This is a genomic window from Acinetobacter sp. LUNF3, from assembly GCF_022699605.1.
Lineage (GTDB): Bacteria > Pseudomonadota > Gammaproteobacteria > Pseudomonadales > Moraxellaceae > Acinetobacter > Acinetobacter johnsonii.
Genome location: NZ_CP093969.1, coordinates 1 through 57,671, shown reverse-complemented (window position 1 = coordinate 57,671; position 57,671 = coordinate 1). Strand labels below are relative to the sequence as shown.

Sequence of the window (57,671 nt, the reverse complement as noted above, 5' to 3'; positions counted from 1 at the left end):
CAATGCAATTGATGATTTCTTGTTTTCAATCAGTAAACTCGGATAGGCGATACATGCTCGAGCTAAAATTTTGTAAATATTTGAAATTTCTAAGAAACTCTTTGGTGTATGTAATTTTTTTTCATTTCCTATATATATTTCTAATCCATGCAATGCGGCAATTGGAAGATCAATGGATTCAAATAATTTACGTGCAGAATCAATATCTCGTCCAGTCACAGCTATAACAGGAATCTTCTTTGAAATAATTTGTCTTAAAATATTTAAAGTCTTAGTCGGAATATAACTATCGATAGGATTTAATTGAAAATCAGATAAAGTGCCATCTATATCTAAAAATAGACATGGCTTATTGTAATTTGAGCTAAGCTTATCTCTTAATAAAGAGTTCAAGTATTCTAATTGTGAAATTGATTTATCTATTATGTCTCTCAATTTTTAATATCTCATATTGCGATTATATTTTATTATAGATCGATATTTTTTTTATAATACTTAAGTTGTCAATAAGCAAACACAAGCAGAACGTAATTTACATTATTAATGCTTATAATACATCGTAAACCTTTCTTACATGTTTAATAAGAATTCATTTTTTTATATTTATTATGGCTTTGTTACACAAAGATGTATAAGTTGAAGTCGCTTTATTGCATAAATTTCTTCTTGAATATTTTTCAACAATATAAATTCCAAATGAAGAAGCCTGTACCTAAAATCTATCGTACAGTGAATTGGTCCACCAATAACCGAGCTTTAATAAATCGAGGAAATATCTCGATTGGTTTTGATCTTACAACTTAATGGTAGACTCCTCCCAAAGGCAAACATGGTTGAAATTAAACTTATTCGAACACATCCATCCAAATTATTAACTTATTATTCCTTAAATGTCTCATTCAAAGCTTGTTGTACAGCATCAACACGTGTTTTACAGGCTTTGTATGCCACCATAGACTCTTCAACGATTTTCATTAAATTGTCGATGTCTGGCTCTTCGTGTGACTCCAATAGCTCGGCATTCTTTTTAAGGACTCCATAACCTTCCTTGAAAGAGAGTTCTTTTTTACTCATTACCAATTACCTTCGTTACATTTGCTTGAATGGTACCATCCTGTAATTCGACCTGGATGTTATCACCTGAAATCTGTTGAATAGAGCGAATAGCTTTCCCTTCACTACGAACTATTCCATAGCCTTTAGCCATCACGTTTCGCGGATTCTGGATTAGGGTTTCACGCATCAGCGATTCGACTTGATTCGTTGCCAGTTTGATCTGTTGCTGGGCTAAGTAATGTAGGGTGCTTCGCATCAAATCTACGCTCTTATTTGCTTCATTAATTTGCCCATGCGCAAGCGTCTTAATCACTCTCATGTATTGATCATTTTGGCTTTGGTACGTCGTGATTTGATGTTGGGATAATAGCTTAATGGTTTGGAATGAATCTAAGACACCCTGAGTCCGTTCAGCGATAAGATTACGAATACCACCAATTACCTTACTTGGTGTGTCAAATGAACGGTTTGCAACTTCATCCAATATCGTACGGTCTTTCTCGTGACCAATACCGACCCAAATCGGAACGGTTCGTTTGGCCAACAATGCTGCCAGTTCGAAATCATTTAAATAGGCAAGGTCGTTCACAGCACCGCCACCACGGATAATCACGATGAGATCGGGTGGCGTATTGAAATCAGTAGCCCATTGTCTCAGACCATTACTTAGAGAAGTGATGATACTCTGTGCTGCCGTGTTCCCTTGAAATGTGGCTGAATAGTATTTGAAATGACATACACCAGATTTTTCTAAAGCATCAGCATCTTTTTTGAAGTCACCTAAACCTGCCGCATTCTCAGGAGCAATTACCAGGACATTCTGAATATCAAACGGAGTAGGAATGAGCTTATTTTTATTTAACAGACCTTCAGTGGTTAGTCTTTCTAATATTTGTTGATAACGCCGTGCAATGTCTCCAAGGGTATAGCTTGAATCAATATCTTCAACATTAACTGAAAAGCCATACTGTGGATCAAACTTGGCTCTGACTTTTACCAGGACATTTAAATCTTTTGAAAGCTCTACACCGCTTTCCCTTTCAAACTTAAGCACCATTTTCTGAGCTGTAAATTTCCAGATGGTTCCTTTACAACTCGCTATAACTTTGTCGGTACTTTCATCCTTTTCAGCTAACTCAAGATAGTAATGTCCGCCCTTAATATTTAGATTACGGATCTCAGCTTTCACCCATACAGGCTCATTGAAAGTAATTTGAATTACTTCCTGTACGGTTGATAGATAATCACTGAGAGAAAACTGAGGTTCAGACATTAGATCAATTATTTGAAGTGCTTAGATGAATAGTATTAAAGCAAAGCCAGAAGTGCAAATTGAGAATATGCTCACTTGACCCTGATCAAGGTATATGGCATATTTCTGCTATAGTGGACGTACATATGGAAATTCACTTAATTACCGTAAAAAGCTCATCATTTGATGGGCTTTTTTTGTTGCTAGAGGCTTTGTTGCACAAACCTATCTGTAAAGGGTTTTTCAGCGATATAATTTTCAAATGAAGAAGCCTACACACAAAATCTACCGCACAACCAATTGGCCCGCATATAACCGAGCACTCATGAGTCGCGGAAATATTGCCATTTGATTTGATCCTGCTACGCAATGGTATGCGCCATCAAAAGGCAAACAAGGGCGAAATCAAACCTACTCCGACGCAGCCATCCAATGCTGCTTAATGATTAAATCCTTATTCCGTCTGTCTTTACGTATGGTCACTGGCTTTGTGCAAAGTCTGATTAAACTTTGCGGATTAAATTGGATAGCTCCAGATTACACCACGCTTTGTAGAAGACAAAAGCATATTGATATTGTAATCAGCTACCAAAAAAGTAGAGATGGGCTGCATCTACTCATGGACTCTACAGGCATGAAGTTTCTAGGTGAGGGCGAATGGAAACGCAAGAAACATGGACCTGAATATCGTCGCCAATGGCGTAAACTTCATATTGGTATAGATGCTAAAACCCTACAAATACGAGCAGTTCAGCTTACAACCAATAATGTCAGTGATTCACAGGTGCTTGGTGATTTACTTAATCAGATTCCACAAGATGAGCGGATTGACTCTGTTTATACCGATGGAGCTTATGACACCAAGCAATGCCGTCAGGTCATTGCAGATCGGCAAGGGCATGCGGTGATTCCACCTAGAAAAAATGCGAAACAATGGAAAGATACAAAGAGTAGCTCGCTAGAGCGAAATGAATTACTTCGAACAATTAAACGTTTAGGCAGGACACTATGGAAAAAATGGTCAGGCTATCATCGGCGAAGTTTGGTTGAAACTAAGATGCATTGCATCAAATTATTAGGAGATAAACTCAGTGCAAGGAGTTTTGATAGCCAAGTGAATGAAATCCATGCACGTGTAGCAGTCCTTAACAGATTTACGGAATTAGGTCGACCACTTACCCAAGTTACGCCTTAAATTTGGCTCAATTAGGGGCGCTTTGCATTTCCAATCTTTGTGCAACAAAGCCGTTGCTAGATAATTTGGAATAAAATGTGAATGAGGTCTCAATATAAACCAAGTATATTAGTTGGTATTAAGTTCTCCATGATAGTTAATATCAGTTTATACCTGCACCTTCCCCAAGTTGCAGGTTTTTTTTCTTCATTTTTTATTCGATTAATGATTTAATTATTTTGTTGTAAATAAAAACAACGATTCCTTGTTTCGGCGCAAAAGACCAAGGGGAAAGCCTTACAGAAATGTAGGGCTTTTTTAATAGGAGCTTAACTTAAATCGTATTGGTATAAATTTTAATTTTTTATCAGATGCTTAGTCGATAAAGTGCGTTCAAATAATTGCGCTTTTTTGTTGTGATATATTTTAATCATTACTTACAACAAGAAGAATAGAAATGAATATTTATATCGGTGGTGATTTAGATGGCAGGGTAATAGTGCTTGATAAACCATGTTTTAATGCTAAAAAAGTAAACAAGACAAAAGCAGCAAACTACATTAAGCAAATGTATGTCATACATGGTGACGTCTATTATTTTTGGCGTGATGCTGAGCTTAAATTATTGGAAGTTACTCAACGTATAGAGATCTTACTGGCAAAGACTAAGCGAAAATCTATTTAACTGTCCCTGATAGTAAGTTTTTTATTGTCTTTATCCGTAAAAGAAATTAGTTTAAATTGAACCAATTGTTAAAATAATTATGAGAACGGAAAAAATGAATAGAAAATTTGAACTACATGTGATTAGCCAGATCTATGACTTTTTAGTTGAGAGAGAGGGTTTTACCTCACTAAACCTTGATCGGAAGGTTACGGAGTTTTTTCGAGAAGTACATGTAGGGCAAGAAGAAGATTTTACAATTCTTGAATCAAATAAAATCTCAGGAAACTTTGGTGAAGTTTCCTACATCAATTTATTGAATGTTCCGCATTTCAACGATAAAGATAAATTTCTGAGATGGGCCCATAAAGCTTTAAATCTATAAGTTGTAATAATTCAGTGTAATCTGAGAGGAATTGTTTCATTATTTAATAAATTCAATTACATAAATAATAATGTGGTTACATTATGAACAGTAATTCATCAGAAGGCGGTTAGATAGATACAAATCAGAGTGATATGTTTGAATCAAAAGTTCTACATGGATGGAATTAAAGATGAAATTATTAACTTTGGTGAGCATAGGTGCGGTAGCAAGTTTCTGTTTATTGTCAAAGCGTCACACTACTGAAAATTCATTTCATTCAAACTTCGATAAAGTTGTTCGAAATGCTGTCTTACAGGGATTCATATAAATATAGATGCCTAAGATATATAGCTTTTAAGTAGTTAAAGGAGGAATAAGATGATCAGATTATTAATGTGTATATTTGGCCTTCATGGTGCTAGAGAGATTGATTACACCAATGACCAAAAAGAAATTTGTGTATGCCGAGAGTGCTTGAAGAAAGTCAAGAGTCCTCATGATTAGGTATAATTTCTTTTTATGAAAAGACAGTCTAAAAAATCTGAGCATATAACCTCAAATTGGACAACCGAGCAAGATAGTTTCTTAATTGAAAATAGTGTTATGGGGATTGAGAAGCTTATCAATCATCTGCCTTTTACTGAAGATGAAATTATTAAGCGTAAAGAGGTACTAGGTCTCACTAGAAGACATAGACAGATGCGTAAATTTTTAAGCAATCCATCTTAAGAGAGTTCTAAGCCTCTATTTTTTTAAAACGGATCAGACATAAAAGACCCCGTTCGATATCTATTATTCGCGGAGGTTTTTTTCTCTTATGGATGTTGTTATACAACTTTATACACTTAATTAACGTCACAGTTACTTTTATAAAATCTCTTACAAGTCAATCCCTAAAATTTGTGATAATCGTTTGCATTTAGAGTCAAATGCCTTCTTAATGATTAGAGGATTAAATAGAACAATTGAAGGAGATGGATATGACCTCGCAAGAAGTACTCGTATTTTCAGCCTCAGCATTTGGTCTCACATTACTCATTTATGAGTTTGGACAGATGTCCATGATGTTTAGTTAAACCACCTTCGGGTGGTTTTTTATTGCAAGATATAACTACATCACAATATGGATAGAATATGTAAACTGGTTAAATTTTAGTGTAATTATGAATTTACAATATTTACTGGAAGTTTCGTTTACGTAACAAACGAGTAATTAATTATTGATTATTTATTCACATAATAGTTTAGGTATGATTTATATAAAGGAAATTATCATGCCACAATATCTAGCTCTGGCTGAAAAAGTCATAAAAGACATTAAGGAAGAGGTTGGTATTGAAAGGGATCAAAAAGGCCTTTTCACATTGATAATCCTCAAAGTTAGAGAGTATACCCACTCAAGTAATTTAAAAGTTGATCATGAAATTTGTGCGACCATTTTTGATGATGAGAATAAAATTGAGGGTATTAAAAGGTTGGATTTAACCCTAATTCCTCGAATCTCAAATGAAGATGAGTTTCTGTTATGGTTAGCAGGTTTCATACAACATATTACTATTGATGAGAGTAAGAAAGACCAGATTCCTCTATCCATTGTTATGAAACAAAGGGCTTTGTTGCACAAAGATTAGAGCTCCTTAATTGATTCAAATTTAGGATAAAATTTTAATAATTCATTGTTTTTATAGAACCTCTTTGCTTGTTGATCTGAAATCACTTATCGGCAGTAATTTTGTATTATAAGCCTCATTAGGATAAACAGAGTTAATCAACTCATCCAATAAAGAGGTACTTCACATGGATGAAGCTACAATCAAAAGTATGACAGCTGAATTAGCTAAAGGTTTAAAAACTCCTGAAGATTTAAACCAAATGACAGCCATATTTAAATGTATTAGTTTAGCAATGAATTGTTTTACGATTCAGTTCGATGATCGATTAAAAGATCATATATAAAAAATGGGACTTACACAAAATAATTTACAGGCTCGTAGAAACATGAAAATACATTCTTTTGGTGAACACAATAACATTACTTTATCTAATAATTGTATTGAAGTTCGAGGTGCACGTGAGCATAACCTTAAGGATGTAGATGTTTCTATCCCAAGAAATGCACTTGTTGTTTTCTCAGGTGTATCGGGTTCAGGAAAATCATCACTTGCTTTTGGAACTATTTTTGCTGAAGCACAAAGAAGATATTTCGAATCTGTTGCACCTTATGCAAGACGCTTAATAGATCAGGCCGGAGTACCAGATGTTGATGCTATTGATGGTCTACCACCAGCAGTAGCATTGCAACAACAACGTGGTGCAAGTAATACCCGTTCTTCTGTTGGAAGTGTAACAACTTTATCAAGTCTCGTGCGAATGATTTATTCGCGTGCTGGTGCATATCCTGCCGATCAGCCAATGTTATATGCCGAGGACTTTTCACCGAACACTCCTCAAGGTGCTTGTCCTACATGTCATGGTTTAGGTCACATTTATGAAGTTACAGAATCGACAATGGTTCCTGACCCAACACTCAGTATTCGTGAGAGAGCTATCGCATCATGGCCACCTGCTTGGCACGGGCAAAACTTACGCGATATCCTAGTAACCCTAGGATATGATGTTGATCGACCATGGAAAGATTTACCGCAATCGGATAGAGACTGGATTTTATTTACTGAAGAAACCCCAACAGTTCCTGTCTATGCTGGTTTAAGCCCCGCTGAGACTCAATCTGCACTTAAACGTAAACTAGAACCCAGCTATATGGGCACTTTCACTGGTGCTCGTCGCTATGTCCTTCATACTTTTGCTAATACCCAAAGTACGTTGATGAAAAAACGTGTTTCACGTTTTATGGAAGGTAAATTGTGTCCATCCTGCCATGGCAAACGCCTTAAGCCAGAAGCCTTATCTATTACCTTTGCAGGAGTAGATATTGGTGAGTTTATGCAACTTTCTTTGGATAAATTAACTTGTTTGCTTGAACCTATAGTTCTTGGCGATTTCGACGCTCATGATGCTGGAGAAAAGACTAATAATAAAGTAACCCAACTTGATAGAGCTGAACGAGCAACAACAGGTAGAGCAGTGCATTCTGTATCTCCAGATGTAAGACGTACGTCAGCACTTTCAGATGAAAAGAAAATTGCTGCTCAGCGTTTAGCAAGTGGTGTAATGGGCCGTTTAAATCAATTACGCCAGTTAGGTCTTGGTTATCTAACATTAGATAGAGCCACGCCAACTCTTTCAGCGGGAGAGTTGCAACGTTTGCGTTTAGCAACACAATTAAGTTCTATGCTATTTGGTGTAGTTTACGTACTGGATGAACCGTCTGCTGGATTACATCCTTCAGATAGTCAGTCATTATATGATTCTCTCGATAAATTAAGAGACGCTGGAAACTCCGTATTTGTTGTAGAGCATGATTTAGAGCTCATGCGTCGTGCTCAATGGTTAGTGGATGTTGGACCAGATGCAGGAGAGCAAGGTGGTAATATTTTATATAGTGGAGTACCTCAGGGTTTAAGTGAGATTTCAGCTTCACGTACTGCAAGTTATTTATTTAATAAAATCCCAGTTACTCAAAGTTATGGACGTACACCCTCTGGTTGGCTTGAACTTAACAATATTTACCGACATAACCTGCATAATATTGATGCTCGTATACCTCTTGGTGTACTTACAGCAGTTACAGGTATTTCAGGTTCAGGTAAATCTAGTCTCGTTTCTCAAGCTTTACCCGAGTTAGTACTTTCATATTTAGGCAATGAATCTGAAACTGAAAACAATAATGAAAATAATCCTTTAAATGAAGGAATGTTGGTTACCGAGGTTACACAGGGTTCTCTGGCTGGTGATGTGGAGGCTATACAGCGTCTGGTACAGGTTGATCAAAAACCAATTGGCCGTACTCCACGTTCTAATCTGGCAACTTATACGGGTTTATTTGATCATGTTAGAAAGTTATTTGCTGGGACTCCTGAAGCTCGCCAAGCTCATTATGATGCTGGACGTTTTTCGTTTAATGTGGCTAAAGGGCGATGTGAAACTTGTGAAGGTGAAGGCTTTGTCAGTGTAGAATTATTGTTTATGCCAAGTGTATATGCCCCTTGTCCGACATGTCATGGTGCTCGATATAATGATGACACTCTGAAAATTCGCTGGAATGGACGTAATATTGCTGAAGTATTAGGAATGACCGTCAATGAAGCACGTGATTTTTTTGATGGAGAGGTCTCGATTGCTCGTTCACTACAATTATTAAAGGAAATTGGCCTTGGTTATTTACGTTTAGGGCAACCAGCGACTGAACTATCTGGTGGAGAAGCGCAACGTATTAAATTGGCGACCGAGCTGCAACGCAATCAGCGTGGAAATACACTGTATATACTTGATGAGCCAACTACAGGTTTGCATCCATCAGATGTAGATCGATTGTTAGTTCAATTGCAGCGATTAGTCGATGCGGGTAATACCGTGGTTATGATTGAGCATGATATGCGTGCCGTTGCACAAGCAGATTGGGTGATTGATGTGGGACCAGGTGCTGGAAATGCTGGTGGGAATATTGTTGTGGCAGGAACACCAAAACAAATAACAGAAAATCAAGATAGCCGTACTGCTCCATATTTAGTTAATGAGTTAGTGAGTCGTGATACTAAACTTTGATATTGCGAGTGGGTAGAATAAAACCTTAAATTAAAAGCCTGTAAAATCAATCAGATATTTTTTGTTTTAGGTGGTGTGTGAGCATGAAATCTAAAAGTTTTTTTCAACTAAGGGCTTTGTTGCACAAACCTATCTGTAAAGGGTTTTTCAGCGATATAATTTTCAAATGAAGAAGCCTACACACAAAATCTACCGCACAACCAATTGGCCCGCATATAACCGAGCACTCATGAGTCGCGGAAATATTGCCATTTGGTTTGATCCTGCTACGCAATGGTATGCTCCATCAAAAGGCAAACAAGGACGAAATCAAACCTACTCCGATGCAGCTATCCAATGCTGCTTAATGATTAAATCCTTATTCCGCCTATCTTTAGATATGGTCACTGGCTTTGTGCAAAGTCTGATTAAACTTTGCGGATGAGCAGCCCCGAATATCAGTGATATTCGTACAGTACGCTTTGTAGAAGACAAAAGCATATTGATATTGCAATCAGCTACCAAAAAAGTAGCGATGGGCTGCATCTACTCATGGACTCTACAGGCATGAAGTTTCTAGGTGAGAGCGAATGGAAACGCAAGAAACATGGACCTGAATATCGTCGCCAATGGCGTAAACTTCATATTGGCATAGATTCTAAAACCCTACAAATACGAGCAGTTCAGCTTACAACCAATAATGTCAGTAATTCACAGGTGCTTGGTGATTTACTTAATCAGATTCCACAAGATGAGCGGATTGACTCTGTTTATACCGATGGAGCTTATGACACCAAGCAATGCCGTCAGGTCATTGCAGATCGGCAAGCGCATGCGGTGATTCCACCTAGAAAAAATGCGAAACCATGGAAAGATACAAAGAGTAGCTCGCTAGAGCGAAATGAATTACTTCGAACAGTTAAGCGTTTAGGCAGGACACTATGGAAAAAATGGTCAGGCTATCATCGGCGAAGTTTGGTTGAAACTAAGATGAACTGCATTAAATTATTAGGAGATAAACTCAGTGCAAGGAGTTTTGATAGCCAAGTGAATGAGATCCATGCACGTGTAGCAGTCCTTAACAGATTTACGGAATTAGGTCGACCACTTACCCAAGTTACGCCTTAAATTTGGCTCAATTAGGGGCGCTTTGCATTTCAAATCTTTGTGCAACAAAGCCCTTAAAAACAAGAAAAAGAGGATTGATAAAATGATGATAAAAAATAAAAAAGCGCCTGACGGCGCTTTCCTTTAATCATATTTATGGCGTCAGAATCACTTTACGACAATCTTCTTCTTTTTTATCAAAAATACGGTAACCTTCCGCAGCATCTTCCAGTTTCATGCGATGGGTAATAATCAGATCTGGAGACAGATCTCCATTTTCAATATGTTCTAGCAACTGCGGCAAGTAATTATGCACATGAGTTTGTCCCATTTTAAAGGTTAAACCTTTGTCAAAGGCATCACCAAACAGGAAGCCATGAATTGGACCGGCATAAACTCCAGGTACACTCACCACACCGCCGCGGCGGACCGCTGCAATACATTGTCTTAACGCTGAACCACTCGAACCTTCTAATTTCAGGTTAGTCATTACGGTTTCCAGCATGCTGCCTTTGGCTTCAAAACCGACCGCATCAATGACGGCATCGACTCCACGATAACCCGTGGTATTTTGAATGATAAATTCAGCGGCATCGACTTCATCAAAATTGACCGGAATCACCCCATAGGTTTGATGTGCGAAACTCAGACGATAAGGATGGTGATCGACCATAAAAATCTGCTCGGCACCGAGCATCCGTGCACAGGCAGCAGCCAGCAGACCAACTGGGCCAGCACCATAAATCGCCACACTGGAACCTCGACCAACTTGGGCATTGTTCACTGCTTGCCAGGCGGTTGGTAGAATATCGGTCAGGAATAATACTTTTTCATCAGGCAGGGAGCCTGGTACTTTAAATGGTCCGACATTGCCCTTGGGGATCCGCACATATTCAGCTTGACCACCTGGTATACCACCATATAGATGGCTAAAGCCAAATAAAGCTGCCCCTGGTGGAATCTGTTTTTTATTGAGAATTGCACCACGGCCGGTATTGGTATTTTCACAGGCAGCCATTAGTTCATGTTCACAGAAAAAACAGTGACCACATGCAATCACGAAAGGAATAATTACCCGGTCGCCTTTTTTGACTTCTGTGACTTCAGGGCCGACTTCTTCTACAATTCCCATAAATTCATGGCCGAAAATATCGCCATCTTCAGTGGCCGGAATTTTACCCCGGTATAGGTGCAGATCTGAGCCACAGATGGCGGTGGCTGTCACCCTTAAAATAACGTCATCTGGTTCCTGAATCACTGGATCTGGAACAGATTCAACTCGTACATCCCGAGCACCATGATAGGTAAGAGCACGCATGCGGATTTCCTCTTTCTAGTTCAACATTAAACAGACTCGTAGCAAGGCTGCCAAGAATTAAAAAACACTTGTATTAGAGCCTTAGGATGAAACGGCACGCTGTAAATTAATGTATGAAATAAGGTATTCAACTGTTTAAAAAATAAACTTATATAGGGTTTACGTAATTCGTGACCTTATGTGTCGAATGAATAGAAAAGAACAGAATTAAAGAAAAATCTAGTAATTTCTATAACTTATAGATTATTAATTCTGTGCTATCTATTATTTTTAGAAATAAATGTCCCTAACATAATCATAGAGGTACTAACTCCCCCTATTACTAAACTCATGAGTATTATTTCTATACGGCTTTGTTGCACAAAGCTGTTCTTAAGGACTCCTTCGGCAATATAATTTCCAAATGAAGAAACCTACACACAAAATCTACCGCACAACCAATTGGCCCGCATATAACCGAGCTCTCATTAATCGTGGGAATATTGCCATTTGGTTCGATCCAAAAACACAATGGTATGCAGAACCTCAAGGCAAACAAGGTCGAAGTCAAACCTACTCCGACATAGCGATTCAATGCTGTTTGATGATTAAATCTCTATTTAGACTCACTTTACGCATGGTTACTGGTTTTGTTCAAAGCTTAATTAAACTTTGCGGATTAGATTGGACAGCACCAGACTTCACGACGCTTTGTAGAAGACAAAAGTATATTGATATTCAAATTAGCTACCAGAAAAGTCGTGATGGGTTACACCTACTCGTCGACTCTACGGGTTTAAAATTTTTAGGTGAAGGCGAATGGAAGCGTAAGAAGCATCAGCCTGAATACCGTCGGCAATGGCGTAAACTGCATATTGGTATAGATGCTGAAACACTGCAAATACGTGCCGTTCAGCTTACGACAAATAATGTCAGTGATTCACAAGTACTTGGTGATTTACTCGATCAGATTCCTCAAGATGAGCATATTGACTCCGTTTATACCGATGGTGCTTATGACACAAAGCGGTGTCGCCAGTTGATCACAGATCGAAATGCCCATGCGATTATTCCACCCAGAAAAAATGCGAAGCCTTGGAAAGGTACAAAAGTTCATTCGCTAGAGCGAAATGAATTACTTCGCACTGTTAAACGTTTAGGCAGGACACTATGGAAAAAATGGTCGGGCTACCATCAGCGAAGTCTGGTAGAAACCAAGATGCACTGCATCAAATTATTAGGCGATAAGCTCAGAGCCCGGAATTTTGATAGCCAAGTCAACGAGATGCATGCACGTGTGGCCATCTTAAATAAGTTTACGGAGCTCGGCCGACCCCACACCCAAGTTGTCACTTAAATTTGAGATGCTTAGAGAACTCTATCTTTAAGAGCTTTATGCAACAAAGCCTACTTAAACAACAAAATGACGATAATAATTAGGTAATCCTCCAATAAATAACCGAAGTTAAAAGTTAAAAATAAAATCCCCCCCTTATTATATTTTTAATTAATGAATTTTTAATTTTCTTTAATAACACATCAAAATAAAGCACCTGTTTGCTCCGACATTAATAATTCTGAAGTTCTTTTAATTCTGATTCCAATGCTACTATCCGACTAACTAACTTTTTATTTTCTTCTTGCATCAGTCTCGTTTCCTGATGCTCATTTTTATTTTGTACATTCAAAGGGCTTTGTTGCATAAAGCCTTTGACGGCAGAGTTTTCCTAAGTTGCTAAAATTTAAGTGACAACTTGGGTATGAGGTCTGCCTAATTCTGTAAATTTATTTAACACGGCTGCGCGTGCATGGATTTCATTGACCTGACTATCAAAACTCCTTGCACTGAGTTTATCGCCTAATAACTTGATGCAATGCATCTTGGTTTCGACCTAACTTCGGCGATGATAGCCTGCCCATTTTTTCCATAGTGTCCTGCCGAAACGTTTAACTGTTCGTAGTAATTCATTTTGCTCTAGCGAACTGGTCTTTGTATCTTTCCAAGGCTTCGCATTTTGTCTAGGAGGAATCACTGCATGTGCTTGCCGATCTGCAATGACCTGACGGCATTATTTTGTATCATAAGCCCCATCTGTATAGACTGAATCAATTTATTCATTCAACGGAATTTGATCTAGTAAATCAACAAGGACTTGCGAATCACTCACGTTATTGGTTGTAAGCTGAACTGCTCGTATTTGTAGGGTTTTAGAATCTATCCCAATATGTAGTTTACGCCATTGGCGACGATATTCAGGTTGATGTTTCTTACGTTTCCATTCACCTTCACCTAAGAACTTCAAGCCAGTGGAATCGACGAGTAGATGCAGTCTATTGCAACTCTTTTCATAGCTAATTTGAATATCAATATGCTTTTGTCTTCTACAAATGGTTGAATAATCCGGTGCTGTCCAATCTAATCCGTAAAGTTTAATGATACTTTGAACAAAGCCTGTGACCATGCGTAAAGACAATCGAAATAGAGATTTAATCATTAAGCAGCATTGGATGGCTGCGTCAGAATAAGTTTGATTTCGACCATGCTTGCCTTCTGGTTGCGCATACCATTGAGTCTTAGTATCAAACCAAATTGAGAGATTTCCTCGATTTATTAATGCACTGTTATAAGAAGACCAATTGGTTGTACGATAAATTTTGGGTGTAGGCTTATTCATTTGCAAATTATATTGCCGAATAAGCCTTTATAGATAGGTTTGTGCAACAAAGCCTAATAGATCTAATAATATTGCTGGCATTAAAATTATATCCAAACACAGAAATCACCCTCTTCAACTTTTCACCTAACATCATATAAACATATTGTACACTTTATAAACATTTGATTTACTATGAATATTAGCGATCAATGTATTAGAACAAAGAGTATAAATTTAAGGGAGTGCATTTCCTTGCAGTTACAAAGTCTTCGTCTATCAAATTTTCAATCTTTTGGTGAAAGTTCCACAGAACTCTCGCTTGAACAAATTACATATCTAATTGGTCCAAATGGCTCTGGAAAGACAGCTTTATTACAAGCTTTATGCCGGCTATTTGCATTTGACCCTTCTTTACGTCGTATTATTCGATCAGATTTTCACGTTCCGCATGATGAAGAAACTCCACCAGATGAAAGAAAATTATGGATTGAAGCAAACTTTACTTTTCCAGAACTAGTAAATGATACAGATAACTTTACAGTTGCGCCTCACTTTGGGCATATGCGTCTAGATGATCAAAATGGTATTCCTCGAGTTCGCTTTCGATTAAATGCAACAATGGGGATTGATGGAGACATTGAGGAAGAGTTTGTATATGTACTTGATATTAACCCAGATGGTACACCTCTCAATACCTCAACAGTTCCTAGAACCGAACGTAACCATATTCACGTTCACTATTTACCAGCTCAAAGGGATCCAGCTGATCATATTGCTTATAGTACCAATGCTTTATTAGGTCGCATGCTACGAGCTATTAATTGGGAAAATGAACGAAACACAATTAGGGATTTAACCAATCAAATAAGCGATAACCTCAAAGCTAATTTATCTATTGATGCATTCAGTACCAATTTAAAAAAGATATGGGAAAAACTGCATAAAGGTAACTTCTTTACCGACCCGAAAATTACATTCGTAGCATCTGAGATTGAAGCACTTCTAAGACATATGTCCATCTCATTCTCTCCTGGCCATGACGAAAACCTTGTCGACTTTTCAAGACTGAGCGATGGTCAGAAATCGATGCTTTATTTGTCACTAGTATTGTCATCTCAATCTATTGGCCGTTCAGTATTGGCAGAGGAAGATAAATCCTTTAATGCTATTAAACTTCGCCCCCCTGCTTTTACATTGATTGCTTTGGAAGAACCTGAAAATAGTCTATCTCCTCACTATCTTGGTAGGATTGTAAATGCCATCAATTCAGTCCTTGGTAAAGGAGATGCTCAAGCCCTAATTGCTACACATGCACCTTCTATGATCAAACGCATTCCCCCAGAATATATCCGCTATTTACGACTTTCAGCTAATCGTTGTACCAAAATCACAAATATTATCCTTCCAGAATGTTTAGATGAAGGACATAAATTTGTACGGGAAGCAGTACAAGCTTTTCCTGAAATATATTTCTCTAGATTAGTCTTGCTTGTTGAAGGTGACAGTGAAGAAATTGTACTACCACGTATTCTTCAAGCCAAAGAAGCATCGGTTGATGAATCTGCAGTGACTATTGCACCTTTAGGAGGGAGACATGTTAACCACTTTTGGCGGTTACTCTCAGCACTTGAAATTCCATACCTAACTTTGCTTGATCTTGATGTAGCTCGCTATGGAGCTGGATGGGGCCGTATTAAATATGTTAATGATCAACTTATAAAATTTGAACCTACAAAAGCACTTCCAAGTGAGTGGCCTCTTCCTAAATGGAATACGACTGATACACCCATCCGCACCCATCATTTCTATCAGGAAATAGATCTTTTTGCAGAGTTAGAAAATCGAGGAATATTTTTTTCAAACCCAATGGACTTGGATTTCTCCATGCTAAAAGCTTATCCAAATGCATATGAAGTTGAAGAAGAATATCCAGATGAAGGAACGATTAAATCTGTCCTTGGTAAAAGCCATGTCAATTCACAACAATATTCTGAGAATGAACTAAAACTGTTTAGTACTTACCATAGATGCTTCAAACTTGGTAGTAAACCAGCTGCCCATATTAATGCATTAGCCCAATTAGATAACATAACCTTATTAGGAAGAATACCTGAGTCTTTTGGCCGATTAGCCGATGCTGTTATTAGCAAACTTGAGGAGCTTCCTGAGTGATATCTATCGACATATGGAAACCTTCAGATGGCTTAATACTTGAACCCAATGCTTTAAGAGCGGCAAAAGAGTTAGAAAGATGTCTCGCCTTAACTGCTGGGCCTGGAGCAGGAAAAACAGAAATGCTTGCTCAAAAAGCAGACTTCTTGTTGAGAACAAATTCATGTCCTTATCCTAAACGCATTCTAGCAATCTCATTCAAAGTTGATGCCAGTAAAAATCTCAAAGAACGAGTTTATCGTCGATGTGGTACTGACCTATCATCTAGATTTGATAGTTATACTTTTCATTCTTTTGCTAAACGAATTATTGATAAATTTCGAGCAGTTTTAACAGGCGAAGATACGTTAGATGCAGGATACAAAATTAGTGAACGCAAGAATGGGCGTACTCGAAACCAAATCAGCTATGAAGATCTAGTTCCATTAGCCATACAAATTTTGAATCAGTCGCATATTGCCCGAAATGCCATTCGACAAACATATAGCGACGTCTTTTTAGATGAATTTCAAGATTGTACTGATAAACAATATGAGCTTGTTAAACTAGCTTTCCAGAATACTTGTATACGCCTAACAGCGGTTGGAGACATCAAGCAAAAAATTATGGGATGGGCAGGTGCATTAGACGGCATCTTCGCAACTTTTGCTCTGGACTTTAATGCTATTTCACTTAACTTATATCTAAACTTTCGATCAAAACCACTTCTTCTTAGAATGCAAAATGAAATTATCCGTGTACTTGATCCTCCATCTGTAATGCCTGATAACCAACTTGCAGGTGATGAAGGAGAGGCTCTAGATTTTCGATTTGATAATAGCCGAGAGGAAGCTGAGTATTTAACTGACTTAATCACAACTTGGATAAATAGCGAACAAATACCTCCAGCCGAAATTGCAATACTCATTTCAAAACAACCTGAATATTATGGACATCATTTAATGGACCTTTTCGCAGAGAGAGGTATTCCATATAGAAATGAACAACAAATGCAGGATATTTCGGTGGAACCTGCCGCAAGACTTATTGTGGACTATTTATCTTGTCTATATAACCAATGTAAACCTAAAGCATGGGTTCGATTGATAAATCTATTAATTCCATTTGAAGAAGAGGATATTCAACTAAATATTAGAACCGACATTGATCAGCTCATTAAACGACACAGAAAAGATATAGCAAAACAATCATCTGAAGATCCTCACTCAAGATGGTGGCACTTTATAACTGAATTCATTGAACAAATTGGGAAAGAAACTATAATAGCTTTATCTCCAGAATATGAATCCATAGATCGGTTAAAAGAAATTTTACGGAATACAAAATCTCGAATAGAAGAACTTCTTAAAATAGATTCTAATTTAGTGAATGCACTAGAACGTTTCTCGGATGATCAGACCATTCGTATCCTAACAATCCATAAAAGCAAAGGCTTAGAATTTGATACCGTAATTTTACTAGGTGTTGAAGATCAAACATTTTGGGGAAAAGCGGATGAAGAACGTTGCTCTTTCTTTGTTGGAGTCTCTAGAGCTAAACGTCGTCTAATTATGACATCTTGTGCAGAACGAGAACGCCCACCCTCTTATACTAACCGATGGGACATTCAACGAGCATCTCACTCAGAATTTTTGAGTTATTTACCAAAAGCTTAGTCTTTAATATACAAGCTTGGAGGTTCGTTTTCAGAAAATGACATCTGTCATGTCGTTGAAAGGTGTCATCGAATGTCGTTAAGCATACTAAAGTATAGATTAATCGTTTAGGAAAATGACAACTGATGTGTCGTTCAACGATAGAGGCTATGTCAATTGATGCATTTGCTGAACGTAATAATTTGCAGACTTTATCGTAATTTTCAAATACGAATCCTTTCTCTTTAATTATGCGAATCAGTGATTGACTATTTGCTAATAAAAAAATCCCACCCTATATAGAGAACGGGCTGAATAAGAGAAACCTACAGCTTTGATTTCACATAGAATTATCCAGAGTTATTACTTAATAAACTCTTTTTATAGGATAATTCATTGTATTACTAAAGGAATTTCTATAATTCCTAGTTTGTGTCTAGTCCCATTTGAGAGATCGCCAATATTTTCATAAATCCAATCAACTAGCTCATCTCCCACCATGACTCTAATGTTGTGATCCTCTGCATATTGGATTGAAGACTCAGATAAATTCCCCGTAGTTATGAACCACTTTTCATGTTCTATATCATCGGTGTCAACATAAGCAATAAGCTGTTCTAATCCATGCTTGCTAGAGATATTACAGTGATGTTTAACCTGAAAAAATAAATTTGATTCTGAAAACCTATCAATTTTGCTAGCTTTTATGTCAATATCTGAAATATCAGAACTTTGGTTTTTAGCCTGTTTTTTAGCTGTATATCCCTCTATTTTTAAAAGCTCAAGGATAAGAAGTTCAAGCCCTTCACCGCCTGCTGCTAACCAAGTTGTCCCTGTTGTCAAAGATTTAAGTAGATTCTCCTTAAAACTAGCCTCAGCCTCTGCTATTTTTTCCAATAGATAACTTTCTTGTTTATATGTACCATTAGATGCTATTGATTCAATAATTCTTTCAATTTCATCTTTGAACTCTTTTAAGTTTGTATTATGTGCTTGTATTTTTAGCCTACTCTCTAATCCATGTGTAAGAGACTTTCTTGGGATTCGTAGAATATGACCTTCATTCGTTCTGAAGAAATTTACGTTAATAAGGTTACAGGCTTTTTTATCTGTCAGACTCAAGTCAAAAGTTTTTTTCCCACTTACTATTCCTATAGCAATTGATTTTGCTAAGGGAACGATCACGATATCACCTTCGGTCAGATTAAAAAATCTTTTAATACGATTAGTGCTTCTACCTATGCCTTTAACATATTGTTGTTTAATTTCTTTAATTACTTCAGGTAAAGTCGAAAAATTTGAAAAGTTTACTTTAGACCAACCATAACCAACTCTATCAGTCTCGATAATTGAGATATGGCTTCTAACTAGGGTGTGTTGACACTTTTAGCTTAAAAAATAGCGAAGTAGTAAAATCAAATCGCCAAACCCAATTTTACTATTCGCTATGCCTCGTACCATGCTGACAGATCAACACTGGCAAAAGTTGAAAACTATTTTGCGTAATTTATCTATTCATCACAACTCAAATTTACGTAATTTTATTGAAGCTATTCTCTATAGAATTAGAACAGGCTGTCCGTGGCGAGATATTCCTTCCTATTTCGGTCAATCAAACTCTATTTTCAAACGTTTTAATCGTTGGTCAAGCAGTGGTAAGTTGCTTAGATTATTCAAATTATTAGCATCATGCCCCGATATGGAGTGGATTTTTATTGATGGCTCTCACGTACGTGCTCATCAACATTCTGCCGGTATAGCGAATCAATCTATTTCTAAAAGTGTAGGAGGAAACTCCTCAAAAATACATTTGATTGTTGATGCAAATGGCAATCCTGTTGATTTCATGATTACCGATGGAACCACACATGACGTCAAAGTTGCACCTGATTTAATATCAACATTAGACTTAAAAGAGACAAAAGTGGTCTGCGCAGATAAAGGCTATGATTCAGAACCACTGCGTGAACAGATCAGAAAAACAGGGACAAAAGCGAATATACCAAAGAAAATAAATAGCCAATCGAACAATGATCATATGGACTGGTATTTATATAAAATCAGGCATTTAGTTGAAAATATGTTTTGTAGATTAAAGCAATTTAGAGGAATAGCTACTCGATATGACAAGCTCAAAAGAAATTATCAAAGTGCTGTTGCCTTAGCCTGTATATTTTTATGGCTACCTTTATAGGTTTAATTATGAACAGTAAATGTCAACAGACCCTAATAATATATTCATCATTTTTAATACAAGTATTTGTTTTGGCTAGTATCTTATAAATCAAGAATTTTATTTTTTCTAGCTTTTAAGGCGGGCATTTCATAAAGATTAGGACGTCAATCTCATGTGATTAAGTGTGATCGTCTGTTATAATTCAGCAACTTATGAGGGGTAAGTCATGTTTAAAAAATTATTATTAGGGTTAATCATTGCTGTTCCTGTTATAGCTCAAGCTGATTGGATGGAATGGAGTAAAGATGATGAATTTGTTACTTATATAGACCCAGACCGTACGGTAAAGACTTATGAAACACTGGAACAAGCGGAAGTTTGGCTAAAGATGGTTGTTCATACAGACTTATCTAAAGATGGTTTGAGTATTGGTGATCACAGATTATTAAAATATGGAGTTAAATGTAAGACGAATGAACTAGGACTTCTCGCTTACTATTCTTATAAAAAGACTAAGTTAATAGATTCTCAAATCTTCCGTTCACCTCAATACGAACCTGTAATACCTGACTCAAAAGGCGAGAATATTTTGTATGCTGTGTGCTCTGCTTTGTATGGCCAAGGTAATTCATAACACCAAAAAGCCCTTACATTGTTGAGTAAGGGCTTGATTGCTCAGTAGTGAAACCGACACTGAACGATGCTAATCCGTTCATCCGTAACTTCATAAACCAACCTATGCTTTTCATCTATCCTTCGACTCCAAAAGCCTGAAAGGTTCGCCTTAAGTGGTTCGGGCTTTCCTGTTCCTTCAAATGGTGTTCGTAGGCACTCTTTGATTAAAGCATTTATACGCTTGAGTACCTTTTTATCCTGCGTTTGCCAGTAGATATAATCATCCCAAGCGTTATCTGTAAACTCAATTGTCCGATTCATCTTCGATGAGATCCCTTTCAGTAGTACGGGATGCACGTAATTGGGCAATTGACTCATTTAAACGAGCAGCATTATTAGGAGATGAAAGAAGATATAAAGTTTCCATTAAGCTGTCATAGTGTTCTTGCCCCATAACAACGGCATGACTACCTTCTTTCCTAGTAATTACTGCTACATCTGCATCATCAATAACCTTATCTAAAACGGATTTTAGATTGTTACGTGCATCTGTATATGTAAATACTTGCATGTTTTGCACTTCCTAATTAAATATTTAGCCTTAAACAATATATATATGGTCACTTCACTGATCTAGCATTAGTTGGTTGGCACATTGGCTCATAAATTCGCTATAGATACTTTATATGGACACTTAAATTAAAAATTGGCTGTTTGAGTTCATGTTTGCAAAAACATAGTTTTGTACAATATTCTGTACAATTAAAATGTACAATATTCTGTACAAGATGTAAAGCTGGAAGAATAAGAAAATCGCAATTTTTACGCGCTATACAATAAGTGTTCTTTTAGTTTTCTAAGGCATAAATGCTATGAAAAAAATGAACGATACTTCCGTTAATCAGCAGTTTTGTGAAATGGAAATTCTATTTTTATCAGATGTAAATACAACTTTGAACGGCAAAATTAGGCCTATTTCGAAGATTAACGATTTAGATGCCAATCAATGGTTTGATATTGCAAACCTGTTGCTTAGGTACAATATTGTCTTATCGCACTATGCTAAACAGATCGGTATTGAGATGGCACAAAAACAATGCCACTAGCAGCATATATGTGCTAAGGGCTGTTGTTTTACTTAGGATACTTGTTAGTGTGGAGCATCTTTAAATCACCGCCCCATTTAATCGGTATTTTGATTTCTGTAGCTGCTTGTTTCATATTTTGCGATGACTAGGAATGTTTCCAATCCCATGAAACTGTACCTTTACCATCTACAATGACCCATGCAGCTAGGTCTACAGCATTGCCAGTTAAGTGACGGCTATGTAGAGTTAAGAGTTATTGTCTTTTTTTCTTTTAATAGTTGAGCTTGACGTTCTTTAGTCCTTAATCGGTCGATTACTGTGAAATCTATTTGAGTTAATTCAATTGCCCTATTGACCACTTTAACAAGATCAGGATGGACACCTTCTAAACTAGACAAGCTCCTTTTAGGGGTATTTCCATAAGCAGATAGAGCTGAAGATGCAGTATTCAATATCCACGTTACTCTAGCTTCTTCAGCCCATTCTTTAAAAGCGGTGATGAGAAGATATGCTGTTCTACTCTACATTCAGGTCTAACAAATAAGCAATAATCAAAAGCCATCTCATTTCAGGTGCCTTAAAACGTACAGCAGCATCTGATACGATTTCCATTTTTAAAAGATTAAAACAAATTACTTTAACAGTAATCTTTACAACTACACGAAACTTTTCCATCCAAAAGAACCTTTCTATCTCTGCTTAAAAGGCAACTCTCAATGACCCAACTACAAAATTCTGTACGTTTGGGACTCATTACTGTTAACTCTCACTCGTGCAGCCAAAATTCAACTCTTATTGGAGTTTATAAAAATGGCAAAGCGCCGAAAGAATCGAAAGCCAAATAACAGTAATGTCAAAAATTTGAAAAAATCGATAGTAGCTCCTCCTAGCTCAGTTGAACGAGACATTGAAAAATTTAAATTTTATTCAGTTTTTGTTCATACCCTAGGGACCCTGATTATTAACTTCAAAGATCAAATTCTGAAGTTGATCAATTAAGTTGCTATAACATTCTGTTTTAGAACCATTGAACGCAATGGATGGGGTATAAGAATACTGCTCCATCTGTTGCTTATATTTTACTTCCATGTCATAAACGGCTTCTGCTGCTCCAGGTAGGTCTAGTAGGATCTCCCATTCGTATAGCATGGCTTTAACTGTGCCATATAGAGTACACATATGATTCATAGTTATCCCAAGTTTATAAAAGGTTTCTTCTTTGTCTCAACATATAATTAAGTAGAAGATAGCTTGAGAAAGGAAAGATTTTCGTTTGCATCCTTTAATTTTCATTTTGTTATGATCTATTTAAAGACCAGTAAATAGGTCTTGTAATTGGTTTTTTAATTGTTTAGTATGAATGAAAGTTATGTAGCATTTGATTAATTGTAAATAAGAGGAGCCGATCTGTTAGCTACAAATAGGTCTAATATATTAATTATGGTGAGAAAAAACTCATGAATAACATTATCCTTAGTCGATTTGTTTCTAGTGTTTCTGAATTAAAAAAGAATCCAATGGAAGTCGTACAAAATGGTTTCGGTGAAGCTGTAGCTATCTTGAATAGGAATAACCCTGCGTTTTACTGTGTCCCTGCTGATATGTACGAAAGAATGATGGATTTAATTGAGGATCAGGAACTTTTAAAGCTAGTTGAACAAGTCGATACTGACAAAACTGTGAAGGTATCTATAGATGAGTTACGAACTAGAGTTCGAGGAAAAAGCGCTTAAAAAGTTTGATAAATTAAATCGTCAAATAGCTGAACAATTTATTAATAAGTTGGAAGCAATACTGGAAAATCCAAAGATACCGAGTAAAAAACTTAGAGGATCTAGTGATCTATACAAAATTAAGCTTAGGTCCGCAGGATATAGATTGGTGTATCATGTTATTGATGAAAGAGTAGTAATCATCGTCATTGATGTAGATAAGCGAGATACTATCTATAAAAACATGTAAGATAAATTAGCCCTCAGTCTTTGTTGTTGGGCTTCTTTAGTACATAGTTTAGATAATTTATTAACTGCTAAATTGCACTGAAGTCATTAGTAATTAATTATATTGTAATTTTCACTTCGCAGAACTTACCTCTAATTGCTGTACAATGTAGAGGTAAATACATACTCCATTTTCTTTTAAAAAAGTCTCATTCTTCAAATTAATTCAATATAAAGAATATGATGAATAGATATTTTTGGGGTTATTTAATCGAAACTAGATTAAATCTTAGTGAGGACCTTTTTAAACTCATTACAATTAATCTTTGTCTTCTATATATTCAAACAACTCATTCATCGTGCAGTTAAAGTATTTACATAATTTATCTGCAACAGGTAACTCAATGCGTACAGCACGGTCATAATACATATTTGTGAGTGTATTACGATTAATACCTGTTGCATGCACAACATCACTTAATTTTAAAATTTTTCGATCGCCCATTAGGCTAGACAACTTACAAGTAATCATATATCAATTTAGTTACAAAAAATAACCTGCTGTAAGTTATTATTCTATTGTTGAATGGAGGATACTTTGCTAAATTAACCTACAGCAGGTTAAAATGACTTTTAGAAAGTATCATTCATCTATTTTCAATTAAATTATAACTTTTTACATATGAAGTTTGAACCTGCAGCTAATTATTTTGTGGAGACTTCATATCGTGATGCCAAATGAGTTATTGATCAGCCAACAAGCACGAGACTTAGGAAATCAATTAATTAAAGAAATGAATATCAACAAAGGTTATGGAATGGCTAATTTTCTAGGTGTCAATTTCTGCTATGATAACCATCAGGCAGTTCTTATTTGGACATTTCAACAGATTGAAAAGCAACCTGCTTTAAATGATTTTGGAGAAATAAAAAAATATTTTCTTTTATTCTTTCCGGATAGTGTTTATGAAATAGCCTAAGCATTATAGAATAAGAAAAGTAGATCTCTAATAGAGGTCTATTTCAAATTTCATTATTAAAAGTTAATTTTATTTAGTAAAATCATTATTTTTCAATTACTAAAGTAGAGTCAATATTTTTTTGATGTTAGTGCTCAACCTAATATTTATACACCTCTCATATAATTCAAACTAGAACTAAGTGCGTTAATTATTTAGTAGCACTTAAGTAATTACCCCACCATTGCATCATTTCAGTTCGTTGGGCTAAATATTCAGCATGATTATAGCTTGCACGTGTACGATTCTTATCAATATGCGAAAGTTGTGACTCAATCCAATTATCTTGGAACAAACCAGAGTCATTCAAAATAGTGCTGAAAGTAGAGCGTAATCCATGAGAAGATAATTGGTGTTTATCATAGCCCATCTTACGTATGGCCATATTTAATGTATTGAAATGTATTGGTTGATTGTGTTTTCGTGGACTAGCAAAAATGTATTTTTCCCCTAATGACCATTGCATTACATCTTTTAAAATTTCTAAAGCCTGATCTGAAAGTGGAACTAAAAAATCTGGAATTTCATGGCCTAATATAACTTTACGTCGGAACTGCTTAATATGTAAAGCTGGAATTCTCCAAATTTTATCTTTTAAATCAAAATGATGAGGTTCAGCTAATAACAATTCAGCCCCTCGCACGCCCGTATGCAATTTGAACATCAGTGCTTTTTTAATGATAGGATGGGTGTCTAACTTTTGTACTTTATGCATAAAATCAGATATATCTTCAGCTCTTAAATAAGGGTAATTCTTCTTGATTTTGTTATTGACGGCAATTTTATTTAAACTATGGGCTATATTGTATTCGCAATAACCCATTGCTACAGCGTAGTCATAAATTTGGTTCAAATAACTACAAGCTTTCTTGACAGGTTCTTTTACTTGGCGTGTCTCAATCTTTCTAATTATCGCGACGAGGTCATAACGTTTAACTTTTTGAAAAGGTATCTCTTGAAGTTCTGGGTAAATATCATTTTGTAGACATTTTTCTGCTAGCTCTAGAACACCACAGCGAGGTAAGTCATTGAATGCATTCTTAAGTTTGAACTGAAGCCACTCATCTCCAACCTTACGAAAGGTAATTATTTCTGAAATAGCATCTTCTTCAAAACAAAAATTATTGTCTCTAAAATCATCTCTTATCTGACGTGCTTTTTTTAAAGTTATATCTGGATATGACCCCAATTGAATACGCCGACGTTTTTTTGCTTTTGGGTCTGTATAGCGATAGCACCAGTATTTTCTTCCATTTGGTTCAACCTTTAAACTGAGCCCATCTTCATCAGATAAAAAATAGATTTTATCTTTGTAGTTAGCTTGGCGAACTTTGATTTCAGTAAGACTCATGAATTTTAATGAAACCTATCAGAGGGTTGGTTTGCTAAATTATATCAAAATTTAAGAACTTTTATATGATGCGTATGTTACGCATCATATAAAATTGTAAAATATTGTTTTATATGCTTATTATTAAAAATCCTATGGTTTTAGTAACCATCTCAAGTACCACCTCAAGTTTAAGTTCCCAACACCCCTTTTTCTTTAGTCAGTTTTAAATAAGCCTTATTCAGTCCATTGTAAAAAAATTTAGGATGACCTTTCTTGATGTTACCCTTTAGCTAAACTAGTTTATTATCTTCAATAGAATTCAAATAAACAGTTAATTCTGAAATTAGCCGTAAAGAGCAGGAACTTTCTAGATATCAAATCAAGGTTGCTGAGCTTCAAAAAAAGAAAACAGCAATTCATACCAAGCCGCTTAAAGAAAATCAGAACTTATCAAAAGTAGAAGAACTTGAAAGAAAAAAATTGGAGGCTCTAGTTAAGAAGTAGCAAAAAGAAGAAATTGAACATCAGAAAAAGTTAAAACGGGAAATCGATGCAATTAAGGTATCAACACAACACATCACTCATGTTACAGCATATCTTTATCTCGATTCGGTACCAGAAGTCGAAGTTGAATACGACCTATTTATTTCACATGCTTCAGAAGACAAGGAAGATTTTGTCTGACCTCTTGCTGAGTGTACTAGCTCAAACCTGATCTGACAGTTACACATTTTTTAGTTAATTTTGAGCTAAATTCTTCTCAGCCCAAATCCGTTTTCCATCAAGTAAAGTTTCAAGTGGTGTACGACCACAGCACATTTTTCCTTGATGAGTCCGTTCAGTATTATAGAATTTCAGCCAATCTTGGGAGCAATTGCTGTGATTGCAGCTCAATTCGATGAATAATCTTTTTCGGATTCAATCAATTATTGAACCGCTCTGTCCCTGATTTCAGGTGTATATTTAGGTTTTTCACCGAAACACTACGCTTCGCTACGTCTTGCGAAATAATGCTCTCATCTCAGGACAGTTAATTTCCAACAAATCCGGCACGGTTGCGGTTGCTGTTCCTTAGAGTTTCTTTTCAGTTGTTAAAACAAGAAAGAATTAAGAAGAAAATATATAGCAAGAACTGAAGCTAGGTCTAATATCTTTGAATATATTGAGGTGTTCTGCAGTTCAAATGCGGCCTGGTTCCAACGGTCAACGTTCTTCATTAGATTATGAGAGGGTCCATCAAAAGATGGTTATGTGTGTATAGAATTTTGGTGACTATTCACATTTCTGTTCCATGATTCATGGTTAATTATTACTTATGTTACTATGTCAGGGGCGATACAAGAATTAAGGAAACCTTATGAAAATAGCGAATATGAAATTACTAGTTGGTGCTTTTATGGCCCTAACTTTAGCTATGCTTAGCCCTGCCGTACTTGCAAATGATAACAATGATATACGAAAGGCTGTTGTAGTTAAGTTTGCAAAAAAAGCTTACTCTGCAAATTATTACGGAAGGATAGATGGATACAAGTATGATTCCTACAAATTTTATGCTAAAAAAGGGCAAAAGTTAAAAGTGACGTTGACTGGAGGAAATGTTGAAACTTACTTATGGGGTAATCAATTAAAAGACTCTATCAATCTTGGAGAATATTCTCCAGAGCTTGATGATAATGGTGTTTATATTTTACCTGCTTCAGGTGAGTATGAAATTAGAGTATTACAACCTAGATCACAGGCAAGAAAAGATAAAAAACCTCAATACTGGATGAGTATTAACATTAAATAAAGACTTGCTAGATTCGTTTAAACTTTTATACAAGGGTTCAAAAACTATTGCCAGTTAAGCGGGGCATGATTTTTACGTATATGTATTTATGTTATTAAAATGATATAGATTACTTGTTTAATACCCCGAGGAATAATTTAATCTTGCTGTGCGTTAGTCACTTTTCTTTCAAAAGTTGATTATATCTTTCAACGTAACCTTCGTGATATTCAAGCCCTTTTGATAGGAATTTGCAGTGGAAGAACAGGCGCAACTTGTCTTAAATAATGGTAATTCCTTATCTTTAAAATAGAGAACGCCCGATGAAATTCATTAGGCGTTTAATTTAAATAAGTGTCAGCTTATTTTATAACCAGATGTACTTGTCAATCATGATTCTTTTTCTAAATTGCCTTAAAAAAACAATCTTGCTATTTTTGTCCTTTCACACCATTTTGTTCAATTTGTACTGCGGCTTGCCAGCTAGGTAGTTGGCTTAAACCTGCTACATAACGTTGGATATGCGGATAATTTTCACCTTGTCCCATATGATAAACTAAAGCATGTAGTCCAAAGCCCATCATAAAGTCAGCACCGGTTAAACGGTCTGCCACTAGAAATTCTTTATCTTTTAAATATTCATTTAAATGGCCAAATACTTTATCGAACTCAACTTGAGTATAATTTTCTAGAAATACCAACTTCGTACCCTGCTTGGTTTCTATCGCATTAAACGTTTTTAACAAAAATGGCAGCATGGCCGAGCTTTCTGAGAAATGAATCCACTGTAGATAATCGACATAGGTAGATTCATCCATATCTGGTGCTAAATGCGGCGCAAGTTTCTGAATTAATAACTCAACGATCGCACCCGACTCTGCAATAACTTTGCCATCCCATTCCAATACTGGAGATTTCCCTAAAGGGTGAATGGTTTTTAAAGAGTCAGGGGCCAAATGCGTGCTTGAGTCACGATAATAGCGTTTCAGCTCATAGGGCTGCTTGATTTCTTCAAGTAACCACAAAATGCGAAAAGAACGTGATTGATCTAAATGATGTAGTGTGATCATGATAATTCCTATTTTTTTAAAGTTTTACAACCACTTTGCCAAAGTTTTCGCCTTTTAACATGCCATTAAAAGCATTGATCGTATTATCCAAGCCTTGCACCATATGCTCTTTATATTTGATTTTTCCGTCTTTCAACCATTCAGACATTTGCTGATTGAATTCCGGATACTGACTGCCATAATCATCAAAAATAATAAAGCCTTGCATGCGAATACGCTTTCTTAAAAGGGTAGAGATAAAGCCCGGTAAACGGTCTGGCCCTTGTGCTTGCTCGGTGGCGTTATACTGGGAAACCACACCACACACCGGTATACGTGCCGCAGAGTTAAGCAATGGCCATACCGCATCAAACACTTTCCCCCCCACATTCTCATAATAAATATCAATACCGTTGGGAACTGCTTGTTGTAATTGCTCTGCAAAATTTTCATCATGGTGATTAATACAGGCATCAAAGCCGAGTTCTTCTATCGCATAACGGCATTTTTCAGCCCCGCCTGCGACGCCAACCACGCGACAACCTTTAATTTTACCAATCTGTCCAACCGTAGCACCAACAGGTCCCGTTGCAGCTGCAACCACTAAAGTTTCACCGGCTTTAGGCTGACCAATGTCCAACAACCCCATATAAGCAGTAAAGCCAGGCATCCCCAAAATACCTAATGCCCAAGATGGATATTCAGGCTGCATACCTAAGCTTTGACATGCAGTCCCATCAGAAATGGCGTAACCCTGCCAACCATTCCCAGAAAGAACCCACTCGCCTTCTTTGAATTTTGGGTTTTTAGAGGCCACCACTTGACTGACTGTTCCACCGACCATCACTTCGCCAATTTCAACCGGTGCTGCATATGAGGGAGCATCACTCATGCGACCACGCATATAAGGGTCGAGTGACAAGTAAATGGTTTTTAACAACATTTCGCCTTGTTTAAGTTGAGAAAGCTCAACTTGCTCAATTCGAAAATCGCTGTGTTTTGGCTCACCGACTGGCCGTTCAGCTAAAACGATGCGTTGGTTATTAATTGTTCTCACCTGTATAACTCCATGTTTTATATAGAAGTATTTCTATTGATAATCAAAACTGTCGATTAAAACGTCTTTACATCAATTGTAGATGAGTTATAATGAAAAGCAATACGACTGGTCTATTTTTTTACAATAGAGTACACAATTAATATGAAGCCTACCCCTATTAAGAAGTCTGAAGCGAAGCGCTTACACATTCTTAACACCAGTTCAGACCTAATTTTGCATAAAGGTTTTACCGGTGTAGGATTACAAGAAATTTTACAAAGCTGCGAGATCCCTAAAGGCTCATTTTATCATTACTTCCAATCCAAGGAGTCTTTCGGCTGTGAATTGGTACAGTATTATGTGGATAATTACCAAGTCCGTTTAAATGAAGTATGGAGTAGTGATCAATCCTCTTATCAAAAGCTGATCGGGTATTTTAAGTTATGGATTGAAGATCCTGAAACACAGTGTGGTTGGGCAGATAGCTGTTTAATTGTGAAACTTGCCGCAGAAGTTGCCGACCTATCTGAAGATATGCGCTCCATTATGTCCGCTGGTGTCGATGATGTAATCCAACGGATTGCTGGGTTAATTGTTTTGGGAAAACAAGATCAGTCTATCCAAGCAGACACTGATGCTTCTACGTTGGCACAAGTGATTTACCAAATGTGGTTGGGTGCAGCATTACTGAGTAAGTTGCAAAAAGATAAAACACCATTACATCAAGCCCTGAGAGCGACTGAGTTTCTATTAAAAAGTGCAGAGTCTTAAAAACTTATATTCAATATCAATTAGATAAGTAAAAAGTTGTGATAGCAGCCAAATGATTACTTATTAATGTGCTGCTATTACATCAACTTAGTATCAATGAGTATAGCGCACAATGAATTCTCCTTCTAAAGCCCTCCTGACTCGTATTTTAGTCGGATATTTAGGCTTATATCCCACACTATTACTGGTACTGACTTTATTAAAGCCAATTACTCAGCATCAAAGTTTCCCGATCATGGTGTTCATTGAAGTCATAGTATTAGTGCCCGTGACGCAACTCATTTCCTTTCCACTGGCGGGTTGGCTCATTACACAGCTAAAAAATCTTAAGAATTTGTTTTAAGAAGAAATTTTGCTAGCAACAGCAATCCTAAGTCCTTATTTTGCCAACCACAAAGGTTGGCAAAATAACTCACTTAGTCAATATTAATCTGCGTAAGCTGGGTAATCAATATAGCCTTTTTCCGTCCCACCATACATACTGCTTGCATCTACTGCATTCAATGGCCAGCCATGGGCGAGACGATTGGGTAAATCTGGATTCGCAATAAATGGCCGTCCAAATGCAATTAAATCGGCCAGTCCTGCCTCTAAAATTCGAGTCCCTCTTTCTGCCGTATATCGACCTGCATAAATAATGCGACCACTGAAAGTGTCTCTGACATCTCGACGAAAATCATGAGGAAGTTCTGGTGCATTGTCCCAATCAGCTTCTGCAATCGATAAATAGGCAATCCCAACTTCTTCAAGTATCTTTATGGCCTCAATATAAGTCGCATGTGGATCTTCTTCAACCAACCCCATGTAAACACGATCTTCCTCTGTACTTTCAAATAGCGGGGCAAAACGCACTCCTAAACGATCTGCACCAACCACCTCGGCAACCGCCTGTACTACTTCACGTAAAAAACGCAAACGGTTGTTTAGTGATCCACCATATTCATCTTCACGGTGGTTACTATGTGCAGAGATAAATTGATTCACCAAATAACCATTTGCACAATGAATTTCAACCCCATCAAAACCGGCAGCCAAGGCATTGCGTGCAGCTTGAGCATAGAGTTGCACTAACTCTTTAACTTCTGCATTACTTAAAGCACGTGGCATGGAGGGATCAGCCAAGGTCCCTGCATTGGGCCCCGTCTCAATAAAGACTTTAACATTGCTATCAGCCACAATAGCCGAGGGTGCGACCGGTGCTGCATGATTGGGTTGCAAAGATGTATGTGAAACACGCCCAACATGCCAAAGTTGCGCAAAAATAATGCCTCCTTTGGCATGCACTGCTTCCGTCACTTTACGCCATCCAGCAATCTGTTCAGGGCTGTAAATACCGGGAGTCCAAGCATAGCCTTGACCACGTGGCTCGATTTGCGTACCTTCGGTGACCATAAATCCTGCCCCGGCACGCTGTTGATAATAGGTTGCCATCAGTTCATTTGGAATATTCCCTGGCTGAGTACTACGCGACCGCGTTAATGGTGGCAATACAATACGGTTTTGCAAAGCATAAGAGCCTAAGCTCAGGTTTTGAAAAAATTTGCTGGCTTTCATTTCATTGTTTCCAAGTGATCATGACCATAATTGATCTAAATTTAGAAAAAAATACCCCTCCTTCCTGCAACAGAAAAAATAAAGGGGTAAAAGAGTATTAGAGATTAGGCTTTGGTTTTACTATCAGTAACATAAATCAGTTTATGATTAATAAATTCTTTGATACCAAGACCGATAAGTTCACGCCCATAACCAGAACGTTTGATTCCTCCAAAGGGAAGGTTTGCATTGGAAAAAGCAGGTCGATTAACGAATACCATTCCACTCGAAATACGCTTAGCTACTTCAGCACCATGTTTTGTATCTTCTGTAAAGACCGACCCACCCAGACCAAAAGGCGAATCATTAGCTATATCAATTGCATCTGGTTCATCTTTAGCACGTAAAATCATTGAAACAGGGCCAAAAAACTCCCAATAATACGCTGGATTTTCAGGGGTTAGATTAGTCAGGATAGTTGGTTGCACAAAAGCTCCTTGACTCGGCACTCTAGCTCCTACTTCAGTAGCAATAGCACCATGTATAACTGCTTGACGAATTTTCTCACGTACTTCTTCAGCAGCTGCCTGTGAGGATAGAGGTGCCAATGTAGTTTCTACATCAAAAGGATTCCCTGCTTTTAGTTGTGCAACACCTTCTGTATAGAGTGTTAAAAATTCATCATAAATTTCATCTACAACGATTATTCTTTTAGATGAAATACATACTTGACCTGCATTTGAATGACGGCCTTTTACTGCCCATTTTACAGTTTCTTTTAATACCGCATCACGCAGAACCACCAATGCATCTGCGCCTCCTAATTCCAATGTGGATTTTTTTAATGCCTGCCCTGCTTGGGAAGCAACAACAGAGCCTGCACCTTCTGAACCTGTTAACGCGACTCCATGTACGCGTGGATCATTCAAGATAGTCTTAATTTGCTGTCTTGTTGCAAAGATATTACTGAAATTACCTACAGGAAGACCTGCATCTAACATCAATTTTTCAAAAGCTAAAGCACATTGTGGGACATTGGATGCATGTTTGAGAATCAATGTATTACCAGCTGCTAATTGCGGCGCCAAAATGCGTGCAATTTGATAATAAGGAAAGTTCCAAGGCTCAATAGCCAATATAATACCCAAGGGCTCATGAACCAGTGTTGCTTGCCCTTCATTAGGATCAAATGGTAACTGCTCATCAGCCAGTAAAGACTCTGCATTCTGAACGTAATATTCGAAAATACGTGCAGAAATTTCAACTTCTGCCAATGCTTCACTGGTGATTTTACCCATTTCAAGAGTAAGCAAACTTGCGTATCTATTCGCATCTACACGCAGGAGATCAGCGGCATGTTGCAAAATCACACAACGCTCAGAAACCGATCGATCTTTCCAAGCCAAGAATGCTTGATGAGCGTTTGTGAGGATTTGTTCTACTTCTGTATCACTTGCAACAGGAAAGGTTTTTAGTACTTCACCGTTATAAGGATTAATAGATGCATAAGCCATATTATTTCCCAGATTTTGTAATCAAAAACATACTCTGATTAATTTTGTTACCACCCTATTAGAGTGCTTCTTCGATACCTTCGATCATAAAAACACGATAACTCGCCCCTTTCAGACGATGTTTTAATGCTTCTTGATAGGCAGGACTGTGATACCAGTCTCGCGCTGCCGCCATATCAGGAAAGCGTAGAATGACAGCTCCTTCAATTTCATTGCCTTCGAGCACTTCTAATTGACCATAAAAAGCTAATGCTGTTAACTCACGACCTTCACGAGCAAGTGGGGCTTTTTCTGCATATTGCACCAGTTGCTCAGAATCAGAAGTTTGCTCGCGGGTAAATACTACATATGCAGACATTGACTACTCCTTATTTTAACAATTGAAGTAATGCTGTGGCGGTTGCAGCAGAAGATGCAGGATTTTGTCCAGTAACCAGTAAGCCATCTACTTGGACATGCACTTGCCAATCACCAGCTTTAGAATAATGACCACCATTTTCTTTGAGCATGTCTTCAACTAAAAATGGTACAATTTCAGTCAAACCTACAGCGGCTTCCTCAGTATTAGTAAAACCCGTCACAGATTTACCGCTAACTAAAGGCTTGCCATCACTGGTTTTTACATGACGAAGAACACCTGGAGCATGACACACTGCTGCAACAGGTTTGCCCGACTGAATCGCCTGTTCAATCAGAGAAATTGAAATCGGATCTTCTGCTAAATCCCACAATGGGCCATGCCCGCCTGGATAAAACACTGCATCATAATCAGCTACAGAGATTTCGCTAAGTTTATGCGTCTGTGCCAATGCTTGCATTGCAGTTGGATCAGCTTCAAAACGATGAGTGGTTTCAGTTTGAGCATCGGCTAAATTACTTTTCGGATCTAGTGGTGGCTGCCCACCTTGAGGCGACGCCAGCGTAACTTCAGCACCAGAGTCAATAAAGGTGTAATAGGGTGCAGCAAGTTCTTCTAGCCAGAAACCTGTTTTCTTACCAGTATTGCCAAGTTGATTATGTGAGGTTAAAACGATTAAAATTTTCATGTTATTTCTCCGATAATTTTCATGATTGAGGAGCATTGTTACAGGGTCAGAGCATGCCAGATACGCGCATTTAGCTTAGATGCTCATCTCGAGAATTTGGCGACTGATCTCTAATGAAACATTTTTATGTTCGCCTAGCTGTGTAAGATTATGTGATTTAAGTTGCGTAATGATGATCTCAATATCTGTCTCCCCCAGTCCATAATCGCTAAGACGAGTCGGCAATCCAAGTTGCTCAAAGAAGGCTCGAGTACGAGCAATAGCAGTATCAATACGTTGTTCTTCATCACCTTCGACAATCTGCCAGACACGGGCTGCATACTGTAGTAATTTTTCTCGCTTCTCTTGACGACGTACTTGTAGATTGGCCGGCAACACAATGGCCAAGGTACGAGCATGATCAATACCATGTAAAGCCGTGAGCTCATGCCCAATCAAATGGGTTGACCAATCTTGTGGTACACCAGCTCCAATTAGCCCATTCAGTGCCATGCTAGCAGACCACATCAAGTTGGCACGCGTGTCATAGTCTGCCGAATCTTCCAAGATTTTCGGTCCAATCTCAATCAGAGTTTGCAATAGACCTTCGGCAAAACGATCTTGTACTTGTGCATTCACAGGGTAAGTTAAGTACTGTTCCATGACATGAATAAATGCATCGACCACGCCATTAGCCAACTGGCGCGTCGGCAAGCTAAAAGTTTTATTCGGATCTAGTACGGAAAATTGCGGAAAAACATAGGGACTGCTAAATGACAATTTGGCTTGGGTCGATTTTCTGGTTACTACCCCACCGCTATTCATTTCTGAACCAGTTGCTGGAAGGGTGAGTACACTCGCAAAAGGTAAAGCTTGGGTAATTTTAGTACCATGGGTTTCTAAAATCTCCCATGTATCCCCTGTATAATTGACTGCTGCTGCAATAAATTTAGTACCATCAATTACCGACCCACCACCGACAGCCATCAAGAAATCAATCTTTTGTTCACGAATCAGCTCTACAGCTTTCATGAGGGTTTCATAACTCGGATTCGGCTCAATTCCGCCAAATTCATGAATTTCTCTTGCACCTAATGCTTCACGCACTTCAGCTAAAGTACCATTCTTACGTGCACTTTCACCACCAAACAACATTAATACTTTTGCTTCTGTAGGCACATAGTCATTGATTTTAGCTATTGTATCGCCACCAAAAATAATGCGGGTCGGATTATAAAAGTTAAAATTCAGCATATTTTTATCCTAGGATGATCAGTTAATTGATTTGAAAAACCACCGTTATTCATCAAATAAACTTTAAAAAAATTGGACAACACTGCGGCTTTTGACTACACCATGTGGTGACTATACATAAAAATAGACCAGTCGTCTATTTTTATAAAAATTATTTCAGCTTGCAACTTTAGTGATGGTTAAAAAAATTCAGGCTTGTTCTATACCGCTTTTATTATTGATGTATTTTCACGAGCGCTTGTTGGATGAAAGGTATCAACACGAATGACTACTGACATGGTCGTGAACGCATTGGCTAAAACAGTGAATGGCTTATACAAAACAGAGGTGATTGAATATTTAAAAGCAGATTGGCACGGTTTAACAGATGTACAAATGCGACACTAAATTAGATAGATTGGTTCAACATAAAGCATGTACATAGGTGCATTCGTTTATTTACCCTGTTTTGATATTGACCCATGTAAATGATGAGATTAAGCCATTAAATAAAGTAGCCCAACTTGAATAAAAAGCCTCCGACAAACCTCAAAGGGTTGAAGTGCTGCCTTTCATTCGAAATTTCAGGCAGCACTTTCATACATTTAGGCGTCAGTATGAGCTGGTAGTTTACTAGGGCTTTGTTGCACAAAGATTGGAAATGCAAAGCGCCCCTAATTGAGCCAAATTTAAGGCGTAACTTGGGTAAGTGGTCGACCTAATTCCGTAAATCTGTTAAGGACTGCTACACGTGCATGGATTTCATTCACTTGGCTATCAAAACTCCTTGCACTGAGTTTATCTCCTAATAATTTGATGCAATGCATCTTAGTTTCAACCAAACTTCGCCGATGATAGCCTGACCATTTTTTCCATAGTGTCCTGCCTAAACGTTTAATTGTTCGAAGTAATTCATTTCGCTCTAGCGAGCTACTCTTTGTATCTTTCCATTGTTTCGCATTTTTTCTAGGTGGAATCACCGCATGCCCTTGCCGATCTGCAATGACCTGACGGCATTGCTTGGTGTCATAAGCTCCATCGGTATAAACAGAGTCAATCCGCTCATCTTGTGGAATCTGATTAAGTAAATCACCAAGCACCTGTGAATCACTGACATTATTGGTTGTAAGCTGAACTGCTCGTATTTGTAGGGTTTTAGCATCTATACCAATATGAAGTTTACGCCATTGGCGACGATATTCAGGTCCATGTTTCTTGCGTTTCCATTCGCCCTCACCTAGAAACTTCATGCCTGTAGAGTCCATGAGTAGATGCAGCCCATCTCTACTTTTTTGGTAGCTGATTACAATATCAATATGCTTTTGTCTTCTACAAAGCGTGGTGTAATCTGGAGCTATCCAATTTAATCCGCAAAGTTTAATCAGACTTTGCACAAAGCCAGTGACCATACGTAAAGACAGACGGAATAAGGATTTAATCATTAAGCAGCATTGGATGGCTGCGTCGGAGTAGGTTTGATTTCGCCCTTGTTTGCCTTTTGATGGCGCATACCATTGCGTAGCAGGATCAAATCAAATGGCAATATTTCCGCGACTCATGAGTGCTCGGTTATATGCGGGCCAATTGGTTGTGCGGTAGATTTTGTGTGTAGGCTTCTTCATTTGAAAATTATATCGCTGAAAAACCCTTTACAGATAGGTTTGTGCAACAAAGCCACTCACACGAGCCTATAGCTGCAATCGCCCGGAAATTAGGTGTGGGTTATTCAACTTTAGATAAATGGATTCGTGAAGTAAGCGTCCGCTGAATCCCATACCAATTTTTAATTCGATTTAGGTTTCCAGCAGTGCGGCAGCAATTCTTCAATTTGGGTCACTTTGTGTGTCGGCAGCTTTTGCAGCACATCACTTAAATAACGACAACTCGGTATTTCCATGAAAACCTTATCAAATTGATACAAGAAAGCAAAGGTTGGGACATTAGCAGGAACACAACAATTTTTGCCCGATCTCGTTGCTCTACTCGAAGAAAACAAGAAATTCAAACAACAACTAAAAATTGCTGAAATGGAAAAAGAATTTCTAAAAAAAGCGGCAACTGATGTGTCCTGTTTTTTCAGCACGCCTCAATAATACAGTGTCGTGGAATGCTAATCTGCCCAATTATATAAACAATATTCTTCAGTGGCTTGAGCCAGCCTTCTTACCCCCTCATCAATTTTATCTGCACTGATTGACCCAAACCCTAAACGAAGGAAATGTTTGTGTTTGTGATCATCTAAAAAGAAAGAGTGCCCCGATTCAATGAATACGCCTAAATTTGCGGCATAATGAGACAAAACCGTAGCATCAATATCTGCTGCGGTATCAATCCAACATGCTGAACCACCATTCAAAGCATAAGGTTTCCATGTTGGAAGATATTGTTTTAATGCCTTGTTGAGTATTTCACCTCGTTGTCGGTGTAACTGGTACTGACGGCGAAGCATGCTATGGTAATAGCCTTTATCGATAAACAAAGCAAAGACACGTTGATTGAATACATTTGGATGTCGTAACATCAGACGGCGTAAATGTCGAAGTTCTTGTATTAATTCTGGTGCGGCAACGATATATCCCAGACGTAACCCAGGTGCCAATGGCTTAGATAGACTTCCAAGATAAATGACTCGTCCATGTCGATCTAAACTTTTTAGCGCGGGGATCGTCGTATTTTGCACTAACACTTGAGCATCATATTCATCTTCAATAATAATGCTGTCGTTTTGTTCTGCTAACTGCAATAAATTTTGTCGGCGTTGTGGAGACATGGTTACTCCTGTTGGACATTGTCGCCCTGGTGTAACAAATAAATAATCACACTCATTTGCCCGAGTTAAAATCACCCCATCATGATCAACGGCTAAAGGCACAATATGCTGTGTCTGTAGCAAAAATATATTACGTGCATCTGGATAACCAGGTTCTTCGACACCAATCACATGATTCTGCCGCATTAATAACGTCGCCAACATATATAATCCATGCTGACTCCCTACGGTTAACAAGATTTCGTTCTCTTGAGCCATGATGCCTCGCGTGGGCAAAATATGCTGACGGATTGCATTTATGAGATAAGCGTCGTCCCCCTGTTGAGTAATATCTTGTGACCATATTGAGGCATCTTTTGCAGATAAGGCACGTAATGCACATTCCCTCCAAGCTGAAGCAGGAAAGCTTTCCGCATCTGGCTGACCATAAATAAAAGGATAGGAATAATTCATCCAATCACTTGGTTTAGTTAAATGCCTTTGTGCTGAAGGTCGTATACAAAAGCGAGCACCCCAGGTCGTCGCTTTTGATGTAGTCCGAATGGTTTTACTCTCACTACTATCAATCTGGAAATTTAAACAGACAAAATGTCCACTCCGCTGTTTAGATTCCAAAATTCGCTCAGCAACCAATTGTTGATACGCAATGGTGACCGTATTTCTACCAACACCCAGTTGTTCAGCTAAATCTCGGCTAGAAGGTACCGCCATACCTGGTTTTAAATAACCTTGTACTAAAGCCGAAAACATCATACGGCAGATTCTGCCTTGTAAATTCAAACCACTCTGTGCCGTATTAGAAAATAATGCCTGCCAAACTGTAGCTGAAATTGCTGAACTCACTAATTAATCCTTATATCTGTGCATTGCTGCGATCCATTTTGATGCTTGCCTACTCAAACTGGTGCAAAGCTCATGGTTTCAGTCCATCTTTAAGCTAAAACTGGACTTACTTGATATAAAGCAAAAGGCATTCCACTACTATCAATTTAAACTATTTATTTAAAAACAACAGCTTAATAATATTAATTACTGGCTCCATCAAAACTCTAAATCTGGTACTACGCCATATTTCAGTATTTCCGTACATTCATTTCATCAGTTTATAAAACCTAATTTTGGAGCAATACAAATGCAGCAAGCACAATTAATCCAACTTCTTACCGATTTTTCAACAGCTTGGAATCAACATGATATTGAACAACTCATGGCATGCATGCATCCAGATTGTCGTTTTGAAACTGTGGCTGGAGATGATGTTTTTGGAACCAGAATTGAGGGCTTAGATGCAGTTCGTCAAGCATTTAGTAATACCTTTCAAAGTTTTCCAGATGCTCAGTGGCGTAACGGTAAACACTGGATCAGTGATAACGCTGAATTTGGTATTTCAGAAACAACCTTTACTGCGACAACTGCTGATGGTGGCTGGATTGAAGCCAACATGGTTGATGTCTTTACATTTAAAGATGGAAAAATTCTCGTCAAAAATGCATTCCGTAAAAATAGACCTGTTCAAGCAATCGCGTAAGGAGTCATTCAATGAATCAATCTGTCCAACATGCAAGTTCATTTCGCGAACACTTAGAACTGCATAAATCTATACCGTCACATAGTTTTAAAAGTTACAACGCACAGTTTGACCCATTAACCTCTCCTGTCCTACAGGGAAATGAAAATTATGCACCAACTTATTGGGTCGGCACAGCAGGTACACCACCTGAAGATGATGGTCCATTAATGGGTGACACCGAAGCGGACATCGTGATTATTGGTGGAGGATTCACTGGGTTATCTACAGCACTAACACTAGCTGAACAATTTGGTGCTGCCCCACTTGTCCTTGAAGCAAACCGTACAGCGTGGGGCTGTACTAGCCGTAACGGTGGGCAAGGTCAAAATGCCTCAGGTCGTTTGTACCGATCCCAATGGATTGAAAAATGGGGATTAGACACCGCCAAACGTCTTGATGCTGAAATTCGGGAAGGTTTTGATTACTTCAAAGACCTTGTGAGCGGCATTGAATGTGATGCTCAAGATGGTGGACATCTTTATATTGCTCATCGCGCAAAAAAAATGGCTTTCCTCGAAAATGAAGGCCGAGTCATGAAAGAAGTGTTTGGCTATCAAACTCGTATGTTGAGCCGTGAACAACTACATAAGGAATATGTTGCGGATCAGGAAGCTGCAGGTGCTTTGTTGGAACCCGATGGAGTTGGCGTACACCCATTAAAATTAGCTTTTGGCTATTTAAAACGTGCCCGTGTTGCTGGTGCTAAAGTACACACTTCAAGTCCGGTACTTGGATGGGAAACGCACAATGGCATCCATTATTTACGTACTCCAAATGGTATTGTCAAAGCAAAACGTGTGGCGGTTGCAACAGGTGGCTATACGCCTAACGGCTTACACCCTCATCTTTCTGGAAAAATCATGCCGATTTTATCCAACTCTATTGTGACCCGCCCTTTAACAGAAGCGGAACGTGCTGAGGCAGGCTTACACAGCACCACATTTATTACGGATACTCGAACTTTACGTCACTATTACCGCCTACTCCCTGATGGATCCATGCAATGTGGCAGTAGAAGTTCCTTAACCGGTGCAGATGCAGATAATCCAGTCCATCTCGAACGTTTAAAAGAAGGGCTTTATCGCAAATTTCCAAGCCTACGTGGCATACCTATTGCTTATTCTTGGTGGGGTTGGGTCGATGTGAGTCATGACATGATGCCTCGTATCGTACAACCCAACCCTGAGGAAAGCATTTATTACGCTATTGGTTATGGTGGTAATGGTGTGTCTTTCTCCGCGATGGCAGGACTCCGTCTTGCAGAACGAGTGATGGGAATACACCGCCCTCAATTTGAGCTTCCGATTTATCAATCCCCTTTGCCTTCACATCTGTTTCGACCATTCCGTCGACTCGGACAAGCATTGTTATATCGCTGGTACCACTTAAGAGATGAAGTGCTTTAAGCGCACATTCAGTCATCTGTAATGATTCGGTTATAAAAATATAAGAGGGAATCCATCATGTATGATTCAGATTCAAATCAAAGTTTAAAAAGTGCTTTAAAACCTCGTCATGTCCAAATGATGGCACTCGGCGGTGTTATTGGAATGGGACTATTTGTAGGTAGTTCTGTAGTGATTCAAGCTGCAGGTCCAGCCGCAATTTTGTCCTTTCTGATTACGGGTGTGTTGATTATTTTAGTGATGCGAATGCTTGGTGAACTTGCAACCGCCTCTCCTGTATCAGGCTCCTTCTATGCATATGCACGCCATGCTTTCCAAGATTCGCCTTATTTATCTCGACTCGCAGGCTTCATGACGGGATGGATGTATTGGTATTTCTGGGTCATCGTGATTGCATTAGAAGCGATTGTCGGTGCAAAACTCTTTGCTTATTGGTTACCTGATACACCACAATGGATCGTCAGTCTGGTTTTACTCGCCCTATTAACAGCAACGAACTTATTCTCAGTCAAATCCTTTGGTGAATTCGAGTTTTGGTTCTCATCTATTAAAGTTGCTGCGATTGGTCTTTTCATTTTCCTTTGCACTTTATATATGTTCGGACTTTGGCCAAACCATCAAGCTGCTGGATTTGGTGAATTGTTAAATCATGGTGGTTTTATGCCAAATGGTTGGGGACCAGTCTTATCGGGTGCTGTTGCCGCAACTGGATTTTACTTTGGTGCTGAGATCGTTACGATTGCTGCTGCAGAAACCAAAGACCCCGAAAAATCTGTTGCCAAAGCAACTCAATCTGTAATTTCACGTGTACTTATTTTCTATGTTTGCTCAATTTTATTAGTAGTATGTATCGTCCCTTGGAATAGTCCAGAAATTGCGACGCCTTATGTAAGTGCATTAAAAGTTCTTAATATTCCGTTTGTTGCAGACATTATGAATGTCGTAATTCTCGTAGCGGTACTTAGTTGTTTAAATTCTGGTGTTTATGCTGCGAGCCGTATGTTGTTTGCGTTAACCCAAAATGGTGATGCACCTCGTAGCTTAACTAAACTTTCAAAAAATGGTGTTCCAATTCGTGCCATCCTATTCAGCACATTGTTTGGTTATCTATCAATTCTAGCTTCATACTTCTCACCAGATGCTGTTTTCCCTTTCTTGGTCGAATCTTATGGAACTGTAGCCTTATTTGTCTATATCGTGATTGCATTCTCGCAAATCCGTTTGCGTCGCCACTTAGAGCGTGTAGCACCTGAATGTTTAAAAGTTCGTATGTGGTGTTTCCCATACCTCAGTTATTTTGCAATCATCGGCATGCTTTCCATCTTTACTGCCATGGCTTTTATTCCTGGTCTTCAAAAAGCGTTCTGGTTCGGTATCGCAAGTGCAGGCATCCTGTTCTGTATCTTCATTATTCGTGATTACATAGAGCTAATTAAATTACGTCATCAAAGTACACAACTGAATACGCTCATCCCTGCCAAACAAACCAAAATTTAATCCTCAAACACAATGACCTGTACCAAGTACAGGTCATCCACGTCTTTAGGAAATTACATATGCTTTTAAAAGATAAACTTGCTGCCTTCGCAGTCGTGTTCATCTGGGGTATTAACTTTTATTTTATGAAAGTTGGCGTCAGTGAGATACACCCTATGCTCCTCGGATGTTTACGCTATCTACTGGTTTTATTGCCTGCCCTCTTTTTCATTCGTATTCCAAGCATCGGGTGGAAATGGTTATTACTTTATGGCTTTATTAGTAACTTTTCTCAATTTGCATTTATGTTCAGTGCAATTGCGACTGGAATGCCTACAGGTTTAGTCGCTTTGGTGGTTCAATCCCAAGCATTTTTTACTGTCATGATTGCAGCATTTTTATTACGTGAACAAGCCTTCTGGAACCAGTGGTTGGCCATAGCGATTGCCTTTATGGGCTTAATGCTAATTGCATTCGGTCAACAACATAGTCATGTGCCATTAATGGGGCTGGCATTGGTTTTATGCTCTGCAATTTCATGGGCCTGTGGTAATATCGTAGTCAAAAAAATGGGGCCTGTTAACCCAATTGGTCTGGTCGTATGGGGCAATATTCTTACCCCTTTATGGTTTTTACTTTTAGCAGTACAAAATATTGGCTGGCAAGGCGTGATAGCCGATTGGCATGCGCTGACATGGAAAGGATTTGGTGCTGCAGCATTTCTCGCTTACTTTGCCACTATTGTCGGATATGGCTTATGGATCTACCTACTGACACGTTATCCTGCTGCTAAAATTAGCCCATTGTCACTCTGGGTGCCTGTTATAAGTATGATTTTTGCCTATTTATTTTTAGATGAACAATTAAATACTTTGCAGTGGCTGGGTTCTTGTATTGTTATGCTGGGTTTAATGGTGCATTTATTGGGGCAAAAAATTCAATCACACATCACTTCACGTAAACTTGTCCGAACAACATAAAATAATTAAATAAGAGGCTTAGGAAGTTAAGCATATAAAAAAGTATGGTAACTTCCTTAGGCTTTATTGCATAAATATTTTGAAAGTTACTGATTTTTAATGTTTTTGTTGAATTTCAATAAAAATAAACATAATAAAATTATAGTGTTAGGTATTTGTGCAACAAAGCCATGTAGAGCATTAAATTGAAATTGATTTTTTCTATAGTTTCTTTAAAAATGAATGTATAAAAAATATATGAACTAAAGATTACTACTGTAATCTTTAGTTCCGTAAGTGTCCGCTAGCGAATCCATTTAAATACAAGCTAGTACAATTAAACAATTAACAAATCTTTCTCGATGTCACTTTCCGCACTCATTTCAGATTCGTCATCTACCCACACCTTGTGTTCTATATCTTGAATTAAGCTACTCATTCCATGTGTAGGTTTTATACCCATTACATCAAGTTTTTCCTTTAATGACATAATCATATTTTCACGTTCAATGGACCAACTCGATGCAAAGCATCTCCAGAATGTCCATCCTGCGCGTTCTAAAGCACGTTGACGAGTCATGTCATCATGCCATTGTTCTGGCCCATGATAGCTATCACCATCACATTCAACAGCCAAACGCTGATCACCATCTGACTCAACGACTAAATCGATTCGATAGCTTCCAACCTTAACCTGTGGAGTAACTGTGTAACCCATTTCATGGAGTGTCGTAAATACAGATTTTTCAAACTCCGATTCACACAAGTCTAATTTTGCTTCAAATGATGCTTTTTGATCTTCTTGCAAATCATAAAAATGATTGAGTAAATTCAGCCTTAGATCTTTTGGAGATATATGATCACGATTCACGGAGTGGACAAGATACATCCTTTCACGAGCACGGCTTGCAGCCACGTTAAATCTCTGTTCATGATCAGATCGACTCAAAGCATGACAATTCTCAGGATCTGCTACCATAGATAAGAAAATAATATCTCTTTCTGCACCCTGAAATGCTGAAGCATCTCCACAAGCAAATTGAACCTGAGTAAGAGTTCCTGCGCCAAACTCATTCAAAGCTTCTGATTGAATGAACTCAGCCTGTGCTGGACCTAGCAACGAGATCACGCCAATTGATCTATTCGTATATCGTTCATCTTTAATAAGTAGCTTCATTTCCTCAATAATTGCTTTCGCTTCTATTCGATTAATATGTTTGCTGTTTTTAGATTCTCTATACCCCTGCGGTGTATAAATTGCGACTAAAGCTGGGCTTAACTGCTCAGACTTCTTCGATAGTCGCATTGGCTTAATACGGTTACCATAAAAGTTTTTATTACTATAACTAATGATTGCAGGATGACAGCGGAAATGCTCTAGAAGCATCACACTTGACTCATAGATAGAAGAAGCCATGTCGTATAAAGACATATCTGGTGTTAAATATGCAGCATGCGGCTGACCATGTAGATAACGATTCCTTAATACATCAATTTGAGCACTTGCTAGGCCGACATTACTCGGAGAAACCTGCTTATTATCCCCCACAACTAATAACTTTTTAGCACGCATTAAAACGGGTAATACGTCAATTGATGATTGTGATGCCTCATCCACAATCACTAAGTCAAAGAGACCTAATTCAGCAGGCATAGATTCAGATACCTGAAGGTGTGACATGACCCAGCAAGGAATAGCTGCTGTTGCCTCTTTAAGGGCTACTTGAGCATCTTTTCTATAACGTGGAGCATTCTTACCTGTCCCTTTTCCATAGTGTTGTACAGCAATTTTATAACGCTGTAATGCAACTAAAATTTTATCTGAGGCATTTTCCTTTAATGCCAGCCATGTCTTGTTTGCTGCCAATTGAGCATAATTTTGTGATAGATTCTTCTCGTGAATACGACGGCGCTCATACAAATTTTCAATTTGACCTGTATTACTAATGGCCATTACAAAAATCTCAAGACGTTTCCATTCCCAAGCCTCTAGCAATGTATTACGTAATACAGGATCCTCAATTTCTTCAGCGTACGGAATTCCAAGAATGTCTTTACTAACAATCAAAGCATTTGTTTTACTCAATCTAATACTGGCGGATTTAACTCTTTCAAAATCTTCAGTTAGATCTTTTAAATGTGATAATTTTTTTAATAGATCAGCATACTCTCCAAGTTCACTTTCATGTAATGAATTGGAATCAATCTGAGATACTATTTTTTGTAACTGATTTGATATCTTATTACCAAACTCTGATAAATAAAGGATTTGATCAGCCAGTTGTTGTTGATAGACTTCTAAATTAAATATTTTTAACTTCTGCCCTAACAATTGAATCAAGTCATCAATATTTTTAGGTAATCCGTAGAAATCAAAAAATTTAGCTCTCTTAAAAACTTTTAGATAATTCGCATTAAATAGATCCAAATATTTATTTTTTAAATCTAGGCATTTTTGGGTTCTACTGATGAGCTGCGTGAACTCTTTTAATATTTCATCGATATTACGATTATTTAACTCAATTAAAGGAATGTCTAATTGTGCGGCAATACTATTCCATTTGCTCATAAAGATGTTAAGAGTCTGCTTTCTATCAAGATATTCTTTAAGTCTTTTCCATTCATCTGATGTATCAGGATATTTTCCAGAAACTTTAATTGACTTAAAAAGGTCTTGTAATTCAGCAGTACCAAAATGATACCAATTAAATGGCTTACCTGTATCAACAGCACGTTGAACAGCTTGATATTCTTTTGAGTTTGGTTGTATCTCAAAATTCAGCTCTATGGGATCAATTAGTAGCGTTTTTCTGTATTCCAATAAAGGCTGAACTTCTTGAATAAGGTTGCTATAGATATCCAGCTCCATAGCCTTATCTTCTGAATTTATCTTTTTGAAATAGCTCAATAACCATGGTTCTGCATGATCAAGAACAAGGTTAAGATCTTCTAGATAAATCTTTAACCAATCTCTTAGCTCATTAATTTCTGATTCAGAAATAGTTTCCTTGAAATGATGTAGGTCATTTTGCTTTAAGAATTCCTCAATCTCATCTTTTTCTTTTAAGAACTCACTTAATTTCTTCAGACTCGCCGAATCTAACAGCTTTTCAGGAGCTGGCAGAGGACCATAATTTATGTATGGTAAATCTGTACCGATTTTCTTTCTTGAGTCTCTCAATTGAATCAACTCAATCTGGGAAAAAGGAAACTGGTCTTTTTCCTCCAAAGTTAATTGGTCGGTAAACCATTCGTAAGATACCCTACTTTCTAATACCGTTTTCACGATATCCATAGGTAATTTTTTATTACCATCTACCTCAATATTCTGATAATGCTTTTCTGCAAAGTTATATATTTCTCGATCAATCAAAGCCATTTCATGATGGTTATGATCTATTTGATGTTTTAGAACTTCGATCGTTTTTCGAACTTCTGCAACATTCATCTGGGTAATTTTTTGCACAATCAAATCGATTGAAGATTCAAGCTGATTTTTACTTTCTTTGCTTGAACCAATGCGACTGACTACTAAAGGCTTTAATTCATCAGGAATCTTTTCATGTACTGTTTTAAGAACATGCGACTGCTGTGCAGTTACTAGTACTTTTTTACCATTCGCCAAATAGTGACAGATAATATTGGCAATACTATGTGTTTTACCTGTACCTGGTGGACCTTGCACAACTACACCACTGCTGGTTAGCAGATTCTGAACAATCGTAATTTGTTCTTTATTATAAGGCAGCGGGAAATAAAGCTCTTCAACTTTTGATCCGAATCCTTCGGTACCAGAACGCCCCCTAAAACTGTAAGTTTCTTTTTGATTAATATCGCTTTTTAATTCTGTCACTAACGATAAAGGTTGTTCAGGTATAGCCACTGAAGGATCATTAAGTTTAGTTTTCAATAACTCAATGTCATCACTTAAAATAGAATTTCTTTTAGGACGACTAAACAATACAGAGGTTAATGTCACCGCTAGATTTTTAGATGGTATAGCCCTATTTTCTGCCTGAACAATTACTCCTCTTGAAAAAATATTCGCAACGAAAGCGTCAACTAGATCAGAGTAAGTCTCCCCTTCAAATAGTTGTAATGAACGACCATTATTTAAGTTTTCTTTTAAAGCTAATTTTACTTGTCCTGAAGTAGGCAGATCATCCTCTAATAAGATGGCATCCATTTCTATATTGGCACGTGTATCTTTGGCACCTACACGTATTAATCCATTTTTTTCTATCTCCATTTCTAACGGGATAGTAATAAGAGGATATGAGTAAGATTTTTGAGTCGTTGGAAGTACCCAGTCAACTAAGCCAAAGCCTGCAACAATTTCTTCACCATCGCCTGTTCCACCTAAATTAATCGCTGTATTCCATGAGAATAATTTGTCATAAACAACAATAGATTTTTTAATCTCATCGTTATTTTGTTTCCAATCTTCCCAAATATTTTGATAGCTTTCGAATTCATTGAACAGCTTCTGAAGTATGTCAATTTTAGGAATCAAATCACATGCCACACTACTGTAGGGCAAGCGGAATTGATGAGCTTTTTTAAAAAATACAATCTTATTTAAACTAGAAAAATTAACAGTGGGTTCTTTTTCGGCATCAAAATGAATATAGGAAGAGAGTATTTCAGATGGTTTCGGCATCGATTGAAGCTGTAATCGTTCAATTTGAAACCACCAATCGTCATCATTCAGAATTTTTAAGCCACGAAGTTTTTCTAGATCATGAGAATAAAATCTATTACCACTCATTTCATATTGAATTTTTTGAGTATCCTCAGCTTGATGAGATACATAATCCAACAATTGAATCAGTTTATTTTTAACAATATCATTTAATTCAAGTTCAGAGTTCATCATTGGTCTTTCTAATTTTTTAACTGACGGGTTTATAGCTAAAGACCAGCAAAAGGCTTCATCTTGTGAAAATATATCTTGATTTTGATATAAAAAAGCATTCACTTCTTTCTTTTCAATACCAAGAGTTTTGGCAATTTCTCTAGCAGTAAGTTTGGACTGTTTAACCAAAATAGCTGTTATTAAATCCTTCATGTGATTCATATTTCCTAATCATTTTAAAAGCTTTTCTCTTTAATTGATTTATACAGAATCAACTTAATCCACTCCCAGCCCCTTAAACACAGCATCCACCGGATCTGCATAGAAACTGGTCTGGAACTTGGTAAACAGTTCCACAGGAATCGTAGGGATATCTGCCGCACTACTCATTGGCAAAGCAACCTTCTTGGCACCAGCATCAAAAGCAACTTGCAGACATTCGGCAATACTTTCCACCGGAGTCACAGAGCCACCCAAGCTCATATCACCCAGTACCACCATCTGACTCTGTACCGATCGTCCTAACAGGCCAGAAGCGAAAGCCACTAAACTTGGCAAGGCAAGATGGCTGAGCGGCCCGGTATTCTGTAATTCCACCACATGTAAGTGGAAATCATGTTCCAGCACCTTACTGCCCCCCGAGATCCGGGATGCATTGGCCTTGAAGTAATCAAAAGCAATCTTGACCTGTTCTTTGGCACTGCTTGAATTCCATAAGCCGGATGTCGCCAACTTTCCTGAACCTTTAGTGACTTGAAGTTCTAAGCGGTATAAGCCTGGCATGCCCTTATTACTGAGGCCAATGGTATACAGAAAACCTGGCTTGGCTGGACCTTCGGGAATCAGTCCGCCACCACCCTGCTCTTTGACTGAGACAAAATGTTCTTCTAAGGTATCATTATCGATGTAGCTGAAATGAACATCATAGAATTCCATACCACCAATTTTCTTCAGCTGTTCTTTGACCCGACGGCGCACCTGCAGTGCATATTCCAGGCATTGCCGTACATCTTCTTTGTTAAATTGACCATGTGGGTAGAGCAGCTTCATCAATCCAGAAACCGTCTTGCGAACGGCGATCACATCACGCTGATTCAGGTTATTCCCTAGCTTGAAGTACTTCTCAATGGCATCCGCAAAACTACGCTTACGCATTTCCCGGAAGAATTCAGCCAGATAATCAACGATTAGACCATAACGGTTGGTAAAGAATTCCGGACGCATTTTTGGAATTTCCCAACCTGGAATATAGGCATGAAAACGATCGAAGAATGCCGAATCGATCATGGCTTCAGGGAAAGGTGCCAAGAGATGGCTGGTTTTTACCAACGATTCGACGCTTTGGTTAATATTACCCACAAAAACCATTGAAGCAGATGCTTCCATCTGTTCCCGGCCACGGGCAAAAGATCCCGATGCCATGTAGTCTTTCATGATCTGAACGCCATCTTTGTCCTTAAAGGAAATACCGGCAACTTCATCAAAGGCCACCACATCCCACAACCCCACCAGACCAATACGGCGGCTACTCATGTTATAGAACAGATTGGCGACAGTCGTTTGCCCACCCGAGACTAAAATACTGTTCGGTGAACACTCTTTGTAAATATGGCTTTTCCCGGTACCGCGTGGTCCAAGTTCACAGACGTTATAGTTATTTTCAACGAACGGAACCATACGCGCTAATAGGTGCCATTGCACATCCTCTTTTAGCGAAGCCGGTTCCATGCCGATCGAACGGATTAAACTCTCGCGCCACTGATCCGTGCTTAATGCTGCTCTGCCACTGAAAAGTTCATCCATATTCATATTCGGCATTTGAATCGGCTTGAGTAAACTCACCCCAAATGGAGAATTGGTTTGTCCTTCTTCAAAATAGTAACTGAGCGTAGCAATGACCCAGATACCACCCACCAGTAATTTTTCATACTCTTTGACGATGCCTGCCGAGATTTCGGCATCTTTGATGCCCAGATTACTAAATGATGCTTCGTATTTGTCCTTACGCTCATTCAGCTTTACGGTCACCCGATCAATGACTTTATAACTGCCCCGCTCACGAACCAGGGATTTCACCTTCTCGGCTTCATCCGGGCGGACATAATTCTCTGCCAACACGGTCTTTACGTTACGCAGACCTTGTTCAATGATCTCAGGGTCATCCGAGGCACAGTACATCCCCAGCAGGTACTCAAGTACATAGACAGGGACATTGGCCCCTTCTTTGATCAGTTTAGTCAGATCCTTACGTACCACCCGCCCAGCAAAGTGTTCATTCAGCAGCTGATCCAGTTCTTTATCGTTAGCAGATTCCATGTAGGCTACGCTCTATCGTTAATTCGTTATCAGAAGAAGTCATCGGTAAATGCCAGATCAATGGTGACCTTATAGCGTTGCATCTCGATATTCAGGTCTTTGTCCTTCAGTACCAGGAAGTAATCTTTCTTACGGTCAAAATCAGTGCCAGACAATGACAGCCTGACCTGCTTGACCCGATCGGCAACAGAGTCGGTACTGCTATCAAAAGTCAAAGTTTCTTCACTGGAAACTTTAAGATCCCCATCATAAATGGCAATGGATAAAGTCACTGGCATGACCAGCTCACTGACAGCTTCAGTTTGCATCAAATCAAACTTCTGGATGTTATTGACCATCTTCAGCGTGGATTTGGTAGAAATGACCTCAACTTTACGCTTGGTTCGTTGCCCAGCTTTTTCACCACGTAGTTGTTTCACGGTCAGTACCGGCACCACAATTTCCTGAGGCATGGCTCCGCCATGCACGAAACGTGAGCCTCCTACAAAATGGAAACGGTTCGCCCCTTTTGGAATCCAAAAATCAGTCGCAGATAATGTGCCTGCCGTAGCTTGGGTTGAGCCTTTCCAGGCTTCCTTGCTCTCTGGTAAATCATGCCCAATCACATAGCGTTTTTTGCTCTTCAATGTATTGGCAGGTTTTTCAGTCAAGCTTGAACGATCCGCAGATTCCAGTTTACTTTGCTGGAACAAGAAGCCATGGTCGGCTGTAATCAACAGGGTGGAAATATTGAAGTGCATTAAAATTTTACGGCTGAGTTCAGTCAGTTCTTCAATAGCATGTTCCACCGCCATAAAGGTTTCTGATTCTGTCGAGGCACTGTCTCCACGAGCATCAATCACGTTGTGATAAACGTAAATCAGCTCATGGTCTTTCAGCGCTTCACGGCCTTCATCACGCGACCAGCCTTTTACCATTTCAGCGGTTACTGCCAATCCATTATAGGCAGCCAGAATTTTGGATCGTGCTGCAGTCCCTTTGCTGGACTGCCCATCTACTAAAACATCATCCCCTGCGGCCTCTTTGTACTCCAAAGTCTGATGCGGCAATAACGAGGCCATGCCAAGTGTGGTGTAACTTGGTACAACACCCAGCTGTGAAGACAAGGTCGCTTCAGAATAACGCTTTTCATTAATACGATCACGCAACTCTACCGCAGCTTCATAGCGAAAAGCATCACTGATAATTACCACAATACGGCGTTTCGTTGCAGAATTGAGTAAGGGTCTGACATGGGTATCATAGAAGTTCTGCTGATTTGGGATATCTGCCACTTTCCAGACATTCAAGCGTTGCTCAGCTTCAATCCGCTCTCCCCAGTTGCGTGCCAAGTGGTCAATAAACCAGTAGGCATAGCAATTTTCGACTTCTTCATCGAGTTTTTTCAGGATATCGACATGCGCTCGCTGAGAGGCTGCACTGTAGTGGCGATATGCCATATCAAAGCGATACAACTCCTGCTCGTAGGCTTTATACAAGGCTTCGCTGGATTCGAAATAGAACCCAGAATCAAACAGCAGTCGCAGACTGAACAGCTCAATCGCTGCCTGCAACGCTGTATAGACGGTACGGTATTTACGGCGGGTTGCATCGTCCTTATGTTTGGACGCCCAATAGCCATCCAGACGGGTAGAAATAACCGTTCTGAAATGTTCCAGTTCAGCTTTGGCTGCTGCAGGGATATGACTGGCCAAATCAACAATGATCTTTTGTTCAATCACTTCAAAGGTCATGACATCGAGCAGCTGCTCCAGATCAAAAGCCCCGACCTTTTCTTGGATCCGCAGTGCATTGGCCACGCTCTGGGAGAGTGTATCGAAGGTTGGGTAGTATTTGGAACTGTCTCTCCAGCGCGACAAGAAGGCTCTAGCCGTCGCACGTGAACTGACAGATGACATCACCAGTTCCTGAGCCCATAGCGGTATATCGCCCAGGCTTTCACAGAAACCTGTGCTCATCAAACGGATAAAGAACGTACCGAGCTTGAATGGTGCTTCCCCATTCAATTCTTCAACCGATGCTGGATAACCAATTTCCGCCTGTAATGCGGTCACCAAAGCCGGCACCAGTTGGAATTTTTCCAGTTCAGCAAAGGATTCTGGATTGACTTCCAGAGCCAGGTTCTGCTGTACCATTTCATCTGCCAACGCCAGGACAATATGCATCAGCTCGGCACTGTCAGCCTTGACCACAGCTGCAATCATGGCCATATCCAGATCCTGTGCATCTGCATCAGGCTGGATATAGCGTTTTAAGGTGCTCAGACGCGCTTTGGCTTTGAGGAACTCTTCACGTTTGGCCAGATGTTCTCTTAAACTTTGTTGTTGTAAACCGAGCTCATTGAAAATAATCGAGAAACGATCGGCATAGAAGCTGCGTGAATACAGCTTGATGTCCAGTAACCAGTCTTTTTCAGTTTCAGGCTCTGGACTTGGGAAATACAGCAAGTATTTGCCCTGTTGGTCTTGTAGTTCCAGTTTAAGCTTAATAGCAAGGCTGGATTCTTCTGCCATATTCAAAATATGGACATCATTAAGCTCTAGGGCTTTGATTTCTTCAGTAAATGACTGTTCAGCATCGTACCAAAAGACAATTCGATGCTGTTCAGTATAAAAGGCTTGTTCCAGGCCTTGTTGAAGTTGACTTAAGTTCATGCAACCACCTCTGCATGATCTAGTGTGGAAGAAAAGCTATTCATTATTTCTCCCCCGTCACTGCTTTCACTTCAGCCAACAAGTCCCCAAACTTGCCATAGTTCACTTTCACCCCATCATCTAGATCCAGTGATATACGCTGATCGGCATAATGGCGCAGTTTTTCTTCAAAGCTACTCAGTTCAGCCTGTTGCTTATGCAGATTTTGTAGTTCTTTTTCTTTACGTTTGATTTCAGCAGCAGAATCACTGTTTTCGATTTCACTTTGCAAAGAGTTAACCATCGCTGTCATTTTGGAAATCAGTGGCATCACGTATTCAGTACGCATACGCGCCAAGGTACTTTCGTTATAACGATGCAAGTACACCAACGCCTGGAAAGCCCCCTGTTTACCACTACTGAATAACCAGTAGATCGGACGCTTTTTATAGGTTTGCATGTGGTCTTTATAGAACTTGCTGGCTAGGTAACGGCGAATGGTATCTTCCGCTGTTTCACTGGCTTTTTTGTCCAAGCTTTCTGCCAACCACAGCATATTAGCGTCTAATTTGTCTTTACCCCAAACCGCAGTTAAGAACTCTTGGATACGATGTGTTGCGTCATCTTCAAACCAGTGCATTTCGGTCAGTGGAATAATGCCATCTGCATCGGCTGGGAATGTTTGATAACGACTGGCATCAAAGTCTTGATTGCCTGCATGGGCATAGATCAAACCTGGTTCGTCCAAGCTATAACGCCCCATCATGCAACCCAGTGCATAAGACACTAAACGCTGGCTGTCTTTTTCACGGTCGGCTCGGGTTAAAGTAATCTGCTCATCTGGTACATCTGGGGTGAGTTCATCCTGTAAACCATAAGCGTCAATAAACAGCTTGTTGTTTTCTTCTTCCAGACGTTTCATTTCCGCCACGGCGTCAGCATTTTGCTGTTGCCATAAACTAAAGGCTTGCTCTAGATTTGGTTGATTAGCACGAATAATTGGATTTTCAGTAAAGTCCCATGATGTTTCATAAGAGTCCCAATCTTTTTTAGCTATATTTACTAAGTTTTCACAATTAGATTCTACATTTTCTTGAATAAGATTAGTGTCCTTATGAATTGGCAAAGCTAAAATATTCTCAACTTGAAAATTCATTGTAGGATTTGATACGTTTAGGATCTTTTTACCTAACTTTGAACACATCAACCCCAGAATCAAGCTTTCATATTTTTCTTCTGATGGAAATGCACTCGAACCAGCAACATCCCATACAAATCCAGCAAAGCATTTTCGTGCAGCAAAAAAGGAAGAACTGATGAAGGTCCAAGTAACGCACGGTTTCAAATAATAATTTTTATTTTGTGTTCTTGCTCGAACTAAATCTTTTCCCTTGTTTTTCCAATTAAGAACGTACTCATTATTACCATACCATTTTCTTAGATCTCCTCCCTTATTATAAGGTATCCAATACTCATCTTTAATGTCTCTCATACTTGATTTATCTATTGCTATAACATTTTTTTTAACTTCAAACCATAATCTCAAAAATTTATTGTTATCACCTGTTATCATACCTTGTAAAGAATGAGCAATATTACTTAATAAAGTGCTAGAACTATAAATATCTAAAAAACTTCTACTAATCCAATAAGCTACAGGGCTTCCCGGAATTTTCTTAAAATCATCTGGTTTTGCTGTTTTTAGTCGTTCATTTTGTACAGGGAATTGTTTGGGGATGCCAAATTCATTTACATCATCATTTTCACAATAAGAAAAACTACCTGCATAATTACTAATATGGTTATTTAGCATGACAGTAGCAGCCGTACCAAAGGCAATTCCCATCACCCCATTACCCATATGCACCATACAAGACAAGGTTCTATCCTGTAGCAGTTTTTCACGCATTGCTTCATATGACGATAAGAACATCCAGCTTTGCATGGTCACCATGCTATTAAAACCGCTGTCCTTACACCAATCGAAACCACGTTCAATAAACATGGCAAACAGGTCTGACTTGCTGTCTGGGAATTGCTTTTTGGCAAAATCTTTCAGTGCTGCATTCATGCCTTTACCACCCATATACGGCGGATTCGCAATCACAGCATCATATTTTTTAGCTAAGATTTTTGCTTGCTGTACTAGTGGTAATAGCTCTTGTGCTGACTGCTGTGCAAAAATATCCCCTGACTCTAATGCTATATTGAGTTTGGTTTCTAAGTCAGGTAGTTTCTTAGCAAATGCTGCTGGAATTTGAATCAAAGAACCAAAAGTCGAAGCATGTTCAAATAGATCCAGCAATTCCTTTAAATCTGTCTGTGCAATACCAGTACTTGCCAAATCCTGACTGAATGCATCCAAACGTTCTGGCTGACTGTCTTGTAGCGCAATAATATTCAGCTTCGGTGGATTGCTAAATAAACGGCGGTCATCCTCACGTGCTTTCATCAGCAGTGCAAAGCTAGCGAGCTGTGCTGCACGGGTATCAATATCAATGCCGTACAAGTTATTTTCCAGAATCAAACGTGGAATATCACGGCTACGGTAACCACGTTCTAAGTAAATCGCTTTTAAGCAGTCGTAGGCTTCCACCAGAATATGCCCCGAACCACAGGCAGGATCGAGTACCGTAATGCTTTCAGGGTTTAAGGTATCGCCATCTTCACTGATCCGCACATCAATCAGCTGTTTTAACTGTGCATTGACTTCATTGCTTTGCTCAGCCGGCTGAATATAGTATTCCCACTCACTGGCAAGCATACTTTCTGGCTGTGCCATCATCCATAGACGACCAACACTGTTCTGTACTAGATATTTCACAATCCAGTTTGGGGTGAATAACTGTGTCGCTGCAGGAATGTCCTCACTCTTGACGACTTTACCAATCACCTGATCTTTCTTTTCAGAAATATAGAACTGATACAGCCAGCCAATAATCTGCACATCCGACCAGTCTTCTTCCGGAATACTGCTCACCAAATCACGGATCAAGGAGTCGGTTTTAGTCAGGTTATCCGGTAATAACAGTTCTGACTCATCAGACACCTGTTCGAACAAGAGTGGCATGACTTGATTCAACGCATGACATTGGGCCAGTAACAGTTCACGATAGAGTTCTTCGTCTTTATTGCCATCCAGTTTGAGTTCAGCCACACGGCTGGCATCTAAACCTGGTAGGTCAATATCCAGACATTCTTCCAGAATCTGCGGCAAGCCTGCACTGCCATCGGCACTACTGAGTACACGGCGACCATGATCCAGTAAGCCTTTGCATTCCATGTAGCGAATCGCACAGAGACGGTTAAACCAGCTATAAGCGATATAATCAATCGTCTGCTCAAAATTGCTGGTTTGAATGCGTTTGATCAGCTTGTCACGTGGTTTCATGACGGATAGCGGAAAAACCTGATCGCCAATCAGCAGCAAGTCGCCTTTCTGTTCTGCCGGTAAAATGCGGTCTGCGGTGATGCCATATTTGGCCGCCTGCTTGCGCATGGCTGCGATAAAATCATTGCGTGCTTGCGGTGCGTATTTTTTAATATTACTGGTATTCAT

The 57,671-nt window shown here is 38.6% G+C and carries 46 protein-coding genes and 10 pseudogenes (1 of these 56 running past the window's edge); 28 read left to right on the top strand and 28 right to left on the bottom strand.

All coding sequences use genetic code 11. The features are described from left to right. Positions 1-435, bottom strand: the 5' portion of a protein-coding gene (gene otsB, locus MN200_RS16415) for a trehalose-phosphatase (protein WP_151837440.1). It extends 420 nt beyond the left edge of the window; the window shows 435 of its 855 coding nt (coding positions 1-435); the start codon lies at positions 433-435; the stop codon falls past the left edge of the window. A gap of 261 nt (positions 436-696) precedes the next feature. Here otsB and MN200_RS16410 point away from each other — a divergent pair. Beyond that, positions 697-807 (top strand): annotated as a pseudogene (locus MN200_RS16410) (IS5/IS1182 family transposase); the annotation flags it as partial. 72 nt (positions 808-879) lie between these two features. Here the strand turns inward: MN200_RS16410 and xseB are convergent. After that, positions 880-1,074: an exodeoxyribonuclease VII small subunit gene (xseB, locus tag MN200_RS16405; protein ID WP_078424972.1), complete on the bottom strand. Its 195-nt coding sequence runs from the start codon at positions 1,072-1,074 to the stop codon at positions 880-882. Beyond that, the gene (gene xseA / locus MN200_RS16400) at positions 1,067-2,329 is read right to left on the bottom strand and encodes an exodeoxyribonuclease VII large subunit (protein WP_151732056.1); all 1,263 of its coding nucleotides are present in this window, start codon (positions 2,327-2,329) and stop codon (positions 1,067-1,069) included. Before xseA ends, xseB begins: the two co-directional genes overlap by 8 nt. Before the next feature lie 241 nt (positions 2,330-2,570). Between xseA and MN200_RS16395 the strand changes: the two are divergent. The 8 genes and pseudogenes from MN200_RS16395 to MN200_RS16360 all read left to right on the top strand — a co-directional run bounded on the left by MN200_RS16395 (position 2,571) and on the right by MN200_RS16360 (position 10,285). Beyond that, a pseudogene (locus tag MN200_RS16395) lies at positions 2,571-3,503 on the top strand (IS5 family transposase). 436 nt (positions 3,504-3,939) lie between these two features. Further along, positions 3,940-4,167, top strand: coding sequence for a hypothetical protein (locus MN200_RS16390; RefSeq protein ID WP_004984985.1), 228 nt, complete (start codon positions 3,940-3,942; stop codon positions 4,165-4,167). 94 nt (positions 4,168-4,261) lie between these two features. Further along, complete coding sequence (locus MN200_RS16385) at positions 4,262-4,531, top strand: hypothetical protein (RefSeq protein WP_087014563.1); 270 nt, start codon at positions 4,262-4,264, stop codon at positions 4,529-4,531. Positions 4,532-5,032: 501 nt separating this feature from the next. After that, on the top strand, positions 5,033-5,242 hold the full coding sequence (locus tag MN200_RS16380) for an acyl-CoA thioesterase (RefSeq protein WP_087014561.1): 210 nt from the start codon (positions 5,033-5,035) through the stop codon (positions 5,240-5,242). Between the two features lie 545 nt (positions 5,243-5,787). Continuing rightward, on the top strand, positions 5,788-6,144 hold the full coding sequence (locus tag MN200_RS16375) for a hypothetical protein (protein ID WP_005327575.1): 357 nt from the start codon (positions 5,788-5,790) through the stop codon (positions 6,142-6,144). Positions 6,145-6,310: 166 nt separating this feature from the next. After that, a complete protein-coding gene (locus tag MN200_RS16370; RefSeq protein WP_005332155.1) occupies positions 6,311-6,469 on the top strand; it encodes a hypothetical protein in 159 nt (52 codons plus the stop codon). Between the two features lie 42 nt (positions 6,470-6,511). After that, positions 6,512-9,178, top strand: a complete 2,667-nt coding sequence (locus MN200_RS16365; RefSeq protein WP_152630443.1) for an excinuclease ABC subunit UvrA — start codon at positions 6,512-6,514, stop codon at positions 9,176-9,178. A gap of 166 nt (positions 9,179-9,344) precedes the next feature. Beyond that, positions 9,345-10,285 (top strand): annotated as a pseudogene (locus MN200_RS16360) (IS5 family transposase). A 133-nt stretch (positions 10,286-10,418) separates the two neighbouring features. Here the strand turns inward: MN200_RS16360 and MN200_RS16355 are convergent. After that, the gene (locus tag MN200_RS16355) at positions 10,419-11,582 is read right to left on the bottom strand and encodes a zinc-dependent alcohol dehydrogenase (RefSeq protein ID WP_005104957.1); all 1,164 of its coding nucleotides are present in this window, start codon (positions 11,580-11,582) and stop codon (positions 10,419-10,421) included. A gap of 403 nt (positions 11,583-11,985) precedes the next feature. Between MN200_RS16355 and MN200_RS16350 the strand changes: the two genes are divergently transcribed. Continuing rightward, positions 11,986-12,918 carry an IS5 family transposase gene (locus MN200_RS16350; RefSeq protein WP_151732017.1) on the top strand — a complete coding sequence of 311 codons (933 nt, stop codon included), beginning with the start codon at positions 11,986-11,988 and terminating at the stop codon, positions 12,916-12,918. 385 nt (positions 12,919-13,303) lie between these two features. Here MN200_RS16350 and MN200_RS16345 read toward each other — a convergent pair. Beyond that, positions 13,304-14,236 (bottom strand): annotated as a pseudogene (locus MN200_RS16345) (IS5 family transposase). A 234-nt stretch (positions 14,237-14,470) separates the two neighbouring features. On the opposite strand from MN200_RS16345, the gene MN200_RS16340 reads away from it, so the two are divergent. Together MN200_RS16340 and MN200_RS16335 are read left to right on the top strand one after the other, a co-directional pair. After that, entirely contained in the window at positions 14,471-16,390 is a 1,920-nt protein-coding gene (locus MN200_RS16340; protein WP_049176417.1) for an AAA family ATPase, read from the top strand. Then, positions 16,387-18,045, top strand: a complete 1,659-nt coding sequence (locus MN200_RS16335) for an ATP-dependent helicase (protein ID WP_049176418.1) — start codon at positions 16,387-16,389, stop codon at positions 18,043-18,045. Before MN200_RS16340 ends, MN200_RS16335 begins: the two co-directional genes overlap by 4 nt. 372 nt (positions 18,046-18,417) lie before the next feature. Here MN200_RS16335 and MN200_RS16330 read toward each other — a convergent pair whose 3' ends face one another. Next, positions 18,418-19,209, bottom strand: coding sequence for a restriction endonuclease (locus tag MN200_RS16330; protein ID WP_228268408.1), 792 nt, complete (start codon positions 19,207-19,209; stop codon positions 18,418-18,420). Positions 19,210-19,471: 262 nt separating this feature from the next. On the opposite strand from MN200_RS16330, the gene MN200_RS16325 reads away from it, so the two are divergent. Together MN200_RS16325 and MN200_RS16320 are read left to right on the top strand one after the other, a co-directional pair. Then, on the top strand, positions 19,472-20,218 hold the full coding sequence (locus MN200_RS16325; RefSeq protein WP_004782810.1) for an IS5 family transposase: 747 nt from the start codon (positions 19,472-19,474) through the stop codon (positions 20,216-20,218). A 208-nt stretch (positions 20,219-20,426) separates the two neighbouring features. After that, positions 20,427-20,834 carry a surface-adhesin E family protein gene (locus MN200_RS16320; RefSeq protein ID WP_034617165.1) on the top strand — a complete coding sequence of 136 codons (408 nt, stop codon included), beginning with the start codon at positions 20,427-20,429 and terminating at the stop codon, positions 20,832-20,834. A gap of 41 nt (positions 20,835-20,875) precedes the next feature. Here the strand turns inward: MN200_RS16320 and MN200_RS16315 are convergent, their stop codons facing one another. Together MN200_RS16315 and MN200_RS16310 are read right to left on the bottom strand one after the other, a co-directional pair. Then, positions 20,876-21,136, bottom strand: a complete 261-nt coding sequence (locus MN200_RS16315) for a Txe/YoeB family addiction module toxin (protein WP_034617162.1) — start codon at positions 21,134-21,136, stop codon at positions 20,876-20,878. Then, on the bottom strand, positions 21,120-21,386 hold the full coding sequence (locus MN200_RS16310) for a type II toxin-antitoxin system prevent-host-death family antitoxin (RefSeq protein ID WP_034617158.1): 267 nt from the start codon (positions 21,384-21,386) through the stop codon (positions 21,120-21,122). The genes MN200_RS16315 and MN200_RS16310 overlap by 17 nt, the downstream gene beginning before the upstream one ends. Before the next feature lie 301 nt (positions 21,387-21,687). Here MN200_RS16310 and MN200_RS16305 point away from each other — a divergent pair, with 301 nt between their 5' ends. Then, positions 21,688-21,921: a hypothetical protein gene (locus MN200_RS16305; protein WP_227567096.1), complete on the top strand. Its 234-nt coding sequence runs from the start codon at positions 21,688-21,690 to the stop codon at positions 21,919-21,921. 28 nt (positions 21,922-21,949) lie between these two features. Here the strand turns inward: MN200_RS16305 and MN200_RS16300 are convergent. The 3 genes and pseudogenes from MN200_RS16300 to MN200_RS16290 all read right to left on the bottom strand — a co-directional run bounded on the left by MN200_RS16300 (position 21,950) and on the right by MN200_RS16290 (position 23,091). Further along, positions 21,950-22,355 (bottom strand): annotated as a pseudogene (locus MN200_RS16300) (M15 family peptidase). A gap of 64 nt (positions 22,356-22,419) precedes the next feature. Further along, positions 22,420-22,578, bottom strand: coding sequence for a hypothetical protein (locus MN200_RS16295; protein ID WP_155768699.1), 159 nt, complete (start codon positions 22,576-22,578; stop codon positions 22,420-22,422). Positions 22,579-22,848: 270 nt separating this feature from the next. Next, positions 22,849-23,091, bottom strand: a complete 243-nt coding sequence (locus tag MN200_RS16290) for a hypothetical protein (RefSeq protein ID WP_224469590.1) — start codon at positions 23,089-23,091, stop codon at positions 22,849-22,851. Between the two features lie 269 nt (positions 23,092-23,360). On the opposite strand from MN200_RS16290, the gene MN200_RS16285 reads away from it, so the two are divergent. Continuing rightward, positions 23,361-23,636 carry a type II toxin-antitoxin system Phd/YefM family antitoxin gene (locus tag MN200_RS16285; protein WP_034617152.1) on the top strand — a complete coding sequence of 92 codons (276 nt, stop codon included), beginning with the start codon at positions 23,361-23,363 and terminating at the stop codon, positions 23,634-23,636. Beyond that, complete coding sequence (locus MN200_RS16280) at positions 23,599-23,865, top strand: type II toxin-antitoxin system RelE/ParE family toxin (RefSeq protein ID WP_034617149.1); 267 nt, start codon at positions 23,599-23,601, stop codon at positions 23,863-23,865. The genes MN200_RS16285 and MN200_RS16280 overlap by 38 nt, the downstream gene beginning before the upstream one ends. A gap of 297 nt (positions 23,866-24,162) precedes the next feature. Here MN200_RS16280 and MN200_RS16275 read toward each other — a convergent pair whose 3' ends face one another. Beyond that, complete coding sequence (locus MN200_RS16275; RefSeq protein ID WP_034617146.1) at positions 24,163-24,375, bottom strand: helix-turn-helix transcriptional regulator; 213 nt, start codon at positions 24,373-24,375, stop codon at positions 24,163-24,165. Between the two features lie 196 nt (positions 24,376-24,571). On the opposite strand from MN200_RS16275, the gene MN200_RS16270 reads away from it, so the two are divergent. Beyond that, complete coding sequence (locus tag MN200_RS16270) at positions 24,572-24,823, top strand: hypothetical protein (RefSeq protein ID WP_034617143.1); 252 nt, start codon at positions 24,572-24,574, stop codon at positions 24,821-24,823. Between the two features lie 190 nt (positions 24,824-25,013). Here the strand turns inward: MN200_RS16270 and MN200_RS16265 are convergent, their stop codons facing one another. Both MN200_RS16265 and MN200_RS16260 read right to left on the bottom strand, forming a co-directional pair. Then, positions 25,014-26,213, bottom strand: coding sequence for a tyrosine-type recombinase/integrase (locus MN200_RS16265; RefSeq protein ID WP_034617140.1), 1,200 nt, complete (start codon positions 26,211-26,213; stop codon positions 25,014-25,016). Positions 26,214-26,933: 720 nt separating this feature from the next. Beyond that, positions 26,934-27,059, bottom strand: a pseudogene (locus MN200_RS16260) (IS481 family transposase); the annotation flags it as partial. A 493-nt stretch (positions 27,060-27,552) separates the two neighbouring features. On the opposite strand from MN200_RS16260, the gene MN200_RS16255 reads away from it, so the two are divergent. Next, positions 27,553-27,984: a PPC domain-containing protein gene (locus tag MN200_RS16255; protein ID WP_151732033.1), complete on the top strand. Its 432-nt coding sequence runs from the start codon at positions 27,553-27,555 to the stop codon at positions 27,982-27,984. A 410-nt stretch (positions 27,985-28,394) separates the two neighbouring features. On the opposite strand, the gene MN200_RS16250 is transcribed toward MN200_RS16255, so the two are convergent. Both MN200_RS16250 and MN200_RS16245 read right to left on the bottom strand, forming a co-directional pair. Next, a complete protein-coding gene (locus MN200_RS16250; protein ID WP_151732032.1) occupies positions 28,395-29,033 on the bottom strand; it encodes a glutathione S-transferase in 639 nt (212 codons plus the stop codon). A 16-nt stretch (positions 29,034-29,049) separates the two neighbouring features. Continuing rightward, positions 29,050-30,069 carry an NADP-dependent oxidoreductase gene (locus MN200_RS16245; protein WP_151732031.1) on the bottom strand — a complete coding sequence of 340 codons (1,020 nt, stop codon included), beginning with the start codon at positions 30,067-30,069 and terminating at the stop codon, positions 29,050-29,052. 144 nt (positions 30,070-30,213) lie between these two features. Between MN200_RS16245 and MN200_RS16240 the strand changes: the two genes are divergently transcribed. Together MN200_RS16240 and MN200_RS16235 are read left to right on the top strand one after the other, a co-directional pair. Continuing rightward, positions 30,214-30,822 carry a TetR/AcrR family transcriptional regulator gene (locus tag MN200_RS16240; RefSeq protein ID WP_151732030.1) on the top strand — a complete coding sequence of 203 codons (609 nt, stop codon included), beginning with the start codon at positions 30,214-30,216 and terminating at the stop codon, positions 30,820-30,822. A gap of 112 nt (positions 30,823-30,934) precedes the next feature. Further along, positions 30,935-31,165 carry a hypothetical protein gene (locus MN200_RS16235; protein ID WP_151732029.1) on the top strand — a complete coding sequence of 77 codons (231 nt, stop codon included), beginning with the start codon at positions 30,935-30,937 and terminating at the stop codon, positions 31,163-31,165. Positions 31,166-31,248: 83 nt separating this feature from the next. Here the strand turns inward: MN200_RS16235 and MN200_RS16230 are convergent, their stop codons facing one another. The 5 genes from MN200_RS16230 to MN200_RS16210 all read right to left on the bottom strand — a co-directional run bounded on the left by MN200_RS16230 (position 31,249) and on the right by MN200_RS16210 (position 36,148). Then, the gene (locus MN200_RS16230; RefSeq protein ID WP_151732028.1) at positions 31,249-32,376 is read right to left on the bottom strand and encodes an alkene reductase; all 1,128 of its coding nucleotides are present in this window, start codon (positions 32,374-32,376) and stop codon (positions 31,249-31,251) included. A 104-nt stretch (positions 32,377-32,480) separates the two neighbouring features. Further along, positions 32,481-33,869 (bottom strand): NAD-dependent succinate-semialdehyde dehydrogenase, encoded by a 1,389-nt coding sequence (locus MN200_RS16225; protein ID WP_151732027.1) that lies wholly within the window; start codon positions 33,867-33,869, stop codon positions 32,481-32,483. 58 nt (positions 33,870-33,927) lie between these two features. Next, the gene (locus MN200_RS16220; protein ID WP_151732026.1) at positions 33,928-34,227 is read right to left on the bottom strand and encodes a DUF1330 domain-containing protein; all 300 of its coding nucleotides are present in this window, start codon (positions 34,225-34,227) and stop codon (positions 33,928-33,930) included. A gap of 10 nt (positions 34,228-34,237) precedes the next feature. After that, positions 34,238-34,915, bottom strand: coding sequence for a type 1 glutamine amidotransferase domain-containing protein (locus MN200_RS16215; RefSeq protein WP_151732025.1), 678 nt, complete (start codon positions 34,913-34,915; stop codon positions 34,238-34,240). A 75-nt stretch (positions 34,916-34,990) separates the two neighbouring features. Further along, positions 34,991-36,148 (bottom strand): iron-containing alcohol dehydrogenase, encoded by a 1,158-nt coding sequence (locus MN200_RS16210; protein WP_151732024.1) that lies wholly within the window; start codon positions 36,146-36,148, stop codon positions 34,991-34,993. A gap of 186 nt (positions 36,149-36,334) precedes the next feature. Between MN200_RS16210 and MN200_RS16205 the strand changes: the two are divergent. Next, a pseudogene (locus MN200_RS16205) lies at positions 36,335-36,537 on the top strand (IS3 family transposase); the annotation flags it as partial. A gap of 279 nt (positions 36,538-36,816) precedes the next feature. Here MN200_RS16205 and MN200_RS16200 read toward each other — a convergent pair. Continuing rightward, a pseudogene (locus tag MN200_RS16200) lies at positions 36,817-37,749 on the bottom strand (IS5 family transposase). Positions 37,750-37,760: 11 nt separating this feature from the next. Between MN200_RS16200 and MN200_RS16195 the strand changes: the two are divergent. Continuing rightward, a pseudogene (locus MN200_RS16195) lies at positions 37,761-37,886 on the top strand (helix-turn-helix domain-containing protein); the annotation flags it as partial. 24 nt (positions 37,887-37,910) lie between these two features. Here the strand turns inward: MN200_RS16195 and MN200_RS16190 are convergent. Continuing rightward, positions 37,911-38,024: a transposase domain-containing protein gene (locus tag MN200_RS16190; protein ID WP_143221717.1), complete on the bottom strand. Its 114-nt coding sequence runs from the start codon at positions 38,022-38,024 to the stop codon at positions 37,911-37,913. Between MN200_RS16190 and MN200_RS16185 the strand changes: the two are divergent. Further along, positions 38,005-38,199 (top strand): annotated as a pseudogene (locus MN200_RS16185) (IS3 family transposase); the annotation flags it as partial. The gene MN200_RS16190 and the pseudogene MN200_RS16185 sit on opposite strands and share 20 nt — an antisense overlap. A 38-nt stretch (positions 38,200-38,237) precedes the next feature. Here MN200_RS16185 and MN200_RS16180 read toward each other — a convergent pair. After that, entirely contained in the window at positions 38,238-39,740 is a 1,503-nt protein-coding gene (locus MN200_RS16180; protein ID WP_151731995.1) for a PLP-dependent aminotransferase family protein, read from the bottom strand. A 289-nt stretch (positions 39,741-40,029) separates the two neighbouring features. On the opposite strand from MN200_RS16180, the gene MN200_RS16175 reads away from it, so the two are divergent. Genes MN200_RS16175 through MN200_RS16160 form a run of 4 tightly spaced genes read left to right on the top strand, consistent with a single transcriptional unit; the run spans position 40,030 to position 44,329 of the window. Continuing rightward, a complete protein-coding gene (locus MN200_RS16175; protein WP_151731996.1) occupies positions 40,030-40,425 on the top strand; it encodes a nuclear transport factor 2 family protein in 396 nt (131 codons plus the stop codon). An 11-nt stretch (positions 40,426-40,436) separates the two neighbouring features. Beyond that, the gene (locus MN200_RS16170) at positions 40,437-41,873 is read left to right on the top strand and encodes an FAD-dependent oxidoreductase (RefSeq protein ID WP_151731997.1); all 1,437 of its coding nucleotides are present in this window, start codon (positions 40,437-40,439) and stop codon (positions 41,871-41,873) included. Positions 41,874-41,930: 57 nt separating this feature from the next. Next, the gene (locus tag MN200_RS16165) at positions 41,931-43,370 is read left to right on the top strand and encodes an amino acid permease (RefSeq protein WP_151731998.1); all 1,440 of its coding nucleotides are present in this window, start codon (positions 41,931-41,933) and stop codon (positions 43,368-43,370) included. Positions 43,371-43,429: 59 nt separating this feature from the next. Then, positions 43,430-44,329 carry an EamA family transporter gene (locus MN200_RS16160; RefSeq protein WP_034616931.1) on the top strand — a complete coding sequence of 300 codons (900 nt, stop codon included), beginning with the start codon at positions 43,430-43,432 and terminating at the stop codon, positions 44,327-44,329. A 316-nt stretch (positions 44,330-44,645) separates the two neighbouring features. Here the strand turns inward: MN200_RS16160 and MN200_RS16155 are convergent, their stop codons facing one another. The 4 genes from MN200_RS16155 to pglX all read right to left on the bottom strand — a co-directional run bounded on the left by MN200_RS16155 (position 44,646) and on the right by pglX (position 57,671). Next, complete coding sequence (locus tag MN200_RS16155; RefSeq protein ID WP_242760565.1) at positions 44,646-49,376, bottom strand: AAA domain-containing protein; 4,731 nt, start codon at positions 49,374-49,376, stop codon at positions 44,646-44,648. Between the two features lie 63 nt (positions 49,377-49,439). Beyond that, positions 49,440-51,479, bottom strand: a complete 2,040-nt coding sequence (gene brxL, locus MN200_RS16150; RefSeq protein ID WP_034680344.1) for a protease Lon-related BREX system protein BrxL — start codon at positions 51,477-51,479, stop codon at positions 49,440-49,442. A gap of 29 nt (positions 51,480-51,508) precedes the next feature. Next, positions 51,509-54,133, bottom strand: a complete 2,625-nt coding sequence (gene pglZ / locus MN200_RS16145; RefSeq protein ID WP_151732000.1) for a BREX-1 system phosphatase PglZ type A — start codon at positions 54,131-54,133, stop codon at positions 51,509-51,511. Between the two features lie 43 nt (positions 54,134-54,176). Continuing rightward, a complete protein-coding gene (pglX, locus tag MN200_RS16140) occupies positions 54,177-57,671 on the bottom strand; it encodes a BREX-1 system adenine-specific DNA-methyltransferase PglX (RefSeq protein ID WP_125274899.1) in 3,495 nt (1,164 codons plus the stop codon).

What these genes read in the sequence shown, in the direction of transcription:
- pglZ (WP_151732000.1), bottom strand. Translation starts at nt 54,133, where the DNA reads ATGAACTTAAGTCAACTTCAACAAGGCCTGGAACAAGCCTTTTATACT.
- MN200_RS16390 (WP_004984985.1), top strand. Translation starts at nt 3,940, where the DNA reads ATGAATATTTATATCGGTGGTGATTTAGATGGCAGGGTAATAGTGCTT.
- MN200_RS16365 (WP_152630443.1), top strand. Translation starts at nt 6,512, where the DNA reads ATGAAAATACATTCTTTTGGTGAACACAATAACATTACTTTATCTAAT.
- xseB (WP_078424972.1), bottom strand. Translation starts at nt 1,074, where the DNA reads ATGAGTAAAAAAGAACTCTCTTTCAAGGAAGGTTATGGAGTCCTTAAA.
- MN200_RS16235 (WP_151732029.1), top strand. Translation starts at nt 30,935, where the DNA reads ATGAATTCTCCTTCTAAAGCCCTCCTGACTCGTATTTTAGTCGGATAT.
- MN200_RS16315 (WP_034617162.1), bottom strand. Translation starts at nt 21,136, where the DNA reads ATGAATCGGACAATTGAGTTTACAGATAACGCTTGGGATGATTATATC.
- MN200_RS16290 (WP_224469590.1), bottom strand. Translation starts at nt 23,091, where the DNA reads ATGAATCATATGTGTACTCTATATGGCACAGTTAAAGCCATGCTATAC.
- MN200_RS16225 (WP_151732027.1), bottom strand. Translation starts at nt 33,869, where the DNA reads ATGGCTTATGCATCTATTAATCCTTATAACGGTGAAGTACTAAAAACC.
- MN200_RS16295 (WP_155768699.1), bottom strand. Translation starts at nt 22,578, where the DNA reads ATGGAAAAGTTTCGTGTAGTTGTAAAGATTACTGTTAAAGTAATTTGT.
- MN200_RS16255 (WP_151732033.1), top strand. Translation starts at nt 27,553, where the DNA reads ATGAAAATAGCGAATATGAAATTACTAGTTGGTGCTTTTATGGCCCTA.
- MN200_RS16175 (WP_151731996.1), top strand. Translation starts at nt 40,030, where the DNA reads ATGCAGCAAGCACAATTAATCCAACTTCTTACCGATTTTTCAACAGCT.
- MN200_RS16165 (WP_151731998.1), top strand. Translation starts at nt 41,931, where the DNA reads ATGTATGATTCAGATTCAAATCAAAGTTTAAAAAGTGCTTTAAAACCT.
- MN200_RS16250 (WP_151732032.1), bottom strand. Translation starts at nt 29,033, where the DNA reads ATGATCACACTACATCATTTAGATCAATCACGTTCTTTTCGCATTTTG.
- MN200_RS16285 (WP_034617152.1), top strand. Translation starts at nt 23,361, where the DNA reads ATGAATAACATTATCCTTAGTCGATTTGTTTCTAGTGTTTCTGAATTA.
- MN200_RS16375 (WP_005327575.1), top strand. Translation starts at nt 5,788, where the DNA reads ATGCCACAATATCTAGCTCTGGCTGAAAAAGTCATAAAAGACATTAAG.
- MN200_RS16230 (WP_151732028.1), bottom strand. Translation starts at nt 32,376, where the DNA reads ATGAAAGCCAGCAAATTTTTTCAAAACCTGAGCTTAGGCTCTTATGCT.
- pglX (WP_125274899.1), bottom strand. Translation starts at nt 57,671, where the DNA reads ATGAATACCAGTAATATTAAAAAATACGCACCGCAAGCACGCAATGAT.
- MN200_RS16265 (WP_034617140.1), bottom strand. Translation starts at nt 26,213, where the DNA reads ATGAGTCTTACTGAAATCAAAGTTCGCCAAGCTAACTACAAAGATAAA.
- MN200_RS16275 (WP_034617146.1), bottom strand. Translation starts at nt 24,375, where the DNA reads ATGATTACTTGTAAGTTGTCTAGCCTAATGGGCGATCGAAAAATTTTA.
- MN200_RS16155 (WP_242760565.1), bottom strand. Translation starts at nt 49,376, where the DNA reads ATGAAGGATTTAATAACAGCTATTTTGGTTAAACAGTCCAAACTTACT.
- xseA (WP_151732056.1), bottom strand. Translation starts at nt 2,329, where the DNA reads ATGTCTGAACCTCAGTTTTCTCTCAGTGATTATCTATCAACCGTACAG.
- MN200_RS16215 (WP_151732025.1), bottom strand. Translation starts at nt 34,915, where the DNA reads ATGAAAATTTTAATCGTTTTAACCTCACATAATCAACTTGGCAATACT.
- MN200_RS16350 (WP_151732017.1), top strand. Translation starts at nt 11,986, where the DNA reads ATGAAGAAACCTACACACAAAATCTACCGCACAACCAATTGGCCCGCA.
- MN200_RS16370 (WP_005332155.1), top strand. Translation starts at nt 6,311, where the DNA reads ATGGATGAAGCTACAATCAAAAGTATGACAGCTGAATTAGCTAAAGGT.
- MN200_RS16220 (WP_151732026.1), bottom strand. Translation starts at nt 34,227, where the DNA reads ATGTCTGCATATGTAGTATTTACCCGCGAGCAAACTTCTGATTCTGAG.
- MN200_RS16385 (WP_087014563.1), top strand. Translation starts at nt 4,262, where the DNA reads ATGAATAGAAAATTTGAACTACATGTGATTAGCCAGATCTATGACTTT.
- MN200_RS16380 (WP_087014561.1), top strand. Translation starts at nt 5,033, where the DNA reads ATGAAAAGACAGTCTAAAAAATCTGAGCATATAACCTCAAATTGGACA.
- brxL (WP_034680344.1), bottom strand. Translation starts at nt 51,479, where the DNA reads ATGGAATCTGCTAACGATAAAGAACTGGATCAGCTGCTGAATGAACAC.
- MN200_RS16170 (WP_151731997.1), top strand. Translation starts at nt 40,437, where the DNA reads ATGAATCAATCTGTCCAACATGCAAGTTCATTTCGCGAACACTTAGAA.
- MN200_RS16280 (WP_034617149.1), top strand. Translation starts at nt 23,599, where the DNA reads ATGAGTTACGAACTAGAGTTCGAGGAAAAAGCGCTTAAAAAGTTTGAT.
- MN200_RS16310 (WP_034617158.1), bottom strand. Translation starts at nt 21,386, where the DNA reads ATGCAAGTATTTACATATACAGATGCACGTAACAATCTAAAATCCGTT.
- MN200_RS16325 (WP_004782810.1), top strand. Translation starts at nt 19,472, where the DNA reads ATGCCTCGTACCATGCTGACAGATCAACACTGGCAAAAGTTGAAAACT.
- MN200_RS16190 (WP_143221717.1), bottom strand. Translation starts at nt 38,024, where the DNA reads ATGGAAATACCGAGTTGTCGTTATTTAAGTGATGTGCTGCAAAAGCTG.
- MN200_RS16305 (WP_227567096.1), top strand. Translation starts at nt 21,688, where the DNA reads ATGAAAAAAATGAACGATACTTCCGTTAATCAGCAGTTTTGTGAAATG.
- MN200_RS16160 (WP_034616931.1), top strand. Translation starts at nt 43,430, where the DNA reads ATGCTTTTAAAAGATAAACTTGCTGCCTTCGCAGTCGTGTTCATCTGG.
- MN200_RS16355 (WP_005104957.1), bottom strand. Translation starts at nt 11,582, where the DNA reads ATGCGTGCTCTTACCTATCATGGTGCTCGGGATGTACGAGTTGAATCT.
- MN200_RS16210 (WP_151732024.1), bottom strand. Translation starts at nt 36,148, where the DNA reads ATGCTGAATTTTAACTTTTATAATCCGACCCGCATTATTTTTGGTGGC.
- MN200_RS16320 (WP_034617165.1), top strand. Translation starts at nt 20,427, where the DNA reads ATGTTTAAAAAATTATTATTAGGGTTAATCATTGCTGTTCCTGTTATA.
- MN200_RS16240 (WP_151732030.1), top strand. Translation starts at nt 30,214, where the DNA reads ATGAAGCCTACCCCTATTAAGAAGTCTGAAGCGAAGCGCTTACACATT.